The 56092-nt window shown below is 63.4% G+C and carries 57 protein-coding genes and 1 pseudogene (2 of these 58 only partly in view); 31 read left to right on the top strand and 27 right to left on the bottom strand.

Translation table 11 applies throughout. The annotated features are described in order from the left end of the window. Positions 1-148 carry the final stretch of a type 1 glutamine amidotransferase domain-containing protein gene (locus N5A92_RS09235; RefSeq protein WP_260901995.1) on the top strand. It extends 413 nt beyond the left edge of the window, so only the last 148 of its 561 coding nucleotides appear in the window; its start codon lies beyond the left edge, outside the window; the stop codon is at positions 146-148. Between the two features lie 256 nt (positions 149-404). Here the strand turns inward: N5A92_RS09235 and N5A92_RS09230 are convergent, their stop codons facing one another. From N5A92_RS09230 to N5A92_RS09220, 3 genes are all read right to left on the bottom strand, one after another. Next, positions 405-869 (bottom strand): aminoacyl-tRNA deacylase, encoded by a 465-nt coding sequence (locus N5A92_RS09230; RefSeq protein WP_260901992.1) that lies wholly within the window; start codon positions 867-869, stop codon positions 405-407. Between the two features lie 191 nt (positions 870-1060). Then, positions 1061-2017 (bottom strand): alpha/beta fold hydrolase, encoded by a 957-nt coding sequence (locus N5A92_RS09225; RefSeq protein WP_260901984.1) that lies wholly within the window; start codon positions 2015-2017, stop codon positions 1061-1063. Positions 2018-2110: 93 nt separating this feature from the next. Beyond that, entirely contained in the window at positions 2111-3160 is a 1050-nt protein-coding gene (locus tag N5A92_RS09220) for an aldo/keto reductase (RefSeq protein ID WP_260901983.1), read from the bottom strand. A gap of 237 nt (positions 3161-3397) precedes the next feature. On the opposite strand from N5A92_RS09220, the gene N5A92_RS09215 reads away from it, so the two are divergent. Continuing rightward, complete coding sequence (locus N5A92_RS09215) at positions 3398-4795, top strand: MATE family efflux transporter (RefSeq protein ID WP_260901982.1); 1398 nt, start codon at positions 3398-3400, stop codon at positions 4793-4795. On the opposite strand, the gene N5A92_RS09210 is transcribed toward N5A92_RS09215, so the two are convergent. After that, entirely contained in the window at positions 4776-5213 is a 438-nt protein-coding gene (locus tag N5A92_RS09210) for a hypothetical protein (protein ID WP_260901981.1), read from the bottom strand. The two genes, N5A92_RS09215 and N5A92_RS09210, sit on opposite strands and share 20 nt — an antisense overlap. A gap of 192 nt (positions 5214-5405) precedes the next feature. Between N5A92_RS09210 and N5A92_RS09205 the strand changes: the two genes are divergently transcribed. Then, on the top strand, positions 5406-6443 hold the full coding sequence (locus N5A92_RS09205; protein ID WP_260901980.1) for a DUF1176 domain-containing protein: 1038 nt from the start codon (positions 5406-5408) through the stop codon (positions 6441-6443). A 22-nt stretch (positions 6444-6465) separates the two neighbouring features. On the opposite strand, the gene N5A92_RS09200 is transcribed toward N5A92_RS09205, so the two are convergent. The 7 genes from N5A92_RS09200 to N5A92_RS09170 all read right to left on the bottom strand — a co-directional run bounded on the left by N5A92_RS09200 (position 6466) and on the right by N5A92_RS09170 (position 12864). Next, a complete protein-coding gene (locus tag N5A92_RS09200) occupies positions 6466-7344 on the bottom strand; it encodes an alpha/beta hydrolase (RefSeq protein WP_260901979.1) in 879 nt (292 codons plus the stop codon). After that, positions 7344-8963 carry a molybdopterin-binding/glycosyltransferase family 2 protein gene (locus N5A92_RS09195; protein WP_260901978.1) on the bottom strand — a complete coding sequence of 540 codons (1620 nt, stop codon included), beginning with the start codon at positions 8961-8963 and terminating at the stop codon, positions 7344-7346. The genes N5A92_RS09200 and N5A92_RS09195 overlap by 1 nt, the downstream gene beginning before the upstream one ends. Further along, on the bottom strand, positions 8960-9667 hold the full coding sequence (locus N5A92_RS09190; protein WP_260901977.1) for an XdhC family protein: 708 nt from the start codon (positions 9665-9667) through the stop codon (positions 8960-8962). The genes N5A92_RS09195 and N5A92_RS09190 overlap by 4 nt, the downstream gene beginning before the upstream one ends. A gap of 3 nt (positions 9668-9670) precedes the next feature. Further along, on the bottom strand, positions 9671-10006 hold the full coding sequence (locus N5A92_RS09185; RefSeq protein ID WP_260901976.1) for an XdhC family protein: 336 nt from the start codon (positions 10004-10006) through the stop codon (positions 9671-9673). 166 nt (positions 10007-10172) lie between these two features. Then, on the bottom strand, positions 10173-11420 hold the full coding sequence (locus N5A92_RS09180) for a vWA domain-containing protein (RefSeq protein ID WP_260901975.1): 1248 nt from the start codon (positions 11418-11420) through the stop codon (positions 10173-10175). A gap of 4 nt (positions 11421-11424) precedes the next feature. Further along, positions 11425-12354, bottom strand: a complete 930-nt coding sequence (locus N5A92_RS09175; protein ID WP_260901974.1) for an AAA family ATPase — start codon at positions 12352-12354, stop codon at positions 11425-11427. Between the two features lie 15 nt (positions 12355-12369). Beyond that, positions 12370-12864 carry a flavin reductase gene (locus N5A92_RS09170; RefSeq protein WP_260901973.1) on the bottom strand — a complete coding sequence of 165 codons (495 nt, stop codon included), beginning with the start codon at positions 12862-12864 and terminating at the stop codon, positions 12370-12372. Positions 12865-13100: 236 nt separating this feature from the next. On the opposite strand from N5A92_RS09170, the gene N5A92_RS09165 reads away from it, so the two are divergent. The 5 genes from N5A92_RS09165 (at position 13101) to purB (ending at position 17812) form a co-directional block, all read left to right on the top strand. After that, on the top strand, positions 13101-14090 hold the full coding sequence (locus tag N5A92_RS09165; protein ID WP_260901972.1) for a branched-chain amino acid ABC transporter substrate-binding protein: 990 nt from the start codon (positions 13101-13103) through the stop codon (positions 14088-14090). Beyond that, complete coding sequence (locus tag N5A92_RS09160; protein WP_260901971.1) at positions 14091-15092, top strand: P1 family peptidase; 1002 nt, start codon at positions 14091-14093, stop codon at positions 15090-15092. A gap of 88 nt (positions 15093-15180) precedes the next feature. Next, entirely contained in the window at positions 15181-15900 is a 720-nt protein-coding gene (locus tag N5A92_RS09155; protein ID WP_260901970.1) for a DUF2259 domain-containing protein, read from the top strand. A gap of 116 nt (positions 15901-16016) precedes the next feature. Next, complete coding sequence (locus tag N5A92_RS09150) at positions 16017-16424, top strand: hypothetical protein (RefSeq protein ID WP_260901969.1); 408 nt, start codon at positions 16017-16019, stop codon at positions 16422-16424. A 59-nt stretch (positions 16425-16483) separates the two neighbouring features. Next, complete coding sequence (purB, locus tag N5A92_RS09145) at positions 16484-17812, top strand: adenylosuccinate lyase (RefSeq protein ID WP_260901967.1); 1329 nt, start codon at positions 16484-16486, stop codon at positions 17810-17812. A gap of 101 nt (positions 17813-17913) precedes the next feature. Here the strand turns inward: purB and N5A92_RS09140 are convergent, their stop codons facing one another. After that, entirely contained in the window at positions 17914-18720 is an 807-nt protein-coding gene (locus N5A92_RS09140) for a VOC family protein (protein WP_260901966.1), read from the bottom strand. Positions 18721-18920: 200 nt separating this feature from the next. Here N5A92_RS09140 and N5A92_RS09135 point away from each other — a divergent pair, with 200 nt between their 5' ends. After that, positions 18921-19469, top strand: a complete 549-nt coding sequence (locus tag N5A92_RS09135) for an RBBP9/YdeN family alpha/beta hydrolase (protein WP_260901964.1) — start codon at positions 18921-18923, stop codon at positions 19467-19469. 23 nt (positions 19470-19492) lie between these two features. Here N5A92_RS09135 and N5A92_RS09130 read toward each other — a convergent pair whose 3' ends face one another. Continuing rightward, entirely contained in the window at positions 19493-20272 is a 780-nt protein-coding gene (locus tag N5A92_RS09130) for an HpcH/HpaI aldolase family protein (RefSeq protein WP_260901962.1), read from the bottom strand. 8 nt (positions 20273-20280) lie between these two features. Continuing rightward, on the bottom strand, positions 20281-20601 hold the full coding sequence (locus tag N5A92_RS09125; RefSeq protein ID WP_163271338.1) for a DUF1476 domain-containing protein: 321 nt from the start codon (positions 20599-20601) through the stop codon (positions 20281-20283). A 240-nt stretch (positions 20602-20841) separates the two neighbouring features. Here N5A92_RS09125 and purC point away from each other — a divergent pair, with 240 nt between their 5' ends. From purC to N5A92_RS09105, 4 genes are all read left to right on the top strand, one after another. After that, positions 20842-21633 (top strand): phosphoribosylaminoimidazolesuccinocarboxamide synthase, encoded by a 792-nt coding sequence (gene purC, locus N5A92_RS09120; RefSeq protein WP_260901960.1) that lies wholly within the window; start codon positions 20842-20844, stop codon positions 21631-21633. Positions 21634-21660: 27 nt separating this feature from the next. Beyond that, positions 21661-21903 carry a phosphoribosylformylglycinamidine synthase subunit PurS gene (gene purS, locus N5A92_RS09115; protein WP_260901958.1) on the top strand — a complete coding sequence of 81 codons (243 nt, stop codon included), beginning with the start codon at positions 21661-21663 and terminating at the stop codon, positions 21901-21903. A gap of 131 nt (positions 21904-22034) precedes the next feature. After that, positions 22035-22703, top strand: a complete 669-nt coding sequence (gene purQ / locus N5A92_RS09110; RefSeq protein ID WP_260901956.1) for a phosphoribosylformylglycinamidine synthase subunit PurQ — start codon at positions 22035-22037, stop codon at positions 22701-22703. After that, complete coding sequence (locus N5A92_RS09105) at positions 22700-23113, top strand: hypothetical protein (protein ID WP_260901954.1); 414 nt, start codon at positions 22700-22702, stop codon at positions 23111-23113. The genes purQ and N5A92_RS09105 overlap by 4 nt, the downstream gene beginning before the upstream one ends. Before the next feature lie 3 nt (positions 23114-23116). Here the strand turns inward: N5A92_RS09105 and N5A92_RS09100 are convergent, their stop codons facing one another. Beyond that, entirely contained in the window at positions 23117-23440 is a 324-nt protein-coding gene (locus N5A92_RS09100) for a DUF1127 domain-containing protein (protein WP_313958400.1), read from the bottom strand. 1 nt (position 23441) lies between these two features. Between N5A92_RS09100 and N5A92_RS09095 the strand changes: the two genes are divergently transcribed. The 5 genes from N5A92_RS09095 (at position 23442) to N5A92_RS09075 (ending at position 29751) form a co-directional block, all read left to right on the top strand. After that, complete coding sequence (locus tag N5A92_RS09095) at positions 23442-24860, top strand: aminotransferase-like domain-containing protein (protein ID WP_260902330.1); 1419 nt, start codon at positions 23442-23444, stop codon at positions 24858-24860. A 123-nt stretch (positions 24861-24983) separates the two neighbouring features. Then, positions 24984-27206: a phosphoribosylformylglycinamidine synthase subunit PurL gene (gene purL / locus N5A92_RS09090; RefSeq protein ID WP_260901952.1), complete on the top strand. Its 2223-nt coding sequence runs from the start codon at positions 24984-24986 to the stop codon at positions 27204-27206. A 28-nt stretch (positions 27207-27234) separates the two neighbouring features. Further along, positions 27235-27468, top strand: a complete 234-nt coding sequence (locus N5A92_RS09085) for a BolA family transcriptional regulator (protein WP_260901951.1) — start codon at positions 27235-27237, stop codon at positions 27466-27468. A gap of 502 nt (positions 27469-27970) precedes the next feature. Next, positions 27971-28306 carry a Grx4 family monothiol glutaredoxin gene (gene grxD / locus N5A92_RS09080; RefSeq protein ID WP_260901949.1) on the top strand — a complete coding sequence of 112 codons (336 nt, stop codon included), beginning with the start codon at positions 27971-27973 and terminating at the stop codon, positions 28304-28306. Positions 28307-28503: 197 nt separating this feature from the next. Then, entirely contained in the window at positions 28504-29751 is a 1248-nt protein-coding gene (locus tag N5A92_RS09075; protein ID WP_260901948.1) for a multidrug effflux MFS transporter, read from the top strand. Here N5A92_RS09075 and N5A92_RS09070 read toward each other — a convergent pair. The 3 genes from N5A92_RS09070 to rpsD form a co-directional block, all read right to left on the bottom strand. Then, on the bottom strand, positions 29748-30578 hold the full coding sequence (locus tag N5A92_RS09070) for an inositol monophosphatase family protein (protein ID WP_260901947.1): 831 nt from the start codon (positions 30576-30578) through the stop codon (positions 29748-29750). The two genes, N5A92_RS09075 and N5A92_RS09070, sit on opposite strands and share 4 nt — an antisense overlap. Continuing rightward, complete coding sequence (ttcA, locus tag N5A92_RS09065; RefSeq protein ID WP_260901945.1) at positions 30568-31440, bottom strand: tRNA 2-thiocytidine(32) synthetase TtcA; 873 nt, start codon at positions 31438-31440, stop codon at positions 30568-30570. The genes N5A92_RS09070 and ttcA overlap by 11 nt, the downstream gene beginning before the upstream one ends. Positions 31441-31519: 79 nt before the next feature. Then, a complete protein-coding gene (rpsD, locus tag N5A92_RS09060) occupies positions 31520-32137 on the bottom strand; it encodes a 30S ribosomal protein S4 (protein WP_260901944.1) in 618 nt (205 codons plus the stop codon). Positions 32138-32856: 719 nt separating this feature from the next. Between rpsD and N5A92_RS09055 the strand changes: the two genes are divergently transcribed. Next, a complete protein-coding gene (locus N5A92_RS09055; protein WP_260901942.1) occupies positions 32857-34452 on the top strand; it encodes a M10 family metallopeptidase C-terminal domain-containing protein in 1596 nt (531 codons plus the stop codon). Between the two features lie 43 nt (positions 34453-34495). Here N5A92_RS09055 and N5A92_RS09050 read toward each other — a convergent pair whose 3' ends face one another. After that, positions 34496-34699 carry a hypothetical protein gene (locus N5A92_RS09050; protein WP_260901939.1) on the bottom strand — a complete coding sequence of 68 codons (204 nt, stop codon included), beginning with the start codon at positions 34697-34699 and terminating at the stop codon, positions 34496-34498. Positions 34700-34816: 117 nt separating this feature from the next. On the opposite strand from N5A92_RS09050, the gene gcvA reads away from it, so the two are divergent. The 4 genes from gcvA to N5A92_RS09030 all read left to right on the top strand — a co-directional run bounded on the left by gcvA (position 34817) and on the right by N5A92_RS09030 (position 40323). Then, positions 34817-35776, top strand: a complete 960-nt coding sequence (gene gcvA, locus N5A92_RS09045; protein ID WP_260901937.1) for a transcriptional regulator GcvA — start codon at positions 34817-34819, stop codon at positions 35774-35776. 329 nt (positions 35777-36105) lie between these two features. Continuing rightward, entirely contained in the window at positions 36106-37320 is a 1215-nt protein-coding gene (locus N5A92_RS09040; RefSeq protein WP_260901935.1) for a glycosyltransferase, read from the top strand. A 24-nt stretch (positions 37321-37344) separates the two neighbouring features. Beyond that, positions 37345-38316, top strand: coding sequence for an NAD-dependent epimerase/dehydratase family protein (locus N5A92_RS09035; RefSeq protein ID WP_260901933.1), 972 nt, complete (start codon positions 37345-37347; stop codon positions 38314-38316). 432 nt (positions 38317-38748) lie between these two features. Continuing rightward, positions 38749-40323: a M10 family metallopeptidase C-terminal domain-containing protein gene (locus N5A92_RS09030; protein WP_260901932.1), complete on the top strand. Its 1575-nt coding sequence runs from the start codon at positions 38749-38751 to the stop codon at positions 40321-40323. A 57-nt stretch (positions 40324-40380) separates the two neighbouring features. On the opposite strand, the gene murI is transcribed toward N5A92_RS09030, so the two are convergent. Together murI and N5A92_RS09020 are read right to left on the bottom strand one after the other, a co-directional pair. Continuing rightward, positions 40381-41214 (bottom strand): glutamate racemase, encoded by an 834-nt coding sequence (murI, locus tag N5A92_RS09025; protein WP_260901930.1) that lies wholly within the window; start codon positions 41212-41214, stop codon positions 40381-40383. After that, positions 41215-42009, bottom strand: coding sequence for an RNA methyltransferase (locus N5A92_RS09020; protein ID WP_260901929.1), 795 nt, complete (start codon positions 42007-42009; stop codon positions 41215-41217). A gap of 150 nt (positions 42010-42159) precedes the next feature. On the opposite strand from N5A92_RS09020, the gene N5A92_RS09015 reads away from it, so the two are divergent. Then, positions 42160-43371, top strand: a complete 1212-nt coding sequence (locus N5A92_RS09015) for an NADP-dependent isocitrate dehydrogenase (protein ID WP_260901928.1) — start codon at positions 42160-42162, stop codon at positions 43369-43371. A 9-nt stretch (positions 43372-43380) separates the two neighbouring features. Beyond that, positions 43381-44015: pseudogene (locus tag N5A92_RS09010) on the top strand (glutathione S-transferase family protein). 41 nt (positions 44016-44056) lie between these two features. On the opposite strand, the gene alaS reads toward N5A92_RS09010, so the two are convergent. Together alaS and N5A92_RS09000 are read right to left on the bottom strand one after the other, a co-directional pair. Beyond that, positions 44057-46720, bottom strand: coding sequence for an alanine--tRNA ligase (gene alaS, locus N5A92_RS09005; protein WP_260901926.1), 2664 nt, complete (start codon positions 46718-46720; stop codon positions 44057-44059). Positions 46721-46947: 227 nt separating this feature from the next. Further along, positions 46948-47547: an EF-hand domain-containing protein gene (locus tag N5A92_RS09000; protein WP_260901923.1), complete on the bottom strand. Its 600-nt coding sequence runs from the start codon at positions 47545-47547 to the stop codon at positions 46948-46950. Positions 47548-47701: 154 nt separating this feature from the next. On the opposite strand from N5A92_RS09000, the gene N5A92_RS08995 reads away from it, so the two are divergent. Both N5A92_RS08995 and N5A92_RS08990 read left to right on the top strand, forming a co-directional pair. Beyond that, positions 47702-48019: an ArsR/SmtB family transcription factor gene (locus N5A92_RS08995; RefSeq protein WP_260901920.1), complete on the top strand. Its 318-nt coding sequence runs from the start codon at positions 47702-47704 to the stop codon at positions 48017-48019. Further along, the gene (locus tag N5A92_RS08990) at positions 48009-48485 is read left to right on the top strand and encodes an SRPBCC family protein (protein WP_260901919.1); all 477 of its coding nucleotides are present in this window, start codon (positions 48009-48011) and stop codon (positions 48483-48485) included. The genes N5A92_RS08995 and N5A92_RS08990 overlap by 11 nt, the downstream gene beginning before the upstream one ends. Before the next feature lie 36 nt (positions 48486-48521). Here the strand turns inward: N5A92_RS08990 and N5A92_RS08985 are convergent, their stop codons facing one another. Beyond that, positions 48522-49235, bottom strand: coding sequence for a nitroreductase (locus tag N5A92_RS08985; RefSeq protein WP_260902328.1), 714 nt, complete (start codon positions 49233-49235; stop codon positions 48522-48524). 179 nt (positions 49236-49414) lie between these two features. Here N5A92_RS08985 and N5A92_RS08980 point away from each other — a divergent pair, with 179 nt between their 5' ends. Continuing rightward, positions 49415-50614, top strand: a complete 1200-nt coding sequence (locus tag N5A92_RS08980; protein WP_260901917.1) for a pyridoxal phosphate-dependent aminotransferase — start codon at positions 49415-49417, stop codon at positions 50612-50614. 30 nt (positions 50615-50644) lie between these two features. Here the strand turns inward: N5A92_RS08980 and N5A92_RS08975 are convergent, their stop codons facing one another. Further along, entirely contained in the window at positions 50645-51085 is a 441-nt protein-coding gene (locus N5A92_RS08975; protein ID WP_260901916.1) for a hypothetical protein, read from the bottom strand. Between the two features lie 110 nt (positions 51086-51195). Between N5A92_RS08975 and otsB the strand changes: the two genes are divergently transcribed. The 3 genes from otsB to otsA are packed head-to-tail and all read left to right on the top strand — an operon-like array spanning position 51196 to position 55135. After that, a complete protein-coding gene (gene otsB, locus N5A92_RS08970; protein WP_260901915.1) occupies positions 51196-51957 on the top strand; it encodes a trehalose-phosphatase in 762 nt (253 codons plus the stop codon). Positions 51958-51968: 11 nt separating this feature from the next. Next, positions 51969-53750 (top strand): glycoside hydrolase family 15 protein, encoded by a 1782-nt coding sequence (locus tag N5A92_RS08965; RefSeq protein WP_260901913.1) that lies wholly within the window; start codon positions 51969-51971, stop codon positions 53748-53750. Beyond that, positions 53747-55135 carry an alpha,alpha-trehalose-phosphate synthase (UDP-forming) gene (gene otsA / locus N5A92_RS08960; RefSeq protein ID WP_260901912.1) on the top strand — a complete coding sequence of 463 codons (1389 nt, stop codon included), beginning with the start codon at positions 53747-53749 and terminating at the stop codon, positions 55133-55135. Before N5A92_RS08965 ends, otsA begins: the two co-directional genes overlap by 4 nt. Before the next feature lie 5 nt (positions 55136-55140). On the opposite strand, the gene N5A92_RS08955 is transcribed toward otsA, so the two are convergent. Together N5A92_RS08955 and N5A92_RS08950 are read right to left on the bottom strand one after the other, a co-directional pair. Then, positions 55141-55323: a DUF3008 family protein gene (locus tag N5A92_RS08955; RefSeq protein WP_260901910.1), complete on the bottom strand. Its 183-nt coding sequence runs from the start codon at positions 55321-55323 to the stop codon at positions 55141-55143. A 76-nt stretch (positions 55324-55399) separates the two neighbouring features. Then, positions 55400-56092 carry the 3' portion of a 3-hydroxyacyl-CoA dehydrogenase NAD-binding domain-containing protein gene (locus N5A92_RS08950; protein ID WP_260901908.1) on the bottom strand. The gene runs 1425 nt beyond the window's last position, so 693 of the gene's 2118 nt are visible here — the last part of the coding sequence; its start codon lies beyond the right edge, outside the window; its stop codon occupies positions 55400-55402.

Below are 56092 nucleotides of genomic sequence, written 5' to 3'. Positions count from 1 at the left end.
GATCAACGCCGGCGGAAAGTGGGAGGATGCGGAAGTCGTCACCGACCAGGGCCTCGTGACCAGCCGCCATCCCGGCGACCTCGACGCCTTTTGCGAGAAACTCGCCGAAGAGATTGTCGAAGGCCGCCACGAACGCCGCGCCGCCTGAGGCGGGCCAAACCGCCACGACGTTTTGCGCGCCCCGTCTGCTGCGGATTTGGAGGCAGCCGCCAAGCGCCCTCATGGTTCGACAAGCTCACCATGAGGGTCACGGAAGCCACGGCGCCCCTTTAACACTGAGAAGCCCAGCAGCGACCACGAGGCATCTGCTTTAGCGTGCCTATAAGCGGCGATTCACAGTAGCCCTAAACTCACGGTAGCCCTCATGGTGAGTTTGTCGAACCACGAGGGCGCTTTGGCGAATCTCAGCCGCTGATGTGACCGCGGGGCATGCCGTACATCAGCCGGTCGAAGCCATCGTGGCTGACATGCACCAGCGTGCGGTGGTCGCCGCCCTCGAAGTAGACGTCGCCGCTCACCTCCAGATCCTGGTCCACCACGCAGGGCAGGTGGTAGGGCGCGCCGAAGATTGGCACTGCGCCCTCATCACAATCGGGAAACAGCGCGGCCGCCTCCTCCTCGGACGCAAGCTCCACTTTCTCGCCGACGATATCGCGAACCTTCTTCAAGTCGACCCGGCGCGAGGCCGGCAGCACGGCAAGCAGGTAGCTGCCGTCCCACTTCAGCACCACGCCCTTGGCGAGCGCGGTGTTCGGCACGTGGCTCACCCGCGCCGTCATCTCCGAATTGCTGGTCTTGTTGTGCTTGGCGATATCGTAGGGGACGTGGTTGTCCTTCAGATATTCCTGCATTGTCATCGCGATGCCCATGACCTCATCCTCCCGGTCACATCGCCGCGTGAACGCGGCGGCCGCGGCCGACGGGATCGCGGGCAAAGGCGGCTTGCGCTGCCTTTGCCGGACCAGCGCCACGTCAGTCCGCCTGCTGGTCAGTTGAAGGGAAAGGATACACCCGGCGGGCTTGGGGGACAAGGAAGCGGCAAGGCCGGGAGAGGAAGGGCTTACTGCCCCTCCTCCACCTGCTCGGCCCAGCTCTCCACCTGCGTTTCGCCGTTCAGGAAGGGCAGGACGGTGGAAACGAGTTCGGGCGCGAAGAAGATGTCGTAGTGTGTGCGGTTGGGGATGATGGCGAGCCGGTTCTGCGACATGTTCTCGCGCATCCAGCCGGCATCCCTCAAGCCCCCGCCCAGGAGCTGGTAGAACTCAACGATATGCTCGGGGCGGTACATATCGCTGTCGCCGTAGACGAGCATCACCGGCATCTCCAGCTTCTTCACGTCCTCGGCCCAGTTGTAGGGCTTGCGCATGAGGGCGCCCATGCTGTCGAGCAGCTTCGGGAATTCCGAGACGTCCGGCGCCACCGCCGCGTAGGACTGGTACATCGGCGTATCCTTCATCATCTCAGCCATCCCCGCGCCCACCTGAGCCTGTTGCGGCAACATCTCGGGATAGAAGCCGTCCCGGGCGAATCCGGTCGAGACCAAGGCCAGCCGGCGCACCATCTCAGGATGCTGCACTGCGAGGCGGAAACCGGCACCGCCGCCGAAGGAATAGCCCAGGACATCGACCTCATCGTAGCCGAGTTCCTCAAGCACCACGGCGAGGTCGTCGCCGATGTCGATCAGGTCGATCTGGCGGTCGCCGAGCTGGGTGCGGCCGTGGCCGTGCAGGTCGACGGCGATCACCTCGCGCTCGCCAGTAAGCTCCGGCAGAATGGGCTCGAACATTTCGGCGGTTCCAAGCCCACCGTGGAGAAGCAGGAGCGGCTCCCCCTCCCCGTGGACCTCGTAGTAGTAGTTGACGCCGCTAGCTTCGATGTGGCCGCTCCTGGCGGGGGCAGGCTTGGCGGCTTGTGCTTCCATTGTCTTTTGTCCTTCCTCGGCTGTTGCGACTGCAGGCGCGGCGGCAAAGGCCGTGGCTGCAGACGCAACAATGGCGATCAGCGTGTTCTTGATCATCTCGGTCTCCCTCTTCCGCCGACATCCGCCGGCTGCAACGCCCCAAGGACGAGGGAGGAAGGATGGTTCCGACACCGCCGGGAAGAAATCAGCTCAAGGACAGGGATTGCCGATCTTCTGATGCAGGTTGTCCACCGCCGCCTGCATCTCCTCCGTCCAAGCAACCTCTGCCGAGGCCACCGCCTCCTTGAGCTGCGCCATGGTGGTGGCGCCGATGATGTTGGCTGTCATAAAGGGCCGAGAGCACACAAAGGCGCTGGCGAAGATGGCGGGCGTGAGACCGAAGGAACGGGCGAGTTCGTTGTAGGCGAGGAAAGCTTGCGCCGCCCCCGGTTTCTCGTAGCGCTGCAACCGGTCGAAGAGCTCCTTGCGCGAGCCCTTGGGCAACGCGCCGTGATCGTATTTTCCGGTCAAATACCCTTGCGCCAACGGCGAATAGGCAAGCAGGCTCACATCCTCGCGTTCACACGCTTCGGCGAGATTCACCTCGAAGGTGCGGTTGACGAGATTGTAGGCATTTTGCAGGGAGGCGATGCGCGGACCAGTGCCTTTGTCGGCCTCGGCAATAAAGCGCATGACGCCCCACGTGCTCTCGTTCGACAAACCCAGATGGCGGATCTTGCCCGACTTCACCAAGTCGTCGAAGACGGCGAGCGTCTCTTCGATCGGTGTCTCGTCATCATGACGCCTCGCTGTCCCCGTGACCCGTGTGGGGTTGGAGCCCCAGGGGATCGCCCGGTCCGGCCAGTGGATCTGGTAGAGGTCGATGTAGTCCGTCTGCAGCCTTTCCAGCGATTTATCGACAGCATCCGTGATGTCCGCGCGCACCAGCTTCGATGGCCGCCCGCCGCGGAACCACGGGTTTGCCGTACGACCCACCACCTTTGAGGCAAGCACCACCTTGTCGCGGTTGCCGCGTGCCTTCATCCAGGTGCCGATGATGCGCTCCGTCTCTCCTTGCGTCTCGGCCTTGGGCGGGATCGGATAAAGCTCGGCCGTGTCGAGGAAGTTCACGCCATTCTCGAAGGCATAGTCCATCTGTGCATGGCCCTCCGCCTCCGTGTTCTGCTGACCCCAGGTCATGGTGCCGAGACAAATTTTCGAGACGAGGAGATCGGTGCGGCCAAGGCGGCGCTTTTCCATGGGCTTTCTCCGGTGATTGAAGGCGGGCGAGCGCCCGAGAGAACGCCACTATAAGCGAGCGGGCGCGTCGCGCCAATGTCGGACGGCCTTCCACCCCATCAATCCGACTGCACACTGGCACAACAGAAATTGATTTGTCTGCTTGCCGGAAACGGATAAAAGCGGCCGGCGGGCGAATTGCGCCCCATTTTTGCCGCGCGCGTACGGCGGCAACCTATCCGCGGGAAAGTCCGAGTCATGTCTGTGCTGGTATCAGGCGCCGGAGCGCCGCCGGTCAATTCCTGGCTTGCCGAAGCGCGCGCCACGCTGGCGCTCGCCTGGCCGATGGTCATGACCAACCTCGCCCAGACGGCCATGAACGTGACTGACGTCATGATGATGGGGCGCTTGTCGCCGGCCGCGCTCGCCGCCGGCACGCTCGGCCATAATCTCTATTTCCTGCCGGTGATCTTCGGCATCGGTCTTCTCGCCGCCACCTCGCCCATGATGGCGAGCGCGCTCGGGCGCAAGCAGCATTCGCTGCGCGAGGTGCGGCGCACGGCGCGCCAGGGCCTATGGCTGGCCATTGCCGTGTCGCTGCCGATCTGGCTCCTCCTTTGGCAATGCGAGGCTATCCTGCTCGCCATGGGCCAGGATCCGGGTCTCGCAGCGCTGGCGGCAAGCTATATGCGTGCGCTGCAATGGGCGGTTCTGCCCTTCTTCGGCTATATCGTGCTGCGCTCCTTCATCTCGGCGCTCGAGCGGCCGGGCTGGGCGCTGGCGGTAGCCTTCGTCGCCGTCGGCTTCAATGTCCTAGCCAACTGGTGCGTGATGTTCGGCAATCTGGGCTTTCCCGCGCTCGGCATCGTCGGCGCGGGGATCGCCACGGCATTGTCCAGTATCTTGTTGTTCGCCGGCCTCGTTGCGGTCGTCTCGCTCGACCGCACCTTTAGGCGCTATCAGCTCTTCGGCCGCTTCTGGCGCCCGGACTGGCCGCGTTTTGTCGGGCTTTTGAAGCTCGGGCTGCCGATCGCCGCCATCCTCACCTTCGAGGTATCGATCTTCAATGCCGCCGCCTTCCTGATGGGCCTCATCGATCCCGTGTCGCTGGCAGCCCACGCGATCGCCATCCAGATCGCCTCGGTCAGCTTCATGGTGCCGCTGGGGCTCAACCAAGCGGTCACTGTGCGCGTTGGCCGCGCCTTCGGGGCGCGCGACGCCGCGGCCGTCACCCGCGCCGGCTGGACGGCCTTCGTCATGGGGGTGAGCTTCATGGCTGTGATGGCACTTCTCATGCTTCTGGCGCCGCGTCTGCTGATCGCCGGGTTCCTCGACCTCCAAGCGCCGGAGAACCAGCCTGTCATCGCCATGGCGGTCACCTTCCTGGCGCTTGCGGCGCTGTTCCAGATCGCCGATGGTGCGCAAGCGGTGGCGAGCGGCATGCTGCGCGGCCTGCACGACACCACGGTGCCGATGATCTATGCGGCCATCGGCTATTGGGGCATCGGCCTGCCGTTCGGCGTCCTACTCGCCTTCCCCTTCGGCTATCAGGGCGTCGGAATCTGGCTCGGTCTGTTCACCGGGCTTGCAGTCGTCTCGGTATTGCTTCTTTCGCGCTGGCTGGGCCGCGCGAAGCTCATGCCTTTTTCCACCTGAAGCGGCCGCGCTTGGCCTCATCGATCAGCATGTTGGCCACCTGCATGCGGATGATAGCGCGGGCGCGCAGGTGCTCGGGCACGCGGTCGGGATGGTTGCGGAAGGCGAAGTCGCGGCGCAGCCGGTCGAGCTCCTTCGGCTTGGCCTGCTTGCCGAGGCCAAGCTCGTGGGCGATGTCGTCGGGATCAACGGAAGGCTCCGGCGCTATGGCCTTGTCGCCCGCCGGCCCCTGGTCCGCAAACATCCGGTAGGCCGCCTGGATCATGTCTTCCGAAAAGCTGATCCGGCCGGAATTCAGTTCCTCGGCCACCGAGAGATAGTCGATCGAAACGAGATGAGCCCCATCCGGCTCGCGGCCGTGCTCTGCCAGGAGCTCATCCAGCATGCTTGCGAAATCGCGCGGTACGCGCCGTCCCATTAGACCGCCCTCCCCACCCTTTAAGGCACCGATCCAGGACGCAAGGTTAAGCCCTCGGACGTTAAGAAAAGTCTTCCCGCCGAACCCGCATTTTAGAGGTGCGCTCCTTTGGCGCGGCGCCCGTTCAAACGGCGCCCGCGCATGCTATGGTCGGCACGAGCCGTCGGACGAAACATGACCGGAGCAGTATCCATGAAGCCACTTCCCCTTGTCGCGGCCATGGCCTCTTTCTTGCTGGTATCGGGCCTTCCCCCGGCCGCCGCCGATCCCGCCTATCTGGACGATCGGTCGAGCCCGGAGGCGCTGGTCCGCTCGCTCTACAACGCCATCAACCGCAAGGAATATGCGCGCGCCTACGCCTATTTCTCGCCGCCGCCGACGGAGACGCTGGACGCCTATGCCGAGGGCTATGCCGATACCGAGAGTGTGGAGGTGGTGACCGGCCTTGCCAGCCAGGAAGGCGCCGCCGGCAGCGTATACTACTCCCTGCCCGTCGCCATCCTGGCGCAGAACACCAACGGCCAGGACCAGGTGTTCGCCGGCTGCTACACGCTGCGGCTCGCCGACCCGCTGGTGCAGACGACGCCGTTCACGCCGCTTCACATCGAGGAAGCGCATCTTTCGCCCGCCGATGGCCCGCCGCGCGAGGCCTTACCGACCGCTTGCGGCGACGCACCGCCGCAGGAGGAAGGCAATATTCTGTTCGAAGAGGCGAGGAAAATCTTCGCTACGCTCTACGGCGACGAGTGCCGGACGGGCGCTGACGCGCCGGAAGAGCCGCAGCACCACGTGATCCCCTTCAACTACGCTTATGAGGAACCGGACACGCCGCCGCACGAGGCGCATCTCTTCCGCTTCTTCTGCAATGTGGGTGCCTACAACGAAACCCACGCCTATCTGATGACCGATGGGCGGGGGCAGCTCCTGCCGCTACGCTTCGCCACGCCGGAGCTCGATATACGATATGAGAATGACGACATGGAGGGAGCCGTGGAGGAGATGCGGATCATTGGCTATACGTCCGACGATCTGCTGTTGAACTCTGAATTCGATCCCGACACGCTGGAGATCATCTCCCGTGCCAAGTGGCGTGGCCTGGGCGATGCCTCCGCCACGGGCATCTGGCTCTTCCGTTCCGGCGCCTTCACGCTGGTGAAATACGAGGCGGATGCCTCTTATGATGGTGAGGTCAATCCGGAACTGCTGGTCGACTATTACAGCACCCCGTGAGAACACCTCCTGCGCCCGAATCCTATCGCCGCACGGCTAGCATCCAGTTGAGCGTCTCGCGCCAGTCGGTCATGCGGATGGGCGTACCGTGGCTGCCCGTCTCGAAGCGCACGAAGCGGACGGGATAGCCGGGTGCCGCGTCGCGAATGCCGCGATAGAACGCCTCCTGCTTGTCGATGGGGAAGACGGTGTCGCGGCTGCCGTGGGCGATGAAGATGGGCACGCGGCGGCGGAAGGCTTCCGTCTTCACAAAATGATCGTCCCACATGGAGCCCAACAGCAGCAGCCCGTCTAGCTGGGGCGCCAGCGCCGGTTCGCGTGCAAGCCGCCAGCACAGCGCTCCGCCCATGGAGCCGCAGGCGAGGAAGATCGGTGCTTGCGGAGAGCGTGCGGCGTAGAGGGAGATAAGCGCGGCTATCTCCGCCGCACCTTTTTCGCCGAAGTCGGAAAAATCCGGCGAGAGATAGAGCCCGCCGTTGTGGCCCATCAGGTTCTTGATGCGGTTGAAATTGCCGCCGAAGGTGAAGTCGTTCACTCCCTGATGCCGGCTGCCGCCCTGGCCATGCAGATAAACGGTGATGATGCGCGGACGGGCCGGACGGCCGACGGCGAAATGGCGCACAGGGCCGGCCTCGGTCTTGGCGAGAAGGTCCTGCTGCAGGCGGCGAATGTCAGTGCTGATATAGCGGCTCTCGGCTTGCCGTTCCGGCACGGCGTCGCGCTGGTTGATGTCGCGGAGCTCGCGATAGTCGATTATGCGGTAGGCGCCGTTGTCGTGGGACTCGAGGATTGGTGGATAGGTAAAGAGTTGGTCCTTGAAGGGGGCGAGTTGGAGGGCCGTGGCGGGGGTGGTGAGGACGAAGGAGATGAGCCAGAGGAGGGTTGGGACGAGATGGCGCACTATCGCCCCTCGACGCTCAACACGCCGCCGGCGGCCCGCAGCGCTTCCGGCGTATCCACATCCAGGCTCGCCGCCGCGCCGAGCTCCACGTCGATCACTTCCAACGGTGCACTTTCGATGATGTGGCGTGCGCCGGTGTCGCCCTCCAACCTTTCCACCTCCGCAAAAAGCGCGCGCGGCAGGATGACAGGATTGCCGCGTTTTCCACCGTGGGTGGCGCGTACGATGGCCTGGCCGCCGGCTGTCGCGAAGGTTTCGATCAGGCGGTCGAAATCGGCGGTGGCAACCTCCGGCATGTCGGCCAGCGCCACTAGCGCGCCTGCGGCGGACGGAGGAAGCGCGCGGATTCCGGCCTTCAGCGAGCTTGCAAGGCCCGTGGCGAAATCCTCGTTCTTCACGTGCCTGAGGTCGAGGCCGGAAAGCGCCTGCGAGACCGCGTCGGCCTCGTGCCCTAGCACGGCGACCGTGTCGGCCGCCCTGCTCTCCGCCACGCGTTCGGCAGTGCGGCGCACCAGCGGCTTTCCCGCGAAATCGGCAAGGAGCTTGTTCCGCGCGCCCATCCGGCGCGACTGACCGGCGGCCAAGAGCACCGCCCACACTTTCGCCGGTGCCGGCTTCGCAGCCACCTCGCGCGGCTGTGGGCGGGTGGGGATTTCCATGAGAAGCCCGCCAACCCCCATGCCGGCGATCTCCTCCGGGCTTACCTGAAGCCCCGCCGCGAGGCGATCGAGCACCCAGTCGAAGCCATTGAGCTTAGGGCTGCGGGCGCAGCCCGGCGCGCCGATAACCGGTTTGCCCTCGAGCGTGCCGACGACGAGCAGGTTGCCGGGATCGACCGGCATGCCAACCCGCGAGACCGTCCCGCCGACGCGGCGGATGGCGGCCGGAATGACATCGTCCTCATCGCAGACAGCGGAGGCGCCGAAGACGAGGATCATGTCGTTGTCCGCAATCTGCGCGCGGATGGCCGCGGCGACGCGCTCCTCCTCGTGCGGAGGGCGGGCCTCGCCGGTCAGCCGGCTTTCCGAGCGGGCAAGGCGGGCCTCGGTGATGCGGGCGGTCTTGTCGAGCACGCTCGACTTGACGCCCGGCAGAACAGTCTGCACCAGGCCCACACGCTGCGGCGCGAAGGGTTTTACGGAAAAAGCCTCGCGCGCCGCGCAAGCGATCTCGGCCTGTGCCACCAGGTTTTCCGGCACGGCAAAGGGGATGATCTTCACCGTCGCCACCATCTGCCCTGCCTGGACCGTGGCGAAGGGATCCAGCGTGGCGATGGTGATGGCCGGGTCTATGCCGTTGATGGCGTCGATAACCGTCCTGTCGACGAGAAAAACGCCGGCCTCCGACGCATGCAGGTTCACCCGCCCGGTGGCGGGCGGTCGGGCCTCGACATGGGCGGCATCAAGGGCGGCGGCGATGCGGCGGGCAGCGGCATCCTCGTCGAGGTCGTCCGGATCGAGAACGGCTGCAACCACCTCGCGCACGCCCGCGTCCCGCAGCATGCGCACGTCTTCCGCCGTCAGCCGATGCGCCTTGCGCAGGCGTTTGTCGCCGGCAGCCATGGCATGGGCAAGGATTGCGCCCTCCGCTTTCTCGATCGTTATGGGGCCGAACCTCACGCCGCCTCACCTTTCCGTGCTTCCAGCCCGCGCGAGCGCAGGGCCTCGATAATTTCCGCCAGCACTGCGACGGCGATCTCCGGCGGGCTCGCCGCACCGATCGCCAGACCGATGGGCGCGTGGACGCGCTCGATAGCGGAGGACGGAACGCCTGCCGCCGTCAACCGCTCGACGCGTTTGGCGTGGGTCTTTCGGCTGCCGAGCGCGCCGACATAGAAGCAGCCAGCTTCGAGTGCAGCCATCAGCGCCGGGTCGTCGATCTTCGGGTCATGGGTGAGTGCCGCTAGCGCGCAATAGGCGTCGAGCGGGCTCCTTGCCAGCGCCTCCTCCGGCCATTCGGCATCGAGCCGGACACCGGAGAAGCGTTCTGGCGAGGCGAAGGCCGTGCGCGGGTCGATGATGTGGACGTCAAAGCCGGCCATGCGCGCCATCGGTGCCAGTGCCTGGCTGATGTGGACGGCGCCGATCATGACGAGTCGTGGCGGCGGCAGGTGTACGTTGAGGAAGAACGTGCGTCCGTCGACCTCCACCGTGGCGGATTTGTCGGAGCGGAACGCCTTCTCCACCGCCTCGCCCAATAGCCCGGAGACGGGATCGCCCTCCACCACCACCCGGTCGCGCCCGTCGCCCAGGTCGGTGACGAGGAGAGCCGCGCGGCGTTCGCGGCGGCATTGATTGAGCTTCTTCAGGGCATAGGGGTCCATGGCTCAGCCCAGTCGCTCGACATAGACCTTGATGCGGCCGCCGCAGGAGAGGCCGACCTCCCAGGCCGTTTCGTCGGCAACACCGAACTCCAGCATGCGCGGCTTGCCGTCGGAAAGGACGTCGGTGGCCTCCGCCACCACTGCACCTTCCACGCAGCCGCCGGAGACGGAGCCCTCAAAATGCCCCTCCCCGTCGATGACCAGATGGCTGCCCACGGGCCGTGGAGCCGAGCCCCAGGTCTCGACGACGGTGGCAATGGCCACGTCCTTGCCGGCCTTCATCCAGTCCTCGGCGGTCATCAGGGGGTCGAGCGGTTCGCTCTGGACTTCCTCGGGCATTTTTCGCCTCCTCCCGGTGTGTCGAGATTGCGAGCGGCAGAACGGTGGAAGATTCCCCTCACTTGCGATTTTCTGGGTTTAGCGAAGCCTTGGAAATCACAAGTGGGGTCTTTCCGACATCTCCACGCAAAATCTCGGAGCATATCCTTGACCCATTCCAATATGGTCACGCAGGCAGGCGGTTGCCAAGCCCCCGTTCCATCACGGCTCCCATGCGCCCGCGCCGCGGCGGGGCGGAGAGCGCCCGGCACAGGTCTCCCAGCGCCTCCAGCGTGTGAACCGGGCGGAACTCATCCACGTGCGGCAGCATCGCCTTCACGCCGCGCGCCTTGGCCTCGAAGCCTTCGAAGCGCAGGAGGGGGTTGAGCCAGATGAGGCGGCGACAGGATTTGTGGAGCCGCTCCATCTCGTGAGCGAGCCGCTCGACATGGTCGCGCTCCAGCCCGTCGGTGATCAAAAGCACCGTCGCCCCCTGCCCCAGAACGCGGCGCGACCACAGGCGATTGAAGGTGTGAAGCGCCTCGCCGATGCGCGTGCCGCCGGACCAGTCGGGCACGGCGTTTGCACATTCGGCCAGTGCCTCGTCGGGGTCGCGGTGGCGCAGCTGGCGCGTCAGGTTGGTGAGCCTCGTGCCGAAGACGAAGGAATGCACGCGGCGGCGCTTTTCCGTCAGCGCGTGCAGGAAGTGCAGGAAGATGCGCGTGTACTGGCTCATGGAGCCGGAGATGTCGGCGAGCACGACGAGGGGCGGATGCATCCGGCGTGGGCAGCGAAAACGCGGCAGGATGAGGTCGCCGCCGGTGCGCAAGCCGAAGCGCATCATGGCGCGCGGGTCGATACGCTCGCCGCGTGAGTCCGGGCGGAGGCGGCGGGTGGCGACGAGATCGTGCGGCATGACGAGCGCGGCCATCGCCTGCCGCGCGGCCGCCAACTCCTCTGTCGTCATTTGCGCGAAGTCCTTGTCGCGCAGCACCTCGTTGGCCGACAGCGAGAGGCGCGCGTCGAGTTCGATCTCGTTGCGCGCAAGCGGGTCGCGGCGGTCGTTCTGGAAGGCTTCGCCGGCCCGCGTCTCGCCGGCGCGCGGCTTCTCCTTCTCTGCCCGATCTGGCGCCACCGGCGAGAGCATGGCCAGCATCTTCTCGATCAGCTCGCGCGAGCGCCAGAACAGGCGGAAAGCCTCGTCGAAGACGGCGTGGTCCTCGTGCCGTTTCACGAGAACGGCGTGCAGCGTCCAATAGAAATCGTCGCGCGTGCCGATGCCGGCCGTCAGCACGGCCTCGATGGCATCGGTGACGGCACCAGGGCCGACGCGCAGGCCCGCCTTGCGCAGTGCGCGGGCGAAATAGACGATATTGTCGGCAAGCCGCCCCTCCGGATCGGCGCTCGTGCGGCGTTGCTTGCTGCCGGCGGCCATGGCCTCAGCTCGCGGCTTCCAGCTCGGCCTTGACCTCGCTCAGGATCTTCGCACCCTCGCCCTCCCGCAGCCGCGCGATGTCGTCCTGGTACTTCAGGAGCACGCCCAGCGTATCGGAAACGGTTTCGGGGTCGAGCGCAATCTTGTCGAGTTCGGTCAAGGCGTTCGCCCAGTCGATGGACTCGGCCACGCCCGGCACCTTGAAAAGGTCGATCTCGCGCAGTTTCTGCACGTAGTGGACCACCTCTTCGGAGAGGCGGCGGTTGGCCTCGGGCACCTTGCGGTGGACGATCTCCAATTCGCGCTCGGCGTCCGGATAATCCACCCAGTGATAGAGGCAGCGACGCTTCAGCGCGTCGTGGATTTCGCGCGTGCGGTTGGTGGTGATGATGACGATGGGTGGCTCGTCGGCGCGGACGGTGCCAAGCTCGGGCACGCTCACCTGATAGTCGGAAAGGATTTCCAGAAGGAAGGCCTCGAAGGCCTCGTCCGTGCGGTCGAGCTCGTCGATGAGGAAGACGGGAGCTGCACCGATGTCACCGGAAAGCGCCTCCATGACGGGACGGCGGATCAGGTATTTCTCGGAGAAGACGTTGTGCTCCATGATGTCGCGGTCAGCCGTCCCCGTCGCTTCCTCCATGCGGATCTCGATCATCTGGGCAGCGTAGTTCCACTCGTAGACGGCCGAGGAGACGTCCAGCCCCTCGTAGCACTGGAGCCGGATGAGACGGCGGCCGAGGGAGGCGGCCAGAACCTTGGCGATCTCCGTCTTGCCGACGCCGGCCTCGCCTTCTAGAAACAGCGGCCGCTTCATCTTCAAGGCCAGGAAGAGCACGGTGGCGAGCGCCCGGTCGGCCACGTAATCGGCATCGGCCATAAGGTCGAGCGTCTCGTCGATCGACTGCGGGAGGGCGCGTGGGGTGAGTGCGGACATTGTTTCTCCGAAGGATTAGAGAACGCGGTAGCCGCGGTCGTGGTAAAGCAGCGGGCGCAGGTTAGCGCCCACGCGCAGGCCTGTCACCTTGCCGAAATAAATACGGTGGGTGGCAAGGTCCTTGGTGTCGATCACCTGACAGTCGAAAACGGCCATGGCGTCGGTTAGCGCCGGTGCGCCTGTCGACAGCGTCTCCCACTCGGCAAGGGCGAACCGCTCGTCGGGCGGCAGACGAGTAAGGCCGGAGAAGGCGTCCGACAGCTCCTGATGATCGGCGGCCAGCGTGTTGAGCGCGAAGACGCCGTTCTTCAGAAAAAAGTCGTTGTTGACGTTCTCACGGTTGAGGCAGACGAGCACGATGGGCGGATTGTCGGAAACGGAGCAGGCAGCGATAACGGTGACGCCGCGGCGCCCGGCGGGCCCGTCCGTGGTGACAACGTGCACAGCGCCGGCAAAGCGGGCCATTGCGTCACGATAATGCTGCGGTGCTACGTCGTTGGTCTTCAGCACGAAAAATCCCCGTCGCCTCGTTACAGATAGGTTGCGGCCCGACGCATACAAGCGGCCGGCGGGCCGCCTCAATAGCGTGTTGCGCCGAGGCCCGCCACCATTTACCAGTGGCGGAAGTTCAGAACTATGCGTGCTAATTGAGGATTTTCAGTCTGTACCCCCTGCGTCCAGTCTTGCTCGCCCTCCAGCTTTCCGCTTTGGCGGCGGTAGCCCCGGCGCATGCGCAGGAGGTGATCGTGGGTCTTTCGGCGCCGCTGAGCGGCAATTTCGCAACGCTGGGCACGCAATGGGCGGAAGGGGCGCGGACGGCGATCAAAGGCGACGCGACAGCACGGCTGGTGGAGGCCGACGACGCGTGCACCGAGGAAGGCGGGGCTGAGGCTGCACACGCGCTGGTGGAGGCAGGCGCGGCAATCGTCATCGGCTTTCTGTGCACGCCGGCCGTCGAGGCAGCCATGCCGATCCTGAAGGAGGCTGGGGTTCCAGTGGTCACCCCCGTGCGCACGGGCGGATTGACCGACCAGAAGGCGCGTACGGACTGGCCCGTCTACCGGCTCGGCCCCCGCACCGACGACGAGCGCGAGGCGGTGGCGGATATCCTGATCCGGCGCTGGCGCAACGAATTCTTCGCCATCGTGGACGACGGCACGATCTATGGGCGGGAGCTAGCGGAGAACCTGCGTGCCGCCGCCGAACTGGCGGAGTTGCAGCCGGTCTTCATAGACACCTTCAGGCCTCAGATGGACAACCAGATCGGTCTTGTCGGCCGGCTGCGGCGGGCGGGCGCCACCCATGTCTTCGTCGGAGGCGACCGCAGCGACGTCGCGATAATGGCACGCGATGCCGAGGAACTCGGCTATGAGGTGACCTTTGCCGGCGGCGAGGCGCTCAGGGCCGAGGACGATCTGGTGCCGCTTCCCGCCGGCGTGCTGATGGTCGGGCCGCCGCAATGGCACGAGATTGCCGCTCCCGAAATACTTCAGGCCTTGCGCGAGGCGGGCGTAGAGTCGGAAGGTTACGTTCTGCCTGGTTATGCGGCCACCCAGCTTGCGACGGGTGCAGTGCGCGTCGCGGCCGAGGACGGCAAGCCGGTCGTGGAGATCCTCGACGATTTCGCCTTCGATACGGCGATCGGGATCGTCCGCTTCGACGAAAATGGCGATCTCGCACGCAACATTTACCGGCTTTTCCGCTACGACGGCGAGGAATTCGTGGAGGTGGAATAGGTGTTCCGGACGGGAGACAAGAATCTGATCACCGATGTCGCGGGGCTCAAGGTCGGCAACAGCCAGAATGCACGGCTGAAATCCGGCGTCACCGTGGTGCTTTGCGGGGAGCCGGCGACGGCAGGCGTCAAGGTGCTGGGCGGGGCGCCGGGGACGCGTGAGACGGACCTTCTGGCGCCGCACAACCTGGTCGAGAGCGTGAACGCGGTGGTGCTTTCAGGCGGCTCAGCCTTCGGGCTTGATGCCGCGTCCGGCGCACAGGGCGCGCTGCGCGAGATGGGCAAAGGCTTTGAGGTGGGAGGCTTTCGTGTGCCCATCGTACCGGCGGCGATCCTGTTCGACCTCGCCAATGGCGGCGACAAGGACTGGGGCCGCTTTCCGCCCTATCGCGAACTCGGATACGAGGCGACACAGGCAGCGGCGGAAGATTTCGCGCTCGGCACGCACGGTGCGGCCACGGGCGCAACCACGGCGGGATTGAAAGGCGGGCTCGGCTCGGCCTCCTGCATTCTGCCGAACGGCGTCACAATCGGCGCGCTGGTGGCCGTCAATGCCATCGGCTCCACGACGATAGGCGACACGGCGCATTTCTGGGCGGCACCGTTCGAGATCGGCGCCGAGTTCGGCGGCCTCGGCCTGCCCTCGCCGCTTCCCGGCAACGCGCATGACGTTACCACCAAGCTCGGCGGAGCGAAGCTCGGCGGCAACACGACCATCGGCGTGATTGCCACCGACGCAAAACTTACCAAGGCCGCCGCGCACCGGCTGGCGATCGCCGCCCATGACGGCTTTGCCCGCGCCATATGGCCGGCGCATACACCGCTCGACGGCGACCTCGTCTTCGCGCTAGGGACGGGGTACAGCGGAGTGGAGCCCGACATTCCAGCAAGCGTGGAGCTATACGCCGCCGCTGCAGCCACCATGGCGCGCGCTATCGCCCGTGGGGTTTTCGCGGCGGAAAAGGCTGAAGGCGACGTGATGCCAGTGTGGTCGGAGCGGTAAGACTTCCCCCTGCTAAAGGGAAAGGTGTACTCGCCCCGGTTGGCGGAAAAGGATATAAGCCGTTGCGAGAAAAAGAGGGGCCTTTGCCATGCCGACCCTGCGCCTGTTTGCCGCCCTTGCCGCGCTCTTGCTAACCCTGCCCGCCGCGCGCGCCGGCGACACGGCAACGGTGGAGATCCTCGGCTTCAGTGAAGACGGCGGCATCTTCGCCTTCGAGGAATACGGCATCCAGGACGGCTCCGGCTTTCCCTACGCGAACCGCTTCTATATCGACACGACGAGCGATAGCTTCCTGCCCGGTACGCCCATCCGCGTGCGCATCGACGACGAAGGGGCGACGTTGGAAGTGGCGAGGCAGGACGCGAAAGATCAAGGTCAATCAGTGATTTCCGATGCCGAGCTTACCCCCGGCTTCACCGCCGGCTGGAACGCGGTGACGGAACATTCGGCCGATCCGCACCGCATGATGGTGAACCCGCGCCCCGTCGAGCCGCCAATCGACGAGGCGCTGGAGTTCCGCCTGGAAGAGCGACACCTTCAGCAGCCGGAAAACTGCGAAGGCATGGGAACGATCATCGGGTTCCACCTCCTGCGGGTCGGCACCGCACCGGGCGATGAAACCACCACCGTGCACGAGGACGCGACCATTCCGTCGAGCCGCCGTTGTCCGCTCGGCTACAGGCTGACGGGCATCCAGACCTATCACCCACAGGGTGGGCCGGCCGTCTTCGCCGTCCTGATCGCAATCCGCAGCTTCGGCTTCGAGGGGCCGGATCATCGTTTCATCGCAGTGACGGGACAGCTTTAGGCGTGCGGCACGGCCCTTTCACTCCCGTTTCCGCGGCATACGCCACGAGCCGCCCAAGAGCCGCGCTGCCGCCCATAGGCGCTACAGTGCTCGGCACGGTGCTTTGGAGCCTGATGATGGGCGCAAGCGCTCTCGCAGGGATTGCCCACTGGGTCGATCATTCGCGGGTCGCTACGATCACTCTCACCTTCACCCTCGGCGCCGCACTCGCCTTCCCGACCGCGCTCTACCCCGCCTGTCAGATGGCCAGGCGCTTCGACACCGGCCGCCGCTTCGCCTGCTTCTTCCTGGCCCTCGGCGTTGCGACCGTCGGCTTCACGGCGCTGGTCTTCGCGTTCCAATACGTGGCTTCCGTTGCGTCCTGGCATGAGGGGGTGAGTCTCCACGACCTTGCCGATTGGCTCCTTTTCACCACGGCGACCGCGCTCTACCAATTTGCCGTGCTCGGCCTCAGGCTCTATTTTCCCTACGGGCTGCTCGCCCTTTTCGCCTTCGGCTTGTGGTTTGCCACCCGGTTGCGTTGACACCTTCCGCTTGTCTGCTACACCCCCGGATGGCTTCCCTTTGAAGAACAGGCAAACGCATGATTCCGCGCTATTCGCGGCCCGATATGGCCGCCATTTGGTCGCCCGAGACGAAGTTCCGCATCTGGTTCGAGATCGAGGCGCATGCGGCCGACGCCATGGCCGAGTTGGGCATCGTGCCGAAGGAAGCTGCGAGGACCATCTGGGAGAAGGCGGGCAGTGCCACGTTCGATATCGAGCGCATCGACGAGATCGAGCGTGAGACCAAGCATGACGTCATCGCCTTCCTGACGCATCTGGCCGAGATCGTAGGGCCGGAGGCGCGCTTCGTGCACCAGGGCATGACCTCTTCCGACGTGCTGGACACCTGTTTCAACGTGCAGCTCAAGCGCGCGAGCGACATCCTCATCGTCGATCTCGATGCCCTGCTCGCCGCGCTCAAGAAGCGTGCATACGAGCACAAGGACACCGTCACCATCGGCCGCAGCCACGGCATCCATGCCGAGCCCACCACCTTTGGGCTGAAGCTGGCGCAGGCCTATGCCGAATTCTCCCGCTGCCGCGAGCGGCTGGTGAACGCGCGTGAGGAGATCGCCACCTGCGCCATCTCCGGCGCCATCGGCACCTTCGCCAACATCGATCCCCGTGTGGAGGCCCATGTGGCCGAGAGGATGGGGCTGAAGCCGGAGCCGGTCTCAACCCAGGTCATCCCGCGCGACCGGCATGCAATGTATTTCGCCACCCTCGCCGTCATCGCCTCCTCCATCGAGCGGCTGGCGACAGAGGTTCGGCACCTGCAGCGCACCGAGGTGCTGGAGGCGGAGGAGTATTTCTCGCCGGGGCAGAAAGGCTCGTCGGCCATGCCGCACAAGCGCAACCCCGTTCTCTCGGAAAACCTCACCGGGCTTGCCCGCATGGTGCGCGCCTATGCGGCTCCTGCCATGGAGAACGTGGCGCTCTGGCATGAGCGCGATATCTCGCATTCGTCGGTGGAACGCATGATCGGGCCGGATGCGACGGTGACGCTGGATTTCGCGCTGGCGCGGCTGACAGGGATGATGGAGAAGCTGGTCGTTTATCCTGAAGCGATGGAGAAAAACCTCAACCGTTTCCGCGGCCTCGTGCACTCGCAGCGCGTGCTGCTGGCGCTTACCCAGGCCGGCGTGAGCCGCGAGGATGCCTATCGGCTGGTGCAGCGCAATGCCATGAAGGTGTGGGAACAGGGAGCGGATTTTCTGGAAGAGCTGCTTGGCGACACGGATGTGCGGGCAGCGCTTTCGGAAGACGAGATTCGCGAGAAGTTCGACCTCGGCTATCATACGAAACACGTGGATACGATTTTCAGGCGGGTGTTTGGTGATTTTTCCGCGCGTCATTCCGGAAGTTGACGCGACAGCGGAGGCTGTCCGGAACCCATTCCGGAACGTGGAAGAGTCACGGAGTGGATCCCGGACAAACCTTCGGTTCTCCGGGTGACGCCGCAGTCAGGTCAGCTTGAAGGCACCACGCGCACCACTGTCCCCCAGGGGTCCTCCAGCGCCTTCTCCTCGTCCGCGTCGACCGCGCGCATCCTCACCCAGGCAAGCCCTGCCCTGCCGGGATCGCGCCTTTTCGCGCCGGGACTATGCCAGTTGTTGGCGCCGATGTGGTGGTGATAGCCGCCTGAGGCGAGGAAGACGGCGCTAGGGCCGTAGTGGGCCATGGTGTCGAGGCCGAGCGCCTCGTGCCACCATTGCTCCGCCTCCGCCGGCTCGCCGACGCGCAGGTGCACATGACCGATGACGGTGCCTTTCGGCGCGCCTTGCCACGCGCCCTCCGCTCCCCGCGTTGCAAGAAGGCTTTGGAAGTCGAGCGGCAGGGTCTTCATGGCGACCTGGCTGCCATCCCACTGCCAGCTTTCGCGCGGGCGGTCGGCATAGATCTCGATGCCGTTTCCTTCCGGGTCGCTCAGATAAACTGCCTCGCTCACCAGATGGTCGGACGCGCCTTCGAGCGGGGTCTGCCGTTCGATCGCGCGGCGCGCCCATCGGGCAAGGTCGGCGCGGGCGGGCAGCAGAAAGGCGGTGTGGAAGAGGCCTGCCTCGCGCGGGTCGTCCAGCGCGGCGGCGGCATCCTCCTCTATCGTCAGGAGCGGCCTGTCACCGGCGCCCAATACGATCGTGCCACTGCGTCGCGACAATTCAGCGAGACCGACGGTATCGCAATAGAAGGCAGCCAGCTTGTCCGCATCGCGTGCCTTGAGGCCGATCTCCGCGACGCTCACCGGCGCGGTGGCCGGGAAAGAAAGTTCGTTCATTTCAATCTCCTGGCGCTGCATGCTGAAACACCGCATCATGCAGCCCGATGGGGAGCCGGTGCCGTCTGGCTATTTGATACCGCACCGCCGCGCGCGCAAGCGCTGAACAGCGAACACCGTGTTCACCGATTTCAGTACAAGCGCGATTATGAAGCCGGCGATAGTTGCACCTGCCCGTGTGTCTGGCTACATGCGGCGCCATGAAAGCCAAGGACGCCGATATTCTCATCATCCCCGGATACACCAATTCCGGCCCCGACCACTGGCAGAGCCGCTGGCAGGCGCGACTCTCGACCGCGCGCCGCGTCGAGCAGGCGGAGTGGAGGAAGCCGGTGTGCGAGGACTGGGTGGCAACGCTTGCTGAGGCGGTGAACGAGGCGGAACGGCCGGTGGTGCTGGTCGGCCATTCCCTGGGCGTGGCGACGGCGGTGCAGGCAATACCACTCTTCCGCAAGCCGGTGGCCGGCGCCTTCTTCGTGGCGCCGCCGGACGTTGCCAACCCCGAAGTCCGGCCCAGGCACCTGATGACCTTTGGGCCCTACCCGCGCGATCCCCTGCCCTTTCCATCGATCGTGGTGGCGAGCCGCAACGACCATTTCGGCAGCTTCGAGGCCGCCGAGGATATCGCAGGCGCATGGGGCGCCCAGCTTCTCGACGCCGGCAACGCGGGGCATATTAACGCCGAAGCGGGCTTCGGCCCGTGGCCCGAAGGCTCGCTCACCTTCGCGCGGTTCCTATCGCGGCTTTAGCGCACTCCGCAGGGAGGAAAGCGCTAGCCGATACTTGCGCGCGCGCTGGCGATGAGGTTGTCCGCCCCCTTCGCCAGGTAGACCCCTTCGTTGCCGAGGGCGAAAAGGCGGTAGCCCATGCCGTGGTAGCGTCCGACGAGGGCCGGATCGACAACGTAGATGGCCGCGTGCTTGCCTGCGGCACGCGTCTTTTCTGCGATCGTTGCGACCGCCTCCATCATGCCCTCGTGGGAGGGATCCACTGTCTTTCCCTCAGTCCAGGCGATGGAGAAATCCGAGGGGCCGAGGAAGATGCCGTCGATGCCGTCGACGGCCAGCATATCGTCGATGAGGGAAAGGGCGGCGCGCGTTTCCACCATCGCGAAGGCGACCGTGTGGCGGCCGGCACCGGCCAGCCAGCCAGCGGCATCGGGTTCGCCGCACCGCTGCATGGCGATGGTCGGCCCCCAGGAACGCTCGCCGCGCGGCGGGTATTTCATCGCGGCTGCGAAGCGACTCGCGTCCTCGAGGGAGTTCACCATCGGCGCGATAACGGCTTCGGCCCCGAAATCGAGAGCGCGGCTTGCCGTGTCGAAACGCCCGACCGGCACGCGGACGATGGCATGGCGGCCATGAAAGGCCAAAGGCACGATGCAGCGCAGCACACTGTCCTCATGATGGCCGCCATGCTGCATGTCGAGCGTGACGGCATCGAAGCCGAGGCAGGCGACGGCCTCGACCGTCAGCGCATCGGGAATGGATGACCAGGCGGTTAGGATGGCCTCCCCGGCCTCAAGCCGGTCTGCCAGCGTTGCCGCACGCATGGAGCGGCCTATGCGTTCTTAACTTGATCGATCGCCTCGATGAGGAGCTCGCTCATGGTGCGGCGAATCTGGTGGTCGGACTGTTGCACGCCGGCGGCGTCGAAATCGCGCCGGACCTTGCGGAAGACATCTTCCTCTCCGGCTTCCTCGACATCGGCCTTGATCACCTCGATCGCATAGGCATCAGCCTCGGCACCGGTCTTGCCCAGCTTCTCCGCCGCCCACAGGCCAAGCAGCTTGTTGCGGCGCGACATGGCCCTGAACTTCATCTCCTCGTCATGAACGAATTTGCGCTCGAATGTCTCTTCGCGATCTTTCATGCTGCTCATGCGGCTTATCCTCCGGCATCGCCCGCGCCGCCCACGGCGGCTTCGGCTCCTAGAATATCAGGTCGGCACGGACAAACCAGAAGCTTGATGGCGGGTCAATAGAGCCGTTGATGGCGGTAAATGGCGATTGAGATAGCGGCGCGTTTGCGCTAGACCGCATGAAGCCGTCGAGGCGCACCTCTTTTTGAGCCGGCCATGTAACCAACACCTGAAAAACCGGCAACTAGCCCAGGAAAAGCCATGAACCGTCGCCGCCGCATCTATGAAGGCAAGGCCAAGATTCTCTATGAAGGTCCGGAGCCTGGTACGCTGATCCAGTTCTTCAAGGACGACGCCACCGCCTTCAACAAGAAGAAGCACGAGATCGTCGACGGCAAGGGCGTCCTCAACAACCGGATCTCGGAGTACCTCTTCGAGCATCTGAACCGGATGGGCATCCCCACCCACTTCATCCGCCGGATCAACATGCGCGAGCAGCTGATCAAGGAAGTGGAGATCATCCCGCTCGAGATCGTGGTGCGCAATATTGCCGCAGGCCAGCTCGCCAAGCGCCTCGGCATCGAGGAAGGCACTGTGCTGCCGCGCTCAATCATCGAGTTCTACTATAAGGCCGACGCGCTGGACGACCCGATGGTCTCCGAAGAGCACATTACCGCCTTCGGCTGGGCGAGCCCACAGGAGATCGACGACATCATGGCGCTGGCGATCCGCGTCAACGATTTCCTGTCCGGTCTTTTCCTCGGCGTCGGCATCCAGCTCGTCGATTTCAAGATCGAATGCGGGCGGCTGTTCGAGGGCGAGATGATGCGCATCGTAGTCGCCGACGAGATCTCGCCTGATTCGTGCCGCCTGTGGGACACCGCCACGCAGGACAAGATGGACAAGGACCGCTTCCGCCGTGATATGGGCGGGCTGGTCGAAGCCTATCAGGAAGTGGCGCGCCGGCTCGGCATCATGAACGAGAACGAGCCCTCCAAGCCGAGCGGTCCGGTGCTCGTGTCTTCCAAGAAGGATGGCGAGACGCACCATTGAGGGGCGCGTCCCACGGGGAGAAGCCAAGTGATCAAGGCACGAATTATCGTCACCCTGAAGAACGGCGTGCTCGACCCGCAGGGCAAGGCCATCGAAGGCGCGCTGGGGGGGCTGGGCTTCTCCGGCGTCGGCTCGGTGCGGCAGGGGAAAGTGTTCGACGTCGAACTGGAGGATAGCGACCGCGCGAAGGCGGAGGCCGCACTGAAGGAGATGTGTGAGCGCCTGCTGGCGAACACGGTGATCGAGGATTATAGCATCGCTATCACCTGAGGCTGTTCTGGAGGGCTGGGCGGTGGCCGAAGCACAAGACACACTAGTTGCCATGGAAGGCGGCACCATCGAGCGCCGCTTGATCTCCGCAAAATGACCGAACCACCACAGAAACCTTACGATCCGAACGCATGAAATCAGCCGTCATCCAGCTTCCCGGCCTCAATCGCGACCGCGATATGATCGCCGCGCTCACCAAAATTTCCGGCAAGGCGCCGGCCACGGTCTGGCAGACCGAGACGGAGCTGCCGGACGTCGACCTCATCGTCATTCCCGGCGGTTTTTCCTACGGCGATTACCTGCGCTGCGGGGCGATCGGCGCGCGCATGCCGGTGATGAAGGCGGTGGCGGAGAAGGCTGCGAAGGGCGTGATGGTGATGGGCGTGTGCAACGGCTTCCAGATCCTTTTGGAGGCGGGGCTGCTCCCCGGCGCTCTGATGCGCAACGCCTCGCTGAAATTCGTCTGTCGCGAGGTGAAGCTGGGGGTGGCGAACGCCAACACGGCCTTCACGCGCGGCTATGCGCCGGGCCAGATCATCCGCTGCCCGGTCGCCCATCACGACGGCAACTATTTCGCCGATCCCGAAACGCTGGCCCGCATCGAGAGCGAAGGACAGGTGGTCTTCCGCTACGCCGAAGGCACAAATCCCAACGGCTCCGTCAACGATATTGCGGGCATCATCAGTGAAGGCGGCAACGTGCTGGGCATGATGCCGCACCCCGAAAACCTGATCGAGGCCGCCCATGGCGGCGCGGACGGGCGGGCGCTCTTCGAAGGTCTTTTGGGAAAAGCCGCGTGAGCCGGACGCAAGCGGGCTTGGTCGCCGGCGCGTCGCTGCTCGCCGTCCTTCTGGCCGGCTGTCAGCGCGAGCCGATGGGCGGGCCGCTGGCGCTGCAGATCGAGGCAAATGAGCCGGTAGCGGCGCTCCAGCGGATCAACGAGGCGGGCGCGAAATGCTGGGTCCGCTCGTCGGATGCAGATTTCCGCGACCTGCATCTCGTGCCCGAGCTCGACACGAGTGTCGGGCGTCCGCGTCTTCTTCTACTCAAGAAGGGCAAGGCCGAAGGCCTGCCGGTGTTAGTGATTGAGGCCGCGGGCTCGCCCGTCACCCTGACGACCTACGGACCGCTTGCCAGTACGCGCACCGGTGGACGGGTGAACGCGGACATCATGCGCTGGTCGAGCGGGCGAACCACCTGCCGCAGCTAGCTATTAGTCCCAGAACGGCCTAAGCCCTTCCCGGGCAGCATCAGCACGGGAGATGCCGATGTCCTTGAGTTGCTCGTCAGTCAGTTCAAGCAAAGCGCACCGGCTGCGACGCTTTTCCAGCATAAGCTCAATGCCTTCGACGAACTTTACGAGGAGACGGGCAAAACGCTGCGTGACAGCGCCATTGGATGTACCGGAGCGGGAGCGAACATTGATTGTATCAATTGAACCCATTTTTCCATCGCCTTTGTCACCTAAAGCGGCTCTTCCTCCGCTCCGACTCGTATGCATTGACTCAATTACGGTGACAATATAGAGAATTGTCATGATGACAAATTGGCTCCCCGACATCTCCAGCGGCACCGGTCCGCTCTATCTCCGGCTCGCCGAGCAAATCGAGAGAGATATCGAGCGCGGGGTTCTGGCAAAGGGCGCGAAGCTGCCGCCGCAGCGCAATCTCGCCTTCGATATCGGTGTGACAATCGGCACGGTAAGCCGCGCCTACGCACTGGCGCGCGAGCGCGGCCTAGTCAGCGGCGAGGTAGGACGCGGCACCTATGTGCTGGATCATGGGCAGGATGTGATTCCGGCACGCGAGGCGTCGGACCGTGTGCAGTTCGACGGCACGCGCCATCTCGATCCGCCGTCGGGCAAGATCCGCTTCGATAGCACCGCCGCACCCGATGTCGGCCAAGGAGAGCTTATCGGCGCGCTGACCATGGATATCACGCGCGAGCATCCCTCCGATGTCGCGAGCTACACCCGGCGCTTTCCCGATCACTGGTTCGAGGCCGGCAGCCGGTGGCTCGCCAAGGGCTCCTTCCGGCCTGAAATCGGCCGCATCGTGCCCACACTCGGCGCCCATGCAGCGTTGATGGCCGTCATCGCCGCCGTCACCGTGCCCGGCGACTACATCGCCTTCGAGCATCTGACCTATTCGCAGGTCTCGCGCAGCGGCGAGTTGATCGGCCGGCGCACCACGTTGATGCAGTCGGACGAAGACGGCGTGATCCCGGAGGATTTCGAGCGGGTCTGCGCCCAACGGCATCCGAAAATGGCCTTCCTGATGCCCGCAGCACAGAACCCGACCGTAACGACGATGCCCGAAGCACGGCGTGCGGCAATCGCCGAGATTGCGCGCCGGTACAATGTCTGGCTACTCGAGGACACGCTCTACGGTGCGATGACCGACGATGAGGCGCCGCTCTTTGCGGAGATTGCGCCGGAACGCACCTTCCTTGTCGGCGGCCTGTCGAAGTCTGTCGCGGCGGGCGTGCGCGGCGGCTGGGTGCTCTGCCCGCCCCACTACGAACGCCGCATCCGCGTCGCCCACCGCATGGTGACGGGCGGCCTCCCCTTCATCCTGGCCGAATTGTGCGCACGGCTGGTGCTTTCCGGCGAGGCGGCCACCATCCGCGCCAAATGCATCGAGGAAAACAATGCACGCCTGGCGATGATGCGCGAGGCGCTGGCTGGCTTCAACGTGCAATGGCGGCCGAACATCCCCTTCTGCTGGTTGGAACTGCCCGATCCCTGGCTTTCAAGCACCTTCAAACATGCGGCGGCCGAACGGGGCGTGCTGATCGACGATGCCGACGAGTTCAAGGCAGGCCGCTCGGAGCTGGTCTTCCATCACGTGCGCTTCGGCGTGTCCGCATCGCGCAACCGTGAGGAGGTCACGCAGGCACTAGCGACGATCCGCCACCTGCTCGAAGAAGGCCGCGCCGGATATATCAGCTACGACTGAGGGGTGGGCCGGCTGCCCACGGCTTTTTCGGCCTCTCCCGTGGTTTTTTCGTCGAAGAGCGGTGAAACGAGGCGCAAGGTGCGCTATGAGCCGCCTGTAACCTCCTGCAATCGATAGCCGCAGATGACCATTCCCAACATCATTCCCATCACCGACGAACTCGTGGCCGCGCACGGGCTGAAGCCCGAGGAGTACCAGCGCATTCTCGCACTCATCGGCCGCGAGCCGACCTTCACCGAGCTCGGCATCTTTTCGGCCATGTGGAACGAGCACTGTTCCTACAAGAGTTCCAAGAAGTGGCTGCGCACGCTGCCGACCTCTGGGTCCCGGGTTATCCAGGGGCCGGGCGAAAATGCCGGCGTGGTGGACATCGGCGACGGGCAGGTGGTGGTTTTCAAGATGGAGAGCCATAACCACCCCTCTTTTATCGAGCCGTACCAGGGCGCGGCGACGGGCGTCGGCGGCATCCTGCGCGACGTCTTCACCATGGGCGCGCGGCCGATTGCGGCCATGAACGCGCTACGCTTCGGCGCGCCGGACCACCCGAAGACGCGGCATCTGGTGGCCGGTGTGGTGGCCGGCATCGGTGGCTATGGCAACGCCTTCGGTGTGCCGACAGTCGGCGGCGAGGTGAATTTCGACCCGCGCTACAACGGCAACATCCTGGTCAACGCGTTTGCCGCCGGCATCGCCCGCGCCGACGCCATCTTCTATTCGAAGGCGGAGGGTGTCGGCCTGCCAGTGGTCTACCTCGGCGCCAAGACGGGGCGCGACGGCGTCGGCGGGGCGACGATGGCCTCGGCCGAATTCGACGCCGACATAGACGAGAAGCGCCCGACGGTGCAGGTGGGCGATCCGTTCACCGAAAAGTGCCTGTTGGAGGCATGCCAGGAACTGATGGACACAGGCGCCGTCATAGCCATTCAGGACATGGGAGCGGCGGGGCTCACCTGCTCTGCCGTCGAGATGGGCGCCAAGGGCAACCTCGGCATCGTGCTGGAATTGGACAAGGTGCCGGTGCGCGAGGAGCGCATGTCGGCCTACGAGATGATGCTGTCGGAAAGCCAGGAGCGCATGCTCATGGTGCTGCGGCCGGAGAAGGAGCCAGAGGCCGAGGCAATCTTCCGCAAATGGGGCCTCGACTTCGCCATTGTCGGCTTTACCACCGATGACAAACGCTTCCGCATCCTTCACCAGGGCGAGGAGATGGCAAACCTGCCCATCAGGGAACTGGGCGACGAGGCGCCGGAATACGACCGGCCCTGGGCGGCGCCCAAAGCGCCCCCTCCCCTCAACCCCGCCGACGTGCCGCCGGCCGACATCGCCGATGCGCTCCTGAAGCTGATCGGCTCGCCCGATCTTTCCTCGCGCCGCTGGGTGTGGGAGCAGTACGACACGCTGATCCAGGGCAACTCCCTGCAGCTTCCCGGCGGCGACGCCGGCGTGGTGCGCGTCGAGGACCATCCGACGAAGGCCCTCGCCTTCTCCTCCGACGTCACGCCGCGCTATTGCGAGGCCGACCCCTTCGAGGGCGGCAAGCAGGCGGTGGCCGAATGCTGGCGCAACCTGACGGCCACGGGCGCAGAACCGCTGGCCGCCACGGACAACCTGAACTTCGGCAATCCGGAGCGGCCGGAGACGATGGGCACCTTCGTGCGCGCCGTCGAGGGCGTGGGCGACGCCTGCCGAACGCTCGGTTTCCCGATCGTCTCCGGCAATGTCTCGCTCTACAACGAGACGCTGGGTGAAGCGATCCCGCCGACGCCGACGATCGCCGGTGTCGGCCTCATACCGGACTGGACGAGGATGGCGCGCATCGCCTTTGCGCGCGAGGGTGAGACGATCCTTCTCGCAGGCGCGCCGGAAGGATGGGGCACGCATCTCGGGCAGTCGGTCTATCTGCGCGACGTCCATGGCCGCGCCGACGGCCCGCCGCCGCCGGTGGATCTAGCGCATGAAAAGTGCGTCGGCGACTTCGTGCGCGGGGTAATCCGCACAGGCACCGCCACCGCCGTGCACGACTGCTCCGACGGCGGTCTTGCGGTGGCGCTGGCCGAGATGGCGATGGCATCCGGTATTGGCGCCCGTATCGAGGCGCCGGCGGGCGAACCCGTCGCGGCCTTCTTCGGTGAGGACCAGGGGCGCTACGTTGTCACCGTGCCTTCCGAACAGGCGGAAAGGCTGATGGACGAAGCGCGTGAAGCAGGCGTTCCACTCACGGCCATCGGTGCGACGGAAGGCAGCGAATTGAAACTGGGCGGGGCACGTGCCATATCCGTTTCAGAACTCAAAAAGGCCCACGAGGGCTGGTTTCCGCAGTTCATGCAGGGTGAACCCGGACGTTGAACGGGCGAGCCGAAGGAGAGAACGCACTATGGCCATGAACGCCGGCGACATCGAGCGCCTCATCAAGGAAGCCATTCCCGACGCCAAGGTGACAATCCGCGACCTCGCCGGCGACGGCGACCACTATGCCGCCGAGGTAGTGGCCGAGAGCTTTCGCGGCAAAAGCCGCGTGCAGCAGCACCAGATGGTCTATGAGGCGCTGAAGGGAAATATGGGCGGCGCCCTGCACGCGCTAGCGCTGCAGACGAGTGTACCCGATTAAGAGCAGGGGTGTAGAAGGGCGAATCCAGGCTGCTGATCCGCGATCTCCTTCCCGACGACGCACCCTCGTTGCCCGCCGTTCATCAGCGGGCGATCGTGGCCATCTCCGATCAGTTCTACACGCAAGAGCAAAAGGAAAGCTGGAGCGCCGGCCTCACGCCGGAAATCGCGCCGTCCATTTCAGGGCAATGCCCCCCTGCAGCTAAGGCTGCTCGTTCACAGGGCGTTGACTTACCATCTCAAACCAGGGGGGATGATCCAAATTCCATCTCCGCGTTGGCGACCACCTGCCTCGACAGAACAGCCGAAGAGCGGAAATAGGCAGATGTCAGGGCAACTCGAGAGCAGAAATCAGCTGGACATCCTTCGCGCAAGGACACCTCCCTTCCCTCTCGTCAGCATAATCTCCCCCGCCGCATTGCACCGGGCGGGATCGTGCAATAGATACTGGTCAGCACAGCTTACGAATGCCGGGTCCTGACCCGGCAACGAAAGGACAGGCGATGAGCGGTATCAACGAATTCATCGACAACGAGGTGAAGACGAACGACGTCGTTCTCTTCATGAAGGGCACGCCCGGCTTTCCCCAGTGCGGCTTTTCGGGGCAGGTCGTGCAGATCCTCGACTATCTCGGCGTCGACTATAAGGGCATCAATGTGCTCACCTCGGATGACCTGCGGCAGGGCATCAAGGAATTTTCCAACTGGCCGACCATTCCGCAGCTCTATGTGAAGGGCGAGTTTGTCGGCGGGTGCGATATCATCCGTGAGATGTTTCAGGCGGGCGAGTTGCAGTCGTTCTTCGCCGAAAAGGGGGTGAGCGCGCGCGGCGCCGCTTAAGGAAACAAGAAACGGCCCTCCCCGCATTGCGTGAATGCGCCTTCCGGGGGCGGCCGGCATTTTAATGTCGTTACGGCGCGTTGGCCGCAGGGCCGACGCGTCTTTTTGCCGTTATCCGATCCCGGCCGCCCTTGATGCCGGATCGTACCGTATTGTCGAAAACGGCGCCCGCACGCGTCGCCGCCGGAGCACTAACCATGGACGAATCCGCCGCCCGGGAAGAGCCGGTCCGATCGCAGGTGGCGATCGGCAAGGCCGAGTTCATAGGCCTTGCGGCCGCGCTGATGGCGCTCAACGCGCTCGCCGTCGACATCATGCTACCGGCGCTGCAGCAGATGGGCGCCGCGCTCGGCGTGAGCGACGAGAACCATCGGCAATTTGTTGTCACCGCCTATATTATCGGCTTCGGTGCCGCCCAGCTCTTCTATGGGCCGATTTCCGACCGCTTCGGCCGACGCGGCCCCCTTCTCTTCGGGCTTGTGGTTTATGTCGGCGCGGCTCTTGGCGCCGGATTCGCACCGAGCTTCGCCGCCCTGCTCCTGCTGCGCGTTCTGCAGGGCGTTGGTGCTGCCGCGACGCGCGTTATCGCCGTCTCGGTGGTGCGGGATGTCTTCGGCGGCAGGCAGATGGCCGAAGTCATGTCGCTGATCATGATGGTGTTCATGGCTATTCCCGTCATCGCGCCGAGCCTGGGCCAGGCGGCGATGATCTTCGGTGATTGGCCGCTGATCTTTGTGCTGATGGCCGTAGTGGCGCTCGCTGTGACGGTATGGGCGATGTTCCGCCTTCCCGAGACGCTGGCGCCCGAGAACCGCCGCGCCCTCTCCCTCCGTTCGATCGTCCAGGGCTTCGGCTACGTCCTCACCAATCGCGTTGCGCTTTGCTACATGCTGGCGACGACGGCGATTTTCGGCGCCCTGTTCGGCTTTATCAGTTCCGCTCAGCAGATCTATGTCGACATCTACGACATGGGAGCCCTCTTCCCACTGCTCTTTGCCGTCGGCGCAGGGCTGATGGCGATCTCCTCCTTCACCAATTCGCGGCTGGTCGGCCGCATCGGCATGCGCCGGCTCTCCCATGGCGCGCTCCTGGGCTTCATGTGCGTCAATGCGCTCTGGCTTGCGCTGTCGCTCATGGGGTCCATTCCCTTTCCGCTTTTCTTCCTGCTGTTCTCGCTCTCCATGTTCCAGTTCGGCTGGGTAGGCCCCAACTTCAACGCCATTGCCATGGAGCCACTCGGCCATGTGGCGGGCACGGCGGCGGCGGTGCTGGGCTTCGTGACGACGCTCGGGGGCGGCATCGTGGGAGCGCTGATCGGCCAGGCCTTCAACGGCACGCTGACGCCTCTTGCGGGCGGCTATTTCGCTGTTTCCGCCGTCAGCGTCATCTTGGTGCTGATCGCAGAGCGCGGCAGGCTCTTCAGAACGGTGAACCCGCCGGTCTAGGCTTCGGTCCACAATTCATTTCTGAGGATCCGCCAGCTCTCCGGGTCCGGAGCGACCAGCAGGCCGCCATCGGTATGAAAGGGGCGGTAGGCACTGCCGTCGAAACGCGCGGCATAGCCGCCGGCCTCTCCGTGGATCAGGGTACCGGGCAGATGGTCCCAGGGCATGAGCTTCGCGTAAACGGCGAAATGGACGTGCCCGGCGGCAAGCAGGCGATACTCATGGGCCGCACAGCGATAGCCGATGGCGGAGCGGCACCTGGCATGGTTGCGCGCAAGACGCGAGCGCTCGGGCTCGGCCAGGTACTGCCAGGAAATGGACCCGCTCATGCTGGAGACGGCGGCTGGCTCGGCGACCCGCAGCCGGGTCTCGGCTCCCTCCGCCGTCCGCATGTGACTGCCTGCCCCTTTGACGCCGATCAGCCAGTCGCCGCCCACCGGATCGTGGATGATGCCTGCCACCGCCTCGCCGTTCTTCACGACGGCAAGCATGACGCCGAAGAGCGGCAGGCCGGAGGCGAAATTGAACGTCCCGTCGACGGGATCGATGGTGAAGGCGAATTGCGCTTCCTGAAGACCGGCAAGGATCGAGGGGTTGTCCGCGCAGGCCTCTTCGCCCACCACCAGGGCACCGGGGTAGCGCGCCCTCAGTTCGCGCGCTATCACAAGCTCCGCATTGACGTCCGCCTCCGTCACCAGATCGATCGGCGACGTCTTGTGGCGTATGCCCTCTCCTTCCAGCTTGCGGAAGCGCGGCATGATTTCGGCTGCGGCGGACTGAGCCATAAGGTCGGCCAGCCACTCGATCTCATTCTCGTCAAAGCGCATCGGCGGCGACCTTATCGGCCGTGAGGCCGGCGAAATCGAACAGTCTGCGGTCGAGCAGATGCGAGGGGCGCACATTGGCAAGCGCCCGGATCATGGTGTCCTTGCGGCCGGGCATGCGCCTTTCGATGTCGGCAAGCATGCTCTTCATGGCATCCCGCTGCAGCCCCTCCTGGCTGCCGCACAGATCGCACGGGATGATGGGGAAGCGCATACCTTGCGCGAATTTTTCGAGATCGGCCTCGGCGCAGAAGCTCAGCGGACGTAGCACCATGACATCGCCCTCGTCATTGAGGAGCTTGGGCGGCATCGCAGCGAGCCGTCCGCCGTGGAACAGGTTCATGAAGAAGGTTTCGAGGATGTCCTCACGGTGATGGCCGAGGACGAGGGCCGAACACCCCTCCTCCCGCGCAATGCGATAGAGATGGCCGCGGCGCAGGCGCGAGCAAAGCGAGCAATAGGTACGGCTTTCGGGGATCTTGTCCGTCACCACCGAATAGGTGTCCTGGTACTCGATGCGGTGGGGAACGCCGAGACGGGTGAGATAGTCTGGCAGGACGTGCTTCGGGAAATTCGGCTGGCCCTGGTCGAGGTTACAGGCGAGAATCTCGACCGGCAGGAGGCCGCGCCATTTGAGGTCGAGCAGCACGGTCAACAGGCCGTAGGAATCCTTGCCGCCTGACAGCGCAACCAGCCAGCGCGCGCCGGGTGTAGCCATCGAGAATGCCTCGATCGCTTCGCGCGTCTGGCGCAGGAGGCGCTTCCTCAGTTTGTTGAACTCCACCGAGGACGGCGCGTCCGCAAAGAGCGGATGGCTTGCCGCGTCGGCCGGCGCTTCCAAATCGGGCTGTTGATGGACGGTCATCATGCCCCCTGCATAGCCTCACAGCCGCAAAAGAAAAAGGCCGCACATGGCGGCCTTTCTCGAAGCGGTGTCCATCAGGTCAGCGCGAGTAGAACTCGATGACCAGGTTCGGCTCCATGTGGACGGCGTAGGGCACGTCGGCAAGAGCCGGAATACGAATGTACTTGGCAACCATCTTGTTGTGGTCGGCCTCGACATAATCCGGCACGTCGCGCTCGGCGAGCTGAACCGACTCCAGCACGAGGACGAGCTGCTTCGACTTCTCGCGCACCTCGATCACGTCGCCGGGCTTGCAGCGGTAGGACGGGATGTTGACGCGGCGGCCATTCACATTGATGTGGCCGTGGTTGACGAACTGGCGCGCGGCAAAGATGGTCGGCACGAACTTGGCGCGATAGACGACGGCGTCGAGGCGCGATTCCAGAAGGCCGATCAGGTTCTCCGTCGTCTCGCCCTTGCGGCGGTTCGCCTCGTCGTAGATGCGGCGGAACTGCTTCTCGGAGATGTCGCCATAGTGGCCCTTGAGCTTCTGCTTGGCACGCAGCTGCTGACCGAAGTCGGACAGCTTGCCTTTGCGGCGCTGGCCGTGTTCGCCGGGGCCGTACTCACGGCGGTTGACGGGCGACTTGGGCCGTCCCCAGACGTTCTCACCTAAGCGGCGATCGAGTTTGTATTTTGCAGAGTGGCGTTTGCTCATCGCATTCCCTTTCAAACAAACACGCCCGGCACCTCACGCACCGAGCGAAGGAAACGCGCCCTCCTCTGGCCTCCGTTTTCGAGGCCTGACAGGAAACCGCCGCACGCTTGTGGCGATCTCCACGGGACACGTCAAAAAACGCGGCGGCGGGTGAACGCCATCGCGCTGGGGCGGGCAATAGGCGAAGCAGGCAGGAAAGTCAACGCCCGGCTGACCTGCAGAACGGCGAACAATCAAGTACGCTCCTGCTCCCATGCACCGCCAGCTGAATTCAATAACAGAACGTAAAAGCGCGTTACGATAGTTCAACTCTGCAAAACATTTAGAGATATTAGAAAGAAACATGTAATTATAATGTACATTTAGCATATACATTATCACTATGAGGAATAAAATATGGTAAAAATCATAGATGTATTGTATCTTATGATAATACGGGCATCTAAATGGATTTGAAGAAGACAACTCTTTAAATAGCGGCCCAAGAGAGAGACAGCGACAGAAGCGCCGATTTGAAGGGGACGTACCGGTGCCAGTTTCCATCGGACCTACGACAGATTGTCTCGCGCAGCACACTACAGCCTGGAAGGCCGACCTAACTCTGAATCATTGACACACGGAAACATTAGGTGCATCTTAGTATTAATTCAACACAGGAGAATAAAATATAGCACCATAAATCATTATATACTTTATTTTTATTACAAAGGATAACGATCATGACGACGCATTTGCATCCTATGCAGGTCCCTACGGAGGAATCCCTGCAGGAGTTGGCGGATTATCTCACCAGCGGCTACTGGCGCTATACCAACGAACTGAAAAGCCCAGCCGGCGACGCCCAAGAAAGAAAAGATACCCAGTACATCGACGGAAATCCGCGAGAGGAAAGAGAATTCACCTATAAATGTTATGGCATGTCTGAAGTACAGGAGAAATTGACCGAAACCGCCCTTCAAACCTGGAAGGACGTTGCCAACATAGAGTTCAAAAATGTTACTGATTATGTCAGCGATCGCGAAAACGCGCCGAATATAACCTTTGTGAGCGCCAACCTTTCCAACTCCGACGCTGGCGAGGCGAACGGCTTTGCCTGGGGGAGCTCGGTCATCAACGTTCCCGATAATTCTCCCGACTTCGCAACGCAAAGAGCGCATCTGTCGATGAGCGACGAAGAGCTCAAGGAAAGCGGAGGATACACCGACGAGGAGATCAAGGAGATCCGGAAAATGGATGAGATGACGATCGACGCCGTCCAGGAGGCAACTTACCTGGGCGCAGCGGTACACGAGATCGGCCATGTCTTGGGGCTCGGCCACCCCGGCAGATACAACAGCCGCGAGGAGATAGAAGAAGGAGGTATATTCGATGACGACTCGTCGCTAATATCCATTATGTCGTACGTCCATTCTCCGCAGCCGGATTTAACTTCGCTCGTTCCAATTACTCCACAGATGGCGGACATACGAGCAGTCCAATATCTCTATGGCGCGGCTGAAACACGGACAGGCGATACCGTCTATGGCTTCAATGCCAATCCCGACGATTTCCCCAATACCGCTGAAATTTACGACCTCGACAAATTCGGAAGCCTTACCAGCTTCACGATATACGATTCCGGTGGCATCGATGTGCTTGACGTCTCGAAATTCAATGCCGACCAGTTCATCGACCTCCGAGGCGGGACATTTTCCAACATCGGCGGAAAGATCGGCAACATCGCGATCTACACCGATACCGTCATCGAGTTCGCAAGGGGCGGCCTCGGCAACGATCTTATTTTGGGCAACAAGGTATCCAACGCGCTACACGGCGGAGGCGGCGACGACAGGCTATATGGCGGTGAAGGTGACGACATCCTTTTCGGAGACTACGCGGAAGCTAATCCGGTTTATGGCGGGGATGACACGCTGGAAGGCGGCGAGGGCAACGATGTCCTTTATGGCTTGGCCGGCGACGACCTGTTGGAGGGCGGCGAAGGCAACGATTCCCTGTTTGGTTATTCCGGTAACGACGAACTCACGGGGGGCGAAGGGACGGACCGCTTCATCTTCGAACTCTACCGGGGATCGCCCGTATCCTGCTGGGGAGACGACAAGGTGATCGACTTCGAAGACGGCGTGGACCAGCTTGTCTTTCACGGCGGGCCCGCCAGCGTGGACGATCTTCGGATCGATACCCTGTTCGAGGACGGGACACGCATCACCTATGGCGGCAGCAGTATAGTTGAAAGCAACAGTGTGGTTCTGCAAGGATTTCACGGAAGGCCCGAGGACAGCTCCTTCGTTTTCAGCGAGCCTGCTGTGATCGCATAGGATTGTAGGGAAGCGGCGCCTCAGCGCCGCTTCCCTGATAAAGTCAACACGAACCGCCGCCTGGATTCCCCTTCACGTTTTTGTAGTGCGGCCGCAGATCGGTTAATCCGATATCGTAAGCCACGCCATCGGGAACCTCGTCCAAAAATAGACGAAGCCTGCGCCGCCGCCACAGCAGCCGCCATAGCGGCAGCAGTCGCCAAGGCGCCGCGGCGCCGCACTCGCCCATGATGACTCGGTCCAGCATAGCAATCCTCCATAAGGCATATGCAAAAGCTGAATTGATTTTCTGAAAACAGCGTGCTGCAATTTATCCCGCCAATCCAATAGAATTGCAGGCGAGTAGCATAAGGAGATTTGATCCATGGAGCCTCTCTCGCTGCCGCCGCTGGCCGCGCTCCGCGCCTTCGAGGCGGCCGCCAGGCACGGCAGCTTCACGAAAGCGGGCGAAGAACTGGGCATGACGCAGGCCGCCGTGAGCTATCAAATCCGTGCACTGGAGGACCGGGTTGGCGCACCGCTGTTCGCGCGTCGTCCCAGGCAGGTGAGCCTGACCGAGACGGGGCGGCGATTTGCGCCGACGGTACGGGATGCATTCGAGCGGATTGCTGCTGCCTATGCAGAGGCACGCGGGGTCGAGGAAGGGAAGTTCACGATCAGCACGGCCCAGACCTTTGCATCCCACTGGCTGGTGGATAATCTCGACACCTTCCAGGCGCGCCACCCCGCACTCATCGTGCGGCTGGAGGCGACCCAACGTGTCGCCGATTTTCAATCCGAGGATGTCGACGTTGCCATCCGCGGCGGCCATGGTCCGTGGCCGGGCCTCGAGCGCCATCTGCTTCTAGAGGCCAATTTCACGCCGATGCTGAGTCCTTCGCTCGCGGCCAGCATCGGCGGCATCAAAACGCCGGCCGATCTCCTGCGCCTGCCGTTGCTCGATCCTCACGATCCCTGGTGGCGGCTTTGGTTCGAGCCACTCGGCCTTTCCGTCGAAGCCTCCTTGAAGGTGCCGAGCGCCAAGCTGGGCGCGCAGGGGCTGGTGGCCCGTGCAGCGATGGCCGGACGAGGCGTCGCGATGCTCACCCCCGCCCTCTATCGCAGCGAGCTTGCGCACGGACTGCTGATTCAGCCCTTCGAGCGCATCTGCACGGATGGGCTCGGTTACTGGCTGGTCTATCCGGAAGGGCGCCGCAACGCGCCGAAGATCCGTGCTTTCCGCGATTGGATCCTGAAAGCCGTTGCCGAGCAGATGGGCGCGCCGGAGGAGTCATCTCTGCGTTCAGGCGACGACGAAACCAAAGCCCGGCACCAGACGGCGTAGGGCTTTCGGCGGATTGCCGGTGGTGAAGACGGCGATGTCCTGCCTTCCCCGGTGCGGCGCCGGAATTTCCACGAGTCCGATCCGAAAGCGCGATAGCAGTCTGGCCGCGTCGCGTTGAAGGTTTCTATGCCGGGTCGGCTGTATCGTCGATATTGCCGCTTCGGCTGTCCCGACCGAAGGCTTAGACGCACCTCCACCCACCTAATCCAAACAGACAAATTGAAACCACCGGACGGCGGTGCATTCTTGATGATTGTCAGTCTCCGGCGTGGCGCGTCCACTGTCGCGGGAGCACGCGTGCATGCTGGCTGGGGAATGGGGGGGGACCGTTGCACCTTTTGGTCATCAACGATGTGTCGACCGTCCACGGAGGTGCCACCAAAGTCGCAATGCGCTGTCTCGAGGCGGCGACGGCAGCCGGAATGGGATGCTCGATTCTCGTCGGCGACGATGGTGCCGGCATGCGCGAGCGGTTTCCCCATGCGCATGTCGAGGCGCTTGGTGAGCGTCCGCTTCGAGACGGTCCGGCCATTGGGGACCTCATCACCAGGAACTTCAACCGACGCGCCTTTAGCGCTCTCGACCGCCTGCTTGCGCAGAGGTGCGACGACACGGTCGTGCATGTGCATGGCTGGTCGCAGATCCTGTCGCCATCGATCTTCCATGCTCTGGCAAGGCATGAAGCACATGTCGTCGTGACGACACACGACTTCTTCCTGACCTGTCCGAATGGCGGTTATGTCAACTACAGGAAAGGTGATATCTGCCGCGCACGCCCTCTTTCGCTGGCCTGCCTCGCCACCGACTGCGACAAGCGGAGCTACCTCCACAAGCTGTGGCGCTTTGCTAGAACGATCACCCAAGCCGGCGCCGGAGACGCCTTCTGGGAACGCGTGGGCGTCATTCTGGTGCACGAGAGCATGGAGCCCTACCTGAAGGAGGGCCCGTTCCGCAACTTCCTCACGCTACGGACGCCAGCGGAGCCCCTTTCGCGAAACGGCAGGGTCGAAGCCTGGAGAAACGATACCATTCTCTTTCTCGGCCGGATGACATGGGAAAAGGGCGTACGGACACTCGCAGAATCACTGAACATCACCGGCAGCCCCGCGACACTCATCGGTAGAGGCCCTCTTCTGGCGGAGATACGGCAGGCGCTTCCTCACTGCCGGGTCGCCGGCTGGCTTGAGGACAGCGAGGTGGCCAGCATTGCTGAGAAAACACGCTACCTCGTTATGCCGTCGCGCATGCCGGAGCCCTACGGTCTTGTCGCGGCCGAAGCGCTCATGTGCGGAATTCCCGTCATCATCAGCAGCAATGCCCTCATCGCCGGCGAGATCGAGCGCCACAATGCCGGGCTCGTCTTCGAAAGTGGCAATTCGCGCTCACTCGCAGAGAAAATGGAGCTTATGCGCAGCAGCGAGCTCCTGCGACGGCTGAGCGACGGCGCCTATGCCTATGCCCGGACGATGGCGCCGAGTTGGGAGGAATGGTCCCGGCGCATGATCGATATCTATACAGGCAAGATGCCTTTTACCCTTCACTAGTCTGGGACCGGGAGGCTTGTCAGGATGGCGCGGGCGGTGGTCACGGGGGGAGCTGGATTTGCAGGGCGTCACCTTTGCGGCAAGCTTCTTTCGGAGGGGCTGGAGGTGGTGTGCGTGGATCCTCTCGTGGAAGGAACCGGCGCGCGGCATCCCAGCAAGTGGAACAGCCCGCCGCGCGGCGCTTTCCGTTTCTTGGAGGAGGATTGTCGTTCCTTCTTCGAGCGGACGGACGAGCGCTTCGACTATATATTCCACCTGGCCGCCATCGTCGGCGGCCGCATGACCCTGGAGACAGCCGCCCTGTGCGTGGCGGACGATCTCGCCATCGATGCCGCGATGTGGCGCTGGGCGGCCCGCACGCGGCCGGGCTGCGTCGTCTACCTCTCTTCGAGCGCGGCTTACCCAGTGAGTTTCCAGAGCGAAGAAAACCGCCGGAAGCTCAGCGAAGACATGATCGATTTCGCTGTCTCTCTCGGCGTACCGGATCTCAGCTACGGCTGGGCGAAGCTTACCGGCGAATACCTCATGAAGCTCTATGTGGAGCGCTATGGCGGCTGGGCCGTCGCCTACCGCCCCTTCAGCGGCTATGGCGAGGATCAGGATCTGGCGTACCCCTTTCCCGCCATTTGCCAACGCCTTCTCGATCAGAAGGGAGCCGCGGAGGTCTTCGTCTGGGGCAGCGGGCGTCAGTGCCGCGACTTCATTCACATCGAAGACTGCGTCGACTTCATCTGGAGGACATTTACCAGGTTGCCCAACGGCTCCAGCCTGAACCTCTCCACCGGTCTCGCGACCTCGTTCATCGAGTTTGCGCAACTGGCCTGCGCCCAGATCGGCTGGGAGCCCCGCATCACGGGCATGTCGGACAAGCCCGAGGGAGCCTTCTTCCGTTGTGGAGACACAGCGCGTCAGTCCTCCATCGGTCTCTCACCCCGCGTTCCCTTGACGGAAGGGGTGGCGAGGATGCTCGACCATCTCGGCGATACGCCGGCGTAGCGCTCGTGCGCGGCCGTTGCGTTGTGCGCTCGACGGCTTTCGCTCTGACCGTTTATAGCCGATGCTCGTCTCAGGCTGACGCGTGTTTTTACATGTTGTCGTCCGCATCCTCGACCGTGACGCCGGAGAAGAGCCGCCGCAAGCTTACCGGCGGGCACCGGAGTGGAAGACGGCAATATCCGGCCACCGCCGCGGCGATAGCAGTTCCCGCGCCGACGTCAGCAAGCGGGAGGATCTCCGCTCACCCGGCCTCCTCCTCGTCCGCAAAGCCTTAGCGCAACCTATCAGGCATCAAGGCGACAACAAGATTGTTGTTAAGTTCTGTCGGGGGTATTTATCCTGTCGGCGCTTCATGCATAACTATACATCTCGTATTATACGAGAACACTTATATACGATAAATTTTTAATACAAGAAAGCCATTACCTGACAATGGATTTTGAAGAGACACAGCCCCTCAGCGAACAGTCCCTAAAAACAATGGTTAACTTCATCACCACTGGTTATTGGGAATACGCCGGGAAACTAAAGAGCATCTCTCACGACCCTCAAGAGAGAAAAGATACAAACTACATTGATGGACAGCCTCGGGAAGAAAAAGATTTCACTTATCAATTGAACGGATTTTCACAGGAAAGGGAGGAGAGGGTCGAAGCCGCTCTTCAATTGTGGGAGGATGTGGTTGACATAAGGTTCACGAAGATTGGCAATGATGTTGGAAGCGACAGACAGCCTAACATAAAATTCCGGGGCGATAGCGATCCTCATTCACAGAATGCTGGATGGGCCGATGGATTTGCTTGGGGCGCTGCCACCGTCGACGTTCCTGACAATTCTTCTGATTTCGATGAGCATAGGGCTCGCCTGTGGATGAGCGACGACGAGCTCAGGGCGACATACGGTTTCGGCGATGAAGAGATCAAGGAAGTCCGGAAGCTGGACGAGAAGACGATCGACATAGTCGCCGAAACGCTTGACTTTACCGCGATCGTACATGAGATCGGTCATGCGTTGGGCCTGGGTCATCCGGGATATTACAACGGTCGGATGGGAGCTGAAACAGGATCAGTATTTGAACATGACAAGTCGCACATAGCGATCATGTCATACGTCCATTTGCTACAGGAAGATCTCACTCAGCTTGTTCCAGTTACACCGCAGATGGCAGATATCCAGGCCATTCAAACTCTCTACGGCGCGGCTGAAACCCGCACAGGCAACACCATCTATGGGTTCGGTATCAACGCCGATGATTTCCCCAATACCGACAAAATATACGACCTCTCCAAATACGGTAACCTTGTCAGCTTCACCATATACGATTCAGGTGGGGTCGACGTCCTTGACGTCTCCGGGTTCAATGACGACCAATTCATCGATCTCCGGGGCGGAGCTTTCTCGAACGTCGGCGGTAAGAAAGCCAATATCGGAATCTACATGGATACGGTCATCGAGTACGCGAAAGGTGGTGGCGGCGACGACCAGATCGTCGGTAACGACGGCAGCAATGCGCTCTACGGCAACGACGGCAGCGATGCGCTCTACGGCAGAGGCAGCGGCGATACTCTGTTTGGGGACGGTAGTGTGTGGTCTTTCGTCGGTGGGAACGACACTCTCGACGGCGGCGGCGGCAATGATCTTCTCTACGGCATGGCGGGCGGCGATGAGCTGATCGGCGGCGATGGCGACGACAGATTGCTCGGCTTTATCGGCGACGACGTGCTGGAGGGCGGCGCGGGAGCGGACAGATTCATTTTCGAGCTCCATCAGAATTCCCCCGTTTCCTGCTGGGGCAATGATGTCATCAAAGACTTCAAGGACGGCGACGACACGATCGTCTTCGCGGGGAGTGCCGCACCGACCAGCATCGACGAGCTCGAGATCGATCCCTGGTCCGAAGGCGGAGCACGCATCACCTACGACGGCAACAGCATTGCTCTGAAAGGCTATTACGCAACGCCCGACAGCAGTGACTTTGTTTTCGAGAACGCTACCGGTATCGCTTAGGATCGCGGGCGCTCGACATCCATAAAACGGCAGGCGGCGCTTCGGTGCCGCCTTTTTTCATGAGCGGAGAAGGCCGGGCTCTCCTTCGGCAGATACCTTCTCCTCCACCAGTCCGAACCCAAAGCCGGAGACGAGCCGCCGCAAGCTTGCCGGCGGTGCACCCGAGGTGAAGAGGGCGATGTCCGGCCCCTCCCCTCGGCTTGGCGCCGGCAGTTCCCGCGCCAGCGTCAGCGCGCGCCGGGCGATCGCCTCGGACGTGTCGATCCAGTCCACCGGCCATGGGGCGGTCTTGCGCATGCGGTTGACGAGGAACGGATAGTGCGTACAGGCGAGCACGACGATGTCCGTGCGGCTGCCCTCGTGCTCCATGAAGCATGGCGTGATTTCCGCACGCACCGCCTCCTCGTCCACGAAGCCCTCGCGCATGTATTGTTCGGCCAGGCGCGCCAGGTTCTCGCTGCCGACAAGCCGCACATGGCACTTGGCGGCATACTGGCTGATCAGGTCGCGCGTATATTGCCGCTTTACCGTGCCCGGCGTGGCGAGAACGGAGACGAGGCCGGAGCAGGTGCGCTCCGCGGCGGGCTTTATCGCCGGTACCGTGCCCACGAAAGGCTGGCCGGGATAGTCCGCGCGCAGGTCGGCGATGGCAAGCGTGGAGGCCGTGTTGCAGGCGATCACGATGAGGGAGGGTGAAAAGCGGGCTATGAGACCGCCGAAAAGGTCGACCAGGCGCACCTTGAGCGCCTCTTCTTCCCAGGCGCCATAGGGGAAGGCGGCATCGTCGGCGACGTAGACATAAGCATGCTCCGGCAGGAGCACGCGCGCCTCCTTGACGACCGACAGGCCGCCGATGCCGGAATCGAAGAAGAGGATGGGGCTGGGCTGCACCTAGTCCCCCGCACCAGGTTTGCCCAAGCCCTTCGGCTTTCTCGGCGTGAACTTTTCCAGCGAAGTAAGCACGCCGCGCAGCACCGCAAGTTCCTCCACGGTGAAGCCGGGGCGTGTGAAGAGGGTGCGCAGGTTGTCCATCATCTTCGGCTTCTTGTCCTCGGTGCGGAAATAGCCGCGCTCGGAAAGTACGCGGTCCAGATAGTCCATAAGACTGCTCAGATGCTCCTTCGTCGCCGGCGTCTGCCGAGGCGGCTCGGGCAGCACCGCAGCCTCCGGCGCCGTCTTCATCCACTCGTAGGACATGAGGAGGACAGCCTGGGCAATGTTGAGGGAGGCGAAGGCGGGATTGACCGGGAAGGTGACGATCTCGTCGGCCAGCGCCACCTCCTCGTTGGTCAGCCCCCAGCGCTCGCGGCCGAACAGGATGCCGGTCTTCTGGCCGCCCTTGTGGCGCGCACGCAGACCCGCCGCCGCCTCCACGGGGCCGCGCACGGGCTTGAAATTGTCTCGGGCGCGCGCTGTAGTGGCCTGCACGAAGTTCAGGTCGGCGACGGCCTCGGCGGGATCGCCGTAGACCTTGACGGCATCGACGACGTGGTCGGCGCGGCTGGCGGCCGCCCTCGCCTTCTCGTTCGGCCAGCCGTCGCGCGGATTGACGAGGCGCAATTCGGCCAAACCGAAATTGGCCATGGCGCGCGCCACCATGCCGATATTCTCGCCGAGCTGCGGCTCGACCAGGATGATCGCCGGTCCTTCTGCGAGCATTTCGCGCTGTTTGTCGGTGCCTGCCATGACGCTGCTGTTAGCCGCTTCCTCCGCCGCGGTAAAGCGCGGGACTGACGCCTTTGCCAAGCGCGCGGCCAATGCTATAGGGGCGCCACTTCCTGAAATCAGGTCTGTCGGCGGCGCAGCCGCCTTTTTTTCCGAGAAGAGGTTTGTGAAATGGCGAAAATCAAGGTGGACAATCCCGTCGTCGAACTCGACGGCGACGAGATGACGCGCATCATCTGGCAGTTCATCAAGGACAAGCTGATCCACCCCTATCTCGACATCGACCTGAAATATTTCGACCTCGGGATCGAGGCGCGCGACGCCACCGACGACCAGATCACCGTCGATGCCGCCAACGCCATCAAAGAGCACGGCGTCGGCGTCAAATGCGCCACCATCACGCCGGACGAGGCGCGCGTGGAAGAATTCGGGCTGAAGCGCATGTACCGCTCGCCCAACGGCACGATCCGCAACATCCTGGGCGGCGTCATCTTCCGCGAGCCGATCATCATGAAGAACGTGCCCCGCCTGGTGCCCGGCTGGACGCAGCCGATCATCGTCGGCCGCCATGCCTTCGGAGATCAGTATCGCGCCACCGACTTCAAGTTCCCCGGCAAGGGCAAGCTGACGATCAAATTCGTCGGCGAGGACGGCCAGACGATCGAGCACGAGGTGTTCGACGCGCCGGGCTCGGGCGTCGCCATGGCCATGTACAATCTCGACGAGTCGATCCGCGATTTCGCCCGCGCCTCGATGAACTACGCGCTGATGCGCAAGGTGCCGTGCTACCTGTCGACCAAGAACACGATCCTCAAGGCCTATGACGGCCGCTTCAAGGACATCTTCCAGGAGATTTACGAGGCCGAGTTCGAGGCCAAGTTCAAGGAAGCCAAGATTTGGTACGAACACCGGCTCATCGACGACATGGTTGCAGCATCCCTGAAATGGTCCGGCGGCTATGTATGGGCCTGCAAGAACTATGACGGCGATGTGCAGTCGGACACGGTGGCCCAAGGGTTCGGCTCGCTAGGGCTGATGACGTCCGTTCTGATGACGCCGGACGGCAAGACCGTGGAGGCCGAGGCCGCCCACGGCACGGTCACCCGGCATTTCCGCCAGCACCAGCGCGGCGAGGAGACCTCCACCAACTCCATCGCCTCCATCTTCGCCTGGACGCGCGGGCTCGCCCACCGGGCGAAGCTCGACGACAACGCGGAACTGAAGAAGTTTGCCGAAACGCTGGAGCGGGTGTGCATCGAGACGGTCGAATCGGGCTTCATGACCAAGGACCTTGCGCTTTTGATCGGCCCGGATCAGCCGTGGCTTTCCACCACCGGCTTCCTCGACAAGATCGACGAGAACCTGCAGAAGGCGATGGGCTGAGCGGAGACAATGGGCAAGCCGCGCCTCTTCGGAGCAGATTACAGTGTCTATGTCCGCAATGCGCGGCTTGTCCTGATGGAAAAGGGCGTCGACCACGAGCTTGTGCCGGTCGACGTCTTTTCGAAGGAGGGGGTGCCGGCCTGGTATCTCGATCACCAGCCTTTCGGGCGCATCCCCGCCTTTGAAGACGGCGATTTCCGCCTTTTCGAGACCGCCGCGATCTCCCGCTATATCGATGAGGCGTTTCCGGGGCCCGCGCTGCAGCCGAGCGACGCGCGCCAGCGAGCGCGGATGAACCAGATCATCTGCATTCTCGACGCCTATGCCTACCGCACGTTAGTTTGGGACATCTACGTCGAAAGGGTTTCAAAGGAGAGAGAGGGCAAGGCGACGGACGAAGCCAAAGTCGCCGCCGCGCTCCTCAAGGCGGCAACGTGTCTTGCGACGCTTTCGCACCTCAAATCAAACGGCGCATGGCTATGCAGCGAGCGGCTGACCCTCGCGGACCTCCAGCCCCGATCTTCGCCTATTTCGTGAAGGCCGAGGAGGGACGCGCGCTTTTGTACGAGCACCCCGCGCTCGTGGCCTGGTGGGAGCACATCTCGGCTCGGCCAAGCGTCAAGGCGACCGAACCCGGATCTTGACAGTCAAAGCGTACTGAAGAGCCGAGATCGCACAGTTCTCCCTACCCCGCCACCGCCGCCCTCACAGCCTCGACAGCAGCAGCCGCTTTCGCGCCATCCGGTCCGCCGGCTTGCGCCATGTCGGGGCGGCCGCCGCCGCCCTTGCCGCCGATGGCCGCAGAGGCGGCGCGTACCAGGTCGATGGCGCTGAAGCGGGCGGTGAGATCGTCGGTGACGCCGACGACCACACTGGCCTTGCCCTCTTCCGACGTGCCGACGAAGACGACGACGCCGGAGCCGAGCGAGCGTTTGCCCTCGTCGGCCAGCGGCTTCAGGTCCTTCGGCGCAATGCCGTCCACCACGCGCCCTATGAAGCCGACTCCACCCACCTCCTGCCGGTCGCCGGCGCCCTCGCCGGCCGTACCGCCGCCGAGCGCAAGCTTGCGCCGCGCTTCGGAAAGCTCCCGCTCCATCTTGCGGCGCTCCTCCACCAGCGCCTCAAGGCGCGGAACCACATCCGACGGTGAGACCTTGAGCACAGAGGCCGCCTCCTTCAGCCGACGCTCCTGCTCGTCCAGATGACGGCGGGCGGCAGCACCCGTCAGCGCCTCAATGCGGCGCACGCCGGCGGCAACCGCGCCTTCGTCGACGATATGCACGAGACCGATATCGCCGGTGGCGGCGGCATGGGTGCCGCCGCACAGCTCCAGCGAATAGGTCTTGCCGGCCTTCTCGCCGTTCGTGGCGGTCCCCATGGACACGACGCGCACCTCGTCGCCGTACTTCTCACCGAACAACGCCATGGCGCCTTCCGCGATGGCATCGTCCACCGCCATCAGGCGCGTGACGACTGGCGCATTCTGCAGCACGATCTCATTGGCGATGTCCTCGATGCGGGAAAGCTCATCGCCGCTGATCGGCTTGGGGTGCGAGAAGTCGAAGCGCAGCCGGTCGGGAGCGACCAGCGAGCCCTTCTGGGCGACATGGGTGCCCAGTACCTCGCGCAGCGCCTCGTGGACCAGATGGGTCGCCGAATGGTTGGCGCGGATGCGGGTGCGGCGGTCATGGTCGACGTGCAGCGATACCTCCTCGCCGGTCTTGACCTCACCTTTGGCCACCTTACCGAAATGCACCAGCAGGCCTTCACCCTTCTTCTGCGTATCGTTGACGGCTACGGTGAAGCCCTCGCTTTCGATCACACCGGCGTCACCCACCTGACCACCGGACTCGCCGTAAAAGGGCGTCTGATTGGTGACGATGGCCACCTCCTCGCCTTCCGCAGCCTGCTCGACGATCGCGCCATCCTTGACGAGCGCGGTCACCACACCTTCGGCCTCTTCCGTCTCGTAGCCGAGGAAGTCGGTGGCGCCGGCCTTGTCCTTGACGGCAAACCAGACGGCCTCCGCCGCCGCATCGCCGGAACCGGCCCAGGCGGCGCGCGCTTCGGCCTTCTGACGCTCCATGGCGGCATTAAAGCCGTCGAGATCGACGGAGATGCCGCGCTGGCGTAGCGCATCCTGGGTCAAGTCGAGCGGGAAGCCATAGGTGTCGTAAAGCTTGAAGGCGGTCTCGCCGTCGAGGCGGGCGCCCTCCCCCATGCCCTCGGTGGCATCGGACAGAAGGTTGAGCCCACGCGCCAGCGTCTTGCGGAAGCGTGTCTCCTCGAGCCTCAAAGTCTCGGCGATGAGCGGACCGCCGCGGGACAGCTCTGGATAGGCCTGGCCCATCTCGCGCACCAGCGCCGGTACGAGCCGCCACATCAGCGGCTCCTCCGCACCCAGGAGTTGGGCGTGGCGCATGGCGCGGCGCATGATGCGGCGCAGCACATAGCCGCGCCCCTCGTTCGACGGCAGCACGCCGTCCGCGATGAGGAAGCTTGCGGCGCGCAGGTGGTCGGCAATGACCTTGTGGCTGGCGTGCTGCCGGCCCTCCGCCACTACACCGGTCGCCTCCTCGGAGGCGTGGATGAGCGCTTTGAAAAGATCGATCTCGTAGTTGTCGTGCACGCCCTGCAGCACGGCGGCCACGCGCTCAAGCCCCATGCCGGTGTCGATCGACGGGCGCGGCAGGTCGACGCGCTCTTCCGACGTGACCTGCTCGAACTGCATGAAGACGAGATTCCAGATCTCGATGAAGCGGTCGCCGTCCTCATCGGGGCTTCCGGGTGGGCCACCGGGGATTTCCTCACCGTGGTCGTAGAATATCTCAGAGCACGGACCGCAGGGGCCGGTATCGCCCATGGCCCAGAAATTGTCGCTGGTGGGGATGCGGATGATGCGATCGTCGGGAAGACCGGCAATCTTCTTCCAGTGGCCGGCCGCCTCGTCGTCCGTGTGGTAGACGGTGACAAGAAGGCGCTTCGGATCGAGCCCGAATTCCTTCGTGATCAAGTTCCAGGCGAGTTCGATGGCGACGTCCTTGAAATAGTCGCCGAAGGAGAAATTGCCCAGCATCTCGAAGAAGGTGTGATGGCGAGCGGTGTAGCCGACATTATCGAGATCATTGTGCTTGCCGCCGGCGCGCACGCATTTCTGTGCGGTGACGGCACGGTTGTAGGGGCGCGTCTCGAGACCTGTGAACACGTTCTTGAACTGCACCATGCCGGCGTTGGTGAACATGAGTGTGGGGTCGTTGCGCGGCACGAGCGGGCCCGAAGCCACGATCTCGTGCCCGTTCTTTCCAAAATAGTCGAGAAAAGTCGACCGGATGTCGTTGACGCCACTCATGTATTTGCCTTTGCGAGAAGCCCGCTATGCGCGCGGGAAGAGGATCGCAGCCTTTTAGCGCCCACGCTTGAAGCTGTCCAGAAATCCCGCCGCTACTTGCGGCAAATGTGCCGAGGAGCAGTACGTCCACGTTTCCGCCCGGGCACCTTGCGCTCGGCCGGAAATGAAAGAACCCAGCGCCTACCCGCCGGGTTCCAAGGTGAATGAGCCTTTGCCTTGAGGAGGCACTACTCCTGCATTTCCTCGCCATCGGCGCCTTCGTCACCCATCATAGGGGCCATCTTGTGCATACGCATATGCTTGAAGCGGGGGCCGGGTCCGCGATGGCGCATGGCAAAGCGCGGACCGTCTTGAATGCCGCCCCTGTGCATGGCGCGGAAGTCCTCGGCGGCACGGCGAAGCTCGTCCTCGCTCAACTCACCGTTGTCGTCACGGTCCAGAAGCGCGAAGCGCTCGCCTTGATGGTTCTCGAACTCGGCAAGCGTGACGGTTCCGTCACCGTCGATATCGAGCATCCGCGTCATGCGCTCGGCCCTGCGCTCGAACTCGCGCTTCGTGACATAGGTTACCAGCTCTTCCTGAGAGAGGGCGCCGTCGCCGTCCGTATCGGCCGCCTGCAGGGCTTTCAAACGCTCGCCGCCGAATTCCTCCGCAATCACCGTCCCATCGTCGTCCTGATCGAAGCGGCTGAATATCTTGCCGCGCATCTTCTCGCCGTGCTTGAGGGCGACGGCGGGCTTGTCGGCCTCTGCCTCGCTTTGCGCCAGTGCGGCGGTTCCCGTCATAAGTGAAAAGGCGAGTGCAGGAAGAAGGACCTTACGAAGCATGCGTTCACTCCTTGGTTTACCGCTGGGGCGGCTTGGGACGCAGATTTTCTGACATGCCCCACATTACGTGGTGCTTTCGGGGAAATTACATTTTCGTAATCTGCCTTCACACCAGCTCTTGACATGCAACCATTTAGTTGCACATTATCCGCCCATGGATGCAGACTTGGTGTTTAAGGCGCTTGCCGACCGGAGCCGACGCGAGCTGCTCGACAGGCTCCATGCTAGGAGCGGGCAGACCTTGAGCGAGCTTTGCGCGAGGCTGGAGATAACTCGGCAGGCGGTCACCAAGCATCTGGAAATCTTGGAGCAAGCGAACCTCGTCGTCTCCGTGCGTCGGGGACGGGAGAAGCTCCACTATCTGAACCCCGTGCCGATCGGCGATATCGCCGAGCGCTGGATGAGCAAGTACGACCGCAATCGGGTCGCAGCCCTCGCTGCTTTGAAGAAAGGACTGGAGAATGAGCACTGAGAAGCCGAGCTTCGTCTATGCAATTTATATCGCCACCACGCCGGAAAAGCTCTGGCAGGCCCTGCAAGATCCTGAGATGACGAAAGATTACTGGGGCCGGAGCCGCAATGTGTCGGACTGGATGCCGGGCTCGCGCTGGGAGCACCAGAATTACGACGATTCTTCTATCGTCGATGTCGCGGGCGAGGTGGTGGAGAGCGATCCTCCGCGCCGCCTGGTGGTGACATGGGCCGATCCCGAAGATGCGGGCGACGTAAGCAAGCATTCGCGCGTCACCTTCGAAATCGAGCCGGCCCACGATTCTGTTCGTCTGACGGTGACGCATGAAGGCCTGGAGCGTGACCCGAAGAAGCTCACCGCCGTGAGCCAGGGTTGGCCCGCCATTCTATCGAGCCTGAAGACGCTGCTGGAGACAGGAGAGGCACTGCCTGGAACAAAGCGGCGGTGGGGTCGGCGCGCCGCCTGACCTGCGACATGCCGCGATAAGAGAAGCAGCGAGGCGTCACCTGTGGAAGGTGGCCCAATCTTCCAACGGCGCCCGCTCGCTACGCAAACGGTTCTCCGGTTTCGATGGATCCTCATAGCCGAGCGCCATGCCGCATACGACGATCTCCTCCTCGGGGATGTCGAGGATGGGCCGGATGAAGCGGTGGTAGGGTGCAAAGGCGGCTTGCGGGCAGGTGTGCAGGCCCCTCGCCCTCGCGGCTATCATGATCGATTGCAGGAACATGCCGTGATCGACCCAGGAGCCCTTGTTGAGCCGCCGGTCGATGGTGAAGATCATGCCCACGGGTGCATCGAAGAAGACGAAGTTGCGGTCGTGCTGGGCGCGCATCTTCTCCACCTCGCGGCGGCCAATGCCCAGAAGGCTGTAGAGGGCATAGCCGACGGCGCGACGGCGCGACAGATAGGGCTCGAAGAACTTGTCCGGGTAGTACTTGTACTCGTCCCACTCGACCTTTTCGGCGCGGATGCCTGATGACAGGATCGCTTCGGCAAGCCGCGCCTTGGCCTCGCCCGTCGTCACATAGACCTTCCACGGCTGCATGTTAGTGCCCGACGGGGCGCGCGAGGCGACCCTGAGGATGTCGCGGATCGTCTTCTCGTCCACAGGGTCGGGCAGGAAGGCGCGCACCGAGCGGCGCGACGTGATGGCGTCGTCGACGGCCGCCGCATCGCCCTGATCCGCTATCTTCTTCTTGTCCGGTGCCAGCATATTCATCAGCTGCAGCTCTTCATTCCCGGTTCCTGCCTCGCGCGGCTATAGCGGGCATCGCAGGGGTGCGGCAACCCGCGACGGTGCAATCCCGGTAAAACATCGCCGCTTTCTTCTATACCGCACCGGCAGCCTTATCGGTTATAGGCAGGCGAAACCGTTCACAGGATCCCGACACCATGCCCCTACCCTCGAAGCGCATCACCGGCATCGTTCCTTCAGGCAAGGACGGCTGGGAAGTCCATTTCGCCGCCATGACACGCAAGCAGGCGGGCGAGGACATCCTGATGCTGTCGGTCGGCGACCATGATTTCGATACGCCGCACGAAACCGTCGCCGCTTGCGTGGAGGCGGTGCGTACCGGCCATCATCACTATATCCAGCTCCCCGGCCTGCCGCGTCTGCGCGAGGGCCTGGCGCGGCTTTCCAGCGAGTGCACGGGTGTCGAGACCGTGCCGGAAGAGATCATCGTTACCCAGGGCGGCCAGGGCGCGCTGTTCGCCGCCTGCCAGGGTGTGCTCGACCCCGGCAGCCACGCGATCATCGTCTCGCCCTACTACGCCACCTATCCCGGCACCGTGCGCGCGGCCGGCGCGACGTTCACCGAAGTGGAAACGCGCTCCGATGATGGCTTCGAGCCGCGCGCGGCGGCAATCGCCGAGGCCATCCAGCCCGAGACCAGGGCGATCCTCGTCAACTCACCGAACAACCCCACCGGCGCCGTCTACTCCCGCGCCACGATGGAGGCCATCGCCGAACTCTGCCGGAAGCACGACCTGTGGCTCATCTCCGATGAGGTCTACTGGACCATCCGCGCCGGGCGCGAGCATGTATCGCCGCGCGCGCTTCCGGGAATGAAGGAGCGTACGCTGGTGGTCAACTCGCTGTCGAAGAGCCACGGCATGACCGGCTGGCGCGTCGGCTGGCTGACCGCGCCGGCCGATTTCGTTCGGCACCTTATCAGCCTCAACCTCGTCTCAAGCTACGGCATGGTCGACTTCGTCTCACGCGCCGCGACGGCGGCGGTCGAGAACGGCCACGGCGTCGAGGAGATCGCCGCCCGCTACGCCGCCCGCCGCGAGGCCTTTCTGGAAGCCGTCCGCGGGCTCAACGGGGTCGCGGTGCGCGGCTCGGAAGGCGGCATGTATGTCATGCTCGACATCTCGCGGGTGAACGCCGACTGCGAGGCCTTCGCCTGGGAATTATTGGAGACGGAGAATGTCGCGGTGATGCCCGGCACTAGCTTCGGCGCGGCAGCCGAAGGCCATATCCGCGTTTCGATGTGCCAGGAGGAGCCCATCTTGCGCGAGGCGGCGGCAAGACTGCGGAGATTCATCGGCCGAACCGAAGCGCCTGGAGATCGAAACGCCGCCGAGTGAGCGTTCTACCTATCCCCGCGGTAAATGGCGCTACCGCCGCCGCAGCCACCACCAGCGGTCATCGTCGTCTGTATCGACCACGCAGGTGTAGCCGATCTTGCAGGCCTGCTTGTCGCTCGTCTGCACCCAGGCGGGCTTTGTGGTAAGGCCAATGGGGCAATAGTGCTCGTGAATCACGAAGCGGTCATACGTGTTGGGGCCGGTGGACAGCACCGCCGCACGCTTCTCGACCAGCATCGCTCTGGCCTCCTTGCAGGTGAAGCCGCGGACGTCCGCCCGTTGCGCTTGTGCCGCCGCGACCAGGGCAAGATAGGCCAGCAAGCCGGCCAACACCGCAATTCCTTTTTTCCCGCCAAATAGATTCATGTCCATTTCCTTTTCTAAAATACCCAGTCTTGCCGAAACGGCAAAACCTGCATATCTGGCGTCGAAATGCGCGGCGGAGGCGTCAAGTTTCCTGTGCCTCCGCACGTGGCTTCCTTCACAATCGCCCGACCATAGCCTAGCATGGCCGTGGCCACTCCCAAGGCTTAGTGATTCCACGTCTTTCTCGCGACAATATGGCCGTAAAACCAGCACCTTTGACATCTTTCGATCATTCGGGTCTGAAACCGGAGAATACCGCGATTTTCCTGGACTTCGACGGCACGCTGGCGGATTTCGCCGAGCATCCGGACGCCGTTTCGGTTCCCTTGCCGACGCGTGAGGTACTGGCCCGCCTGGAAAAGAGTACGCGTGGCGCGCTCGCTATCGTGACGGGTCGGCCCATCGCTGACATCGACCACTTCCTCGCACCGCTCTGCCTACCAGTCGCCGGTGTGCACGGGCTGGAGCGCCGGGCGGCCGGAGGCAAACGCACCACGGCAACGGTCGACCGCGCGAAATTTGCCGCTATGGAGGAGAAGCTGCGCGCCTTCACGCTGGCCCATCCGGGCACCATGGTGGAGGCCAAGTCGGGCTCGCTGGCCCTGCACTACCGCCAGCGCCCCGAGCTTGCCGAGGCATGTGCCGCCGCCGTACATGAAGCAGTGGATGGGTTCAAAGGCCTGCACATCCTGCACGGCAAGATGGTTATCGAGGTCAAAAGCGGCAAGGCGACCAAGGCCGATGCGGTGGCCGCCTTCATGGGAGAGCCGCCGTTTGCCGGGCGCGTGCCGCTTTTCGCCGGTGACGACGTGACCGACGAGGACGCCTTTCGCGAGATTGCGCGCGCCAGCGGCATTTCCATCAAGATCGGCAACGGCGTCACCGCCGCAGCCTTCCGCACCAGGGACGTGGCCGCCTTTCGCGATTGGCTCAGTCTTCTGGCCGACAGTTTCGATTCCCGTCAATTGACAGCATAGGATTTTTCATCGTGACGACACTCGATCTCGGCGTGGTCGGCAATTGCAGCTTCTCCGCGCTTATCGATCCCAAAGGCCGCGTCGTGTGGTGCTGCCTTCCCCGTTTCGACGGCGATCCGGTGTTCAACGCGCTCCTGCGGGGCGAGGAAGACCCCGGCGAGGGCCTTTTCTCGATCGAGCTCGAGGGCCTGGCGGAAACCGAGCAGAGCTACGATTCCAATACGGCGGTGCTGACGACGCGACTGCACGGAGCCTCCGGCTCTCTGGAGATCGTCGACTGCGCACCGCGGTTCTTCTGGCGTGACCGCATCTTCCGCCCGCAGACACTGGTGCGGCGCGTGCGTCCCATTTCCGGCACGCCGCGCATCTCCATCCGCATGCGACCTTCCTTCGCATACGGCACGGTGCGCCCGCACAGGACACGCGGATCGAACCATGTGCGCTATGTCGGCCCTGAGATGACGCTGCGGCTTTCGACGGACGCGCCCATCGACTACGTGCTCGACGAGACCTTCTTCAACCTGTCGGCGCCCATCGATATCATCATCGGTCCCGACGAGACACTGGAAGGCAGCGTCTCCCAGATTGCCCGCGACTTCGAGGAGCGCACGTGCAGCTACTGGCGCAACTGGGTCAGCAACCTGGCGCTGCCCTATGAATGGCAGGATGCGGTGATCCGCGCCGCCATTACACTGAAGCTGTGTACCTACGAACCCACCGGCGCCATCATCGCCGCCATGACCACCAGTATCCCCGAAGCCCCCGACAGCGGCCGCACCTGGGACTACCGCTTCTGCTGGGTGCGCGACGCCTTCTTCGTGGTACGCGCGCTCAACAGCCTTGGTACCGTGCAGACGATGGAAAATTACTTCCGCTATCTCATGGATCTAGTGGCCGATTCTGACGGCGGTCATCTGCAACCAGTCTTCGGCGTCGGGCGGGAACGGCATCTAACGGAAAGCATCATCGACAATCTCGCCGGCTACCGCGGCATGGGTCCGGTGCGCTGCGGCAACCAGGCCTATGAGCATTATCAGCACGACGTCTACGGCAACGTCATCCTGGGCGCCACGCAGATCTTCTTCGACCGTCGCATCCAGATGAAGCCGACCATCACCGATTTCCGTCTGTTGGAAACCGCAGGCGAACAGGCCTACAAGGTGCACAACACGCCGGACGCCGGCATGTGGGAACTCCGCTCCCGCTCGCGCGTTCACACGTCATCGACGCTGATGTGCTGGGCGGCCTGCGACCGGCTTGCGCACATCGCCGCGCGATTGGGTGAGAAGGCGCGTGTTACCTATTGGAGAGAAAGGGCTAACGAGATCAAAGAGCGCATTCTGGCCGAAGCCTGGTCGGAAAAGCGCAAGGCCTTCATGGAAAGCTTCGGCGGTCAGACACTCGACGCGAGCGTGCTCCTGATGGCCGAGGTGGGCTTCATAGATCCGCAGGATCCGCGCTTTGTCAGCACGGTGGATCAGCTTGAGAAAACGTTGGCGACGGGTCCCTACATGATGCGCTACGAAGCCGCCGACGACTTTGGAAAACCGGAGGTCTCCTTCAACATTTGCGCCTTCTGGCGCCTCGACGCGCTGGCACGTATCGGCCGGCGCGAACAGGCGCGCGAAATCTTCGAAGCGCTCTTGAAGACCCGCAACCCCCTTGGCATGCTGTCCGAGGACACGCATCCGGTGACTGGGGAGATGTGGGGCAATTACCCGCAGACCTATTCGATGGTCGGCATCATCAATGGGGCCCGGCGCCTGTCCAAGCCATGGGAGACCGTCGTGTGAACAGGCTCGTCGTCGTCTCCAACCGCGTTGCCGACCTCACGCGCACCGCCCAATCGGGCGGCCTGGCCGTCGGTCTGGCAGATTCCTTGCGTCAGCGCGGCGGCGTGTGGATGGGTTGGGACGGTCAAACGCTGAAATACGAGGACCAGCCCGAGCCGCGCATCCGCAAGATCGGCACCGTCACCCAGGCGACCATCCCGCTCACCGAGCAGGACTATTCGGAGTACTATCTGGGCTTTGCCAACAGCGTCTTGTGGCCGCTGTTTCACTACCGGCTCGATCTTGTTGAATACAAGACGGTTTTCCTGGACGGTTACCGGCGGGTCAACGCGAAATTCGCTGACGCGCTCACGTCTATCCTTCAACAGGACGACATCATCTGGATCCACGACTATCACCTCATTCCGCTGGCCGCCGAGCTGCGTCAGCGAGGCTGCACCCAGCGCATCGGCTTCTTCCTGCACATCCCCTTTCCGCCGCCGGAGATCCTCGCCGCTGTGCCGCGCCATCGCTGGCTGGTGGAATGCCTGCTCGAATTCGACGTGATCGGCTTTCAGACCCATACCGATCAGGGGAACCTGCAGCATTATGTCGAAGATCATCTCGGCTGCCGCATGGAGGCCGACGGCCGCATCAAGATCGGCAAGCGCGAGGTGATTGCCGGCTGCTATCCCATCGGCATCGATGTCGATTCATTCGTCGAGATGGCCGAGAGGCCGAACGACGAAGTCAGCATCGAGACCCAGCGGCGTGAAATCCTGGGCCGCAAGCAGATCATCGGCGTCGACCGCCTGGACTACACCAAGGGCCTGCCGGACCGCCTACGCGCCTTCGCGCGCCTCCTGGAACTCTATCCCGAGATGCGCAAGACGGTTGCCCTCATGCAAATCGCCACGCCCACGCGCGAGGAGGTGGGGGCCTATGTGGAGATCCGCACCGAGCTGGAAGCGCTGTCGGGCGCCATCAACGGCCGGTTTGCCGACTTCAACTGGACTCCAGTGCGCTATATCCACGGCATCGTGCCGCGCGACGCGCTGGCCGCCCTCTTCCGTGCCAGCCAAGTAGGTTTTGTCACGCCTCTGCGCGACGGCATGAACCTGGTTGCAAAGGAATACGTCGCCGCCCAGTCATCGGAGAATCCCGGCGTGCTGGTGCTATCGAAATTCGCGGGCGCGGCGGAGGAATTGCACGAGGCGCTGATCGTCAACCCCTATGACGTTGACGACATGGCGCGAAACCTATGCCACGCGCTGACGATGCCGCTGGAGGAGCGCAAAGAGCGGCAGAAGGCGCTCTTTGCTCGCATTTGCAAGCACGACGCCAAAGACTGGCTGAACGCCTTCATCGCAGCGCTGGAAAAGGGCGAGACGAAATATGCGGCGTAACGGCGTCAGCTCTTCTTGTCCGCCAGCTTCTTCCGCTTCGTCTCAGCAAGTTCTTCCAACTGATTCTCGCTCATTGATTTTTCCATGTCGCGCGAGGCGCCTTTGAGCTTGGATTTGGGCATTTCACCGCGCTTGGCCGCCAGCGCGGCACCGGCCGCCTTCTGCTGCGCTTTGGATTTTGCAGGCATCATCGCCTCCTGTGCTGTTCCTGCATAAAGCGGCCGACGCGCACAAAGGTTCCGAGTTGCCCCTGCAGCGCAGGCGTCACCCCTTCAGCATGTCCCACCCGGCATCCGGCGCAAAACGCGCTCCGTGCTTCTCCTCCAGTTGCCGCAGCGTCACGACAACCTCCTCCACTCCGCGCTTGCGCGCATAGTGCAGCGGACCGCCGCGGAATGGGGCGAAGCCCGTAGCGAAGATCATTGCTCCGTCTACCGTCTCCTCGTCCGCCACGACCCCTTCGCGCAGGCAGCGCACCAGCGTGTTGAGCATGGGCAGCACCAGCCGGTCGGCCATCTCGGCATCGGCGCGCGGTGCCTCCTCGCCCTTCGCCACCTTCACTTCATCGCTCTTCAGCTTGCCCTTCTCGTCATAGGCATAGAGCCCCCTGCCGGCCTTACGCCCGGTGTCGCCCGCTTCGACCTTCTTTACCAACCAGTCCGGCACCTCTGACATCGGGTCGTCCAGGCGTTCCTTCAGCATGCGCGCCACCTCCAGGCAGATGTCGAGTCCTACCCGGTCGGCAAGCTCGATCGGCCCCATCGGCATGCCGAAATCCTTCGCCGCTTCATCGATCGTCTCCTTGGGCACGCCCTCGTCGAACATCGTGAAGGCTTCCACGAGATACGGCGTCAGAGCACGGTTGACGAGGAACCCGGGTGCGCTCTTCACCGGCGCCGGTAGGCGGGAAATGTCGCCGCAAAAGGCATGCGCCCGCGCCAGGGCCTTTTCGCTCGC

This window comes from Chelativorans salis (genome assembly GCF_025336525.1).
Classification (GTDB): domain Bacteria; phylum Pseudomonadota; class Alphaproteobacteria; order Rhizobiales; family Rhizobiaceae; genus Chelativorans; species Chelativorans salis.
The sequence above is the reverse complement of the archived record's forward strand: the minus strand, read 5'-3'. Positions and strand labels throughout refer to the sequence as shown.

Coding starts and splice junctions, on each gene's coding strand:
- N5A92_RS09230 (WP_260901992.1), bottom strand. CDS start 869: ATGGGCATCGCGATGACAATGCAGGAATATCTGAAGGACAACCACGTC.
- N5A92_RS09225 (WP_260901984.1), bottom strand. CDS start 2,017: ATGATCAAGAACACGCTGATCGCCATTGTTGCGTCTGCAGCCACGGCC.
- N5A92_RS09220 (WP_260901983.1), bottom strand. CDS start 3,160: ATGGAAAAGCGCCGCCTTGGCCGCACCGATCTCCTCGTCTCGAAAATT.
- N5A92_RS09215 (WP_260901982.1), top strand. CDS start 3,398: ATGTCTGTGCTGGTATCAGGCGCCGGAGCGCCGCCGGTCAATTCCTGG.
- N5A92_RS09210 (WP_260901981.1), bottom strand. CDS start 5,213: ATGGGACGGCGCGTACCGCGCGATTTCGCAAGCATGCTGGATGAGCTC.
- N5A92_RS09205 (WP_260901980.1), top strand. CDS start 5,406: ATGAAGCCACTTCCCCTTGTCGCGGCCATGGCCTCTTTCTTGCTGGTA.
- N5A92_RS09190 (WP_260901977.1), bottom strand. CDS start 9,667: ATGGACCCCTATGCCCTGAAGAAGCTCAATCAATGCCGCCGCGAACGC.
- N5A92_RS09185 (WP_260901976.1), bottom strand. CDS start 10,006: ATGCCCGAGGAAGTCCAGAGCGAACCGCTCGACCCCCTGATGACCGCC.
- N5A92_RS09180 (WP_260901975.1), bottom strand. CDS start 11,420: ATGGCCGCCGGCAGCAAGCAACGCCGCACGAGCGCCGATCCGGAGGGG.
- N5A92_RS09175 (WP_260901974.1), bottom strand. CDS start 12,354: ATGTCCGCACTCACCCCACGCGCCCTCCCGCAGTCGATCGACGAGACG.
- N5A92_RS09155 (WP_260901970.1), top strand. CDS start 15,181: ATGCCGACCCTGCGCCTGTTTGCCGCCCTTGCCGCGCTCTTGCTAACC.
- N5A92_RS09150 (WP_260901969.1), top strand. CDS start 16,017: ATGGGCGCAAGCGCTCTCGCAGGGATTGCCCACTGGGTCGATCATTCG.
- purB (WP_260901967.1), top strand. CDS start 16,484: ATGATTCCGCGCTATTCGCGGCCCGATATGGCCGCCATTTGGTCGCCC.
- N5A92_RS09140 (WP_260901966.1), bottom strand. CDS start 18,720: ATGAACGAACTTTCTTTCCCGGCCACCGCGCCGGTGAGCGTCGCGGAG.
- N5A92_RS09135 (WP_260901964.1), top strand. CDS start 18,921: ATGAAAGCCAAGGACGCCGATATTCTCATCATCCCCGGATACACCAAT.
- N5A92_RS09130 (WP_260901962.1), bottom strand. CDS start 20,272: ATGCGTGCGGCAACGCTGGCAGACCGGCTTGAGGCCGGGGAGGCCATC.
- N5A92_RS09125 (WP_163271338.1), bottom strand. CDS start 20,601: ATGAGCAGCATGAAAGATCGCGAAGAGACATTCGAGCGCAAATTCGTT.
- purC (WP_260901960.1), top strand. CDS start 20,842: ATGAACCGTCGCCGCCGCATCTATGAAGGCAAGGCCAAGATTCTCTAT.
- purQ (WP_260901956.1), top strand. CDS start 22,035: ATGAAATCAGCCGTCATCCAGCTTCCCGGCCTCAATCGCGACCGCGAT.
- N5A92_RS09100 (WP_313958400.1), bottom strand. CDS start 23,440: ATGACAATTCTCTATATTGTCACCGTAATTGAGTCAATGCATACGAGT.
- N5A92_RS09095 (WP_260902330.1), top strand. CDS start 23,442: ATGACAAATTGGCTCCCCGACATCTCCAGCGGCACCGGTCCGCTCTAT.
- purL (WP_260901952.1), top strand. CDS start 24,984: ATGACCATTCCCAACATCATTCCCATCACCGACGAACTCGTGGCCGCG.
- N5A92_RS09085 (WP_260901951.1), top strand. CDS start 27,235: ATGGCCATGAACGCCGGCGACATCGAGCGCCTCATCAAGGAAGCCATT.
- grxD (WP_260901949.1), top strand. CDS start 27,971: ATGAGCGGTATCAACGAATTCATCGACAACGAGGTGAAGACGAACGAC.
- N5A92_RS09075 (WP_260901948.1), top strand. CDS start 28,504: ATGGACGAATCCGCCGCCCGGGAAGAGCCGGTCCGATCGCAGGTGGCG.
- N5A92_RS09070 (WP_260901947.1), bottom strand. CDS start 30,578: ATGCGCTTTGACGAGAATGAGATCGAGTGGCTGGCCGACCTTATGGCT.
- ttcA (WP_260901945.1), bottom strand. CDS start 31,440: ATGACCGTCCATCAACAGCCCGATTTGGAAGCGCCGGCCGACGCGGCA.
- rpsD (WP_260901944.1), bottom strand. CDS start 32,137: ATGAGCAAACGCCACTCTGCAAAATACAAACTCGATCGCCGCTTAGGT.
- N5A92_RS09055 (WP_260901942.1), top strand. CDS start 32,857: ATGACGACGCATTTGCATCCTATGCAGGTCCCTACGGAGGAATCCCTG.
- N5A92_RS09050 (WP_260901939.1), bottom strand. CDS start 34,699: ATGCTGGACCGAGTCATCATGGGCGAGTGCGGCGCCGCGGCGCCTTGG.
- gcvA (WP_260901937.1), top strand. CDS start 34,817: ATGGAGCCTCTCTCGCTGCCGCCGCTGGCCGCGCTCCGCGCCTTCGAG.
- N5A92_RS09035 (WP_260901933.1), top strand. CDS start 37,345: ATGGCGCGGGCGGTGGTCACGGGGGGAGCTGGATTTGCAGGGCGTCAC.
- N5A92_RS09030 (WP_260901932.1), top strand. CDS start 38,749: ATGGATTTTGAAGAGACACAGCCCCTCAGCGAACAGTCCCTAAAAACA.
- N5A92_RS09020 (WP_260901929.1), bottom strand. CDS start 42,009: ATGGCAGGCACCGACAAACAGCGCGAAATGCTCGCAGAAGGACCGGCG.
- N5A92_RS09015 (WP_260901928.1), top strand. CDS start 42,160: ATGGCGAAAATCAAGGTGGACAATCCCGTCGTCGAACTCGACGGCGAC.
- alaS (WP_260901926.1), bottom strand. CDS start 46,720: ATGAGTGGCGTCAACGACATCCGGTCGACTTTTCTCGACTATTTTGGA.
- N5A92_RS09000 (WP_260901923.1), bottom strand. CDS start 47,547: ATGCTTCGTAAGGTCCTTCTTCCTGCACTCGCCTTTTCACTTATGACG.
- N5A92_RS08995 (WP_260901920.1), top strand. CDS start 47,702: ATGGATGCAGACTTGGTGTTTAAGGCGCTTGCCGACCGGAGCCGACGC.
- N5A92_RS08990 (WP_260901919.1), top strand. CDS start 48,009: ATGAGCACTGAGAAGCCGAGCTTCGTCTATGCAATTTATATCGCCACC.
- N5A92_RS08985 (WP_260902328.1), bottom strand. CDS start 49,235: ATGCTGGCACCGGACAAGAAGAAGATAGCGGATCAGGGCGATGCGGCG.
- N5A92_RS08980 (WP_260901917.1), top strand. CDS start 49,415: ATGCCCCTACCCTCGAAGCGCATCACCGGCATCGTTCCTTCAGGCAAG.
- N5A92_RS08955 (WP_260901910.1), bottom strand. CDS start 55,323: ATGCCTGCAAAATCCAAAGCGCAGCAGAAGGCGGCCGGTGCCGCGCTG.